Consider the following 57671-nt stretch of genomic DNA (forward strand, 5'->3'; position numbering starts at 1 on the left):
TGAGGTCTTCGTATTTTTCCTCCCGCGTCTTCAGGTGCATGCTGAACTTCGAAAGGGCTGCCTGCGGATCGACCCCGTAACTCTTGAAAATTCTTGCCGGTATCGAATGTGTCTCGTGGAAGATTGCAAGAAAAATATCGGGAGGTTCGATGAGATTTCTCTTGTTCCTCTGTGTGGTTTCCCACGCGATGCGAAACACCTGTTTCGTCGCAGGGGGGATCTTCATGCCCACACCCAGGTATTGCCGCGAGATGCTCAAGTACTCCTTCAGGCTGTATATTACCGACTCAGGCTCGAGGCCGACGCTCTTTACCAGGTCCTGAAAGAGCTGCTTTTCAACCCCCGAAAAGGATATGAAGAGGTGTTCGAGCCCGAGGTAGTAGTGATGCCTCTTCTGGGACTCCTCGATGGCACTTGAAAGCATCTTCTGTGCTTTCTCGGTAAGTCTCTCTCTGTAGAACGCGATCTCCATCATGGCTCTTTACCCTCAAGCTGACGTTCCCGCCATTTTTGACAGCCTCTGTATTCTTTCCTCAAGTGGCGGGTGAGTTGAGAAAAGAGCCCCGAACGCCCTTCGTCCGGAAAAATTGTTGACGATAAACAGATGGGATGTGGCCGGGTTCGCCGCGATCGGGCGCGAGGGCCGGTATCCTCCAAGTTTTCTCAATGCGCTTGCAAGGTTCTCGGGTTTCCCGGATAGCTTCGCTCCTGAGGCATCGGCGAGATATTCCCTGCCCCGTGAGATTCCCAGCTGTATAACCATGGCGGCAATCGGCGCAAAGATCGCCACCGCCAGCAGCCCGAGAATTCCTCCTTCCCCGTCGTCGTCTCTGCCGCCGATGCCGAATATTGCAGCGAATCGTGCCATGGAGGCGAGCATCATGACTGCGCCGGCAAGGGTGGCAGCAACTGTCTGTATCAGCGTATCCCGGTTTCTGATATGGGCAAGCTCATGGGCCAAAACGCCCTCTATTTCGTCCTCCGTGAGCAAACCGAGCAATCCCGTGGTTACTGCCACGGCAGAGTTTTCCGGGTTTCGCCCGGTGGCAAAAGCGTTCGGCGTCGGATTCGGCACCACACACACTTTGGGCATGGGGAGGCCACCGGCCCGCGTCAATTCCCTTACGATGCGGTACAACTGGGGATACTCACCTTCATCGGCCTCCTTGGCCCTGTACATGCCGAGTACGATCCTGTCTGAAAACCAGTAGCTTCCGAAGTTAAAGAGAATGGCAAAGACAAAAGCGATGAGCATCCCCTGTCTTCCGCCAAACAAGCTCCCAATAACCAGCAGAAGGCCCGTCAGGAGGCTGAGAAGTATTGCCGTTCTAAACGTGCTCGTCATCTCTGTTCACCCCATTCTTGCATTTTTCGAAACCTGTTCCCCGATCTACTCTGAGTACCTACTCCTTATATCATTATCTTCCCATTTTGCCATTTCTTTAACAAGTCTTCTGTACGCCTCGTCCTGATTTCTGGGAAGGACAACCCTGACCACGACATACTGGTCACCCCTTCCCCCGCCGCTTTTGTATGCGCCCTTGCCCTTCAACCGTATCTTCTTTCCGCTCTCGGTACCCGGGGGAATCTTCACCTTCACCGTGCCGTCTATGGTCGGCACCTCGATCGTGGCCCCGAGAACAGCCTCAGAGTAATTGAGAGGAACTTCCATGAATATATCGAATCCCTCTCTCTTGAAGAACCGGTGGGCTCCTACCTCGACTTCCAGGTAGAGATCCCCTGAGCCTCCACCAGCTCTGCCCATCTCTCCTTTTCCTGCAACTCTCACCTTCGTTCCCCTGCTTGCGCCCGGTGGGATTTTGACCTTAATCCTTTCCGAGACATCTTTCATCCCCGCGCCAATGCATGACCCGCAGGGGGAACCGGTAAATCCTGCCCCCCTGCAACTTTCACAGGGCTGGGCTATACCCAATATCCCTCCCCCGCGCTTCATCCGCCCGCTGCCCCCGCAGGTTGCACAGGTGGATCGGGCACCCGCCTGAATTCCTACTCCCCCGCAGTCAGGGCATTCCACGCGCCTTCTGTAGCTCAGCTCCCTTTCGGTCCCCTTTGCCGCCTCCAGAAAAGAGAGTTCGGCCCTGATCACGAGATCTCTTCCCCGCGTTGGTCCCCACTCACCATGTCCGGAACGCCCGAAAATATCCCCGAATATGTCTCCCAGGTCGAAGGACATTCCCCTTCCGCCGGGATAGTCAAACCCTGAAAAACCCTCGAATCCGCCGGAGGAAAAGGCTCCCCTCTTCACGGCATCGTACTGCGCTTTCTTGCTCTCGTCGGATAGAACATCATGAGCTTCGTTTATTTCTTTGAACTTTTTCTCCGCTTCCTCATTCCCCGGATTTACGTCGGGATGATATTTCTTCGCAAGTCTTCTGAACGCTCTCTTTATCTCCTCTTTCGTGGCGCTTTCCGGGATGCCAAGTATTTTGTAATAGTCCCTTGAAAAATCCATCCGCCACTTCCTGTCGGTCCAGCTTTAAGTAAGATGAACCGAAAAAAAATAGGGTGCAGATTAAACCCTCAACGCCTGGATTACCCAGCGTTGATGTCTATCTTCTTGGGTCTCACCTCTTCTTTCTTCGGAAGAATGATCTCGAGGACGCCATCTTTGAACGTAGCCGATACCTTCTCCTGATCAATCTTGGAGTTCAGGGAAAAGGATCTCCTAAAGGATCCATACTCGCGCTCCATGAGATGGAAATGCTCCTTGTCCACCTCTTTCTGATACTTCCTCTCGCCCCGTATCGTCAGGATCCCGTCCTTGACCTCGATGCTTACATCATCCCGGCCTATCCCGGGAAGCTCGGCTGTTACCATCACCTGTGAATCCGTTTCACATATATCCACAGAGGGTGACCAGACGCCTTTTCCCGGGACATCCTCCTTTTTCCGGGAGCCTCGAAATTTTTCTTCGAAGAGCCTGTTCATCCTGTCCTGAATTAGCGCAAGCTCCCTTAGAGGATCATACCACCTTACGATAGCCATGACCTGAACCTCCTCTTGTCTTTATCGTCATGAACTCGACTTATCCTGATCTTCAAACTCCGCGTCGATAACATCGGAATCGCCCGCCGCTCCCTCACCGGACGGCTGAGACGCTGTCGCCTCTCCGGCTCCTTCTTCCGGCTCGGCTGTTTTTGCCTGCTTGTACATTATCTCCGCAATCTTGTGGGCCTCCTTCATCAGCTCGTCTGCAGCAGAGCGAAGGGCGTCTTCGTCATCCGACTTCAGCACTTCTTTTGCCCTGCTCAACCCATCTTCTGCTTTTGAGACTTCATCCGGTGGCAGTTCAGAACGGTTCTCGTTCAAAGTCTTCTCTATGTTATAGATGAGGTTGTCGAGATTATTCCTGGCCTCGACGATCCTCCTTTGCTTTTTGTCCTCTTCAGAGTGAACTTCCGCTTCATCGACCATCCTCTTGATCTCCTCATCGGTTAGTCCCGTAGAGGACGTGACGGTTATCCTCTGTTCCTTGTTGGTTGCGAGGTCTTTCGCCGAAACATTGAGAATCCCGTTGGCGTCAATGTCGAAGGTCACCTCCACCTTGGGGATTCCCCTGGGTGCCGGGGGAATACCCTCGAGGTGAAATCGACCGAGGGTCCTGTTGGCCCTTGCCATTTCACGTTCACCCTGGAGAACGTGAATCTCCACCGATGTCTGGTTGTCGGCCGCAGTGGTAAATATCTCGCTCTTTTTGACCGGTATGGTCGTATTTCGCTCGGTAATTTTGGTCATTACGCCCCCGAGTGTCTCTATGCCGAGCGAGAGAGGAGTAACATCGAGGAGGAGAACGTCCTTGACCTCTCCGCCGAGGACGCCCGCCTGAACCGCCGCCCCGAGGGCAACGACTTCATCGGGGTTCACACCCTTGTGGGGCTCTTTTCCGAAGAAATTTTTGACCGCCTCCTGAACCTTGGGGATCCTGGTGGAGCCCCCGACGAGAATGATTTCATCGATGTCATCTCCCTTCAAGTCAGCATCGGAGAGGGCAAGCCTGCAGGGTTCAAGGGTACGCTCAACGATCTGTTCAATCATGGTTTCGAGCTTCGCCCTGGTCAATTTCATGCTGAGGTGTTTCGGTCCGGAAGCGTCTGCGGTGATAAACGGCAGGTTTATCTCCGTCTCGAGAACAGACGAGAGCTCGATCTTTGCTTTCTCGGCCGCTTCCTTCAGCCTCTGGAGAGCCATCTTGTCCTTGGACAGGTCTATTCCCTGGTCCTTCCTGAACTCCTCTATGATCCAGTCGATTACCCGCTGATCGATGTTGTCACCGCCAAGGTGCGTATCCCCGTTGGTCGCTTTCACCTCGACCACATTCTCTCCCACCTCGAGAATGGATATATCGAAGGTACCACCACCAAAATCATACACCGCTATGACCTCGTTCTTCTTCTTGTCCAGCCCGTATGCCAGTGCTGCAGCGGTGGGCTCGTTGATGATCCTCATCACCTCGAGGCCCGCGATGGTCCCGGCATCTTTGGTTGCCTGCCGCTGCGAGTCGTTGAAGTATGCAGGAACGGTGATGACAGCTTTCTTGACCTCCTCGCCGAGATATGCCTCTGCGGCTTTTTTCAGCTTCCCCAGGACCATGGCCGATATCTGCTGTGGGGTGTAATCCTTGCCTGCAACCAGGATACGAGCGTCGTTGTTCGGCCCGCTCTGTACCTGGTACGGCACCATCTCTTTTTCTTCCTTTACCTCATCATGGCGCCGTCCCATGAATCGCTTTATCGAAAAGACGGTATTGTCCGGGTTCGTGATTGCCTGTCTTTTCGCTACCTGCCCGACAAGAACCTGCCCATCCTTTGCGAAAGCAACGACCGACGGGGTCAGCCTGGATCCCTCTTCATTGATGATGACTTTGGGCTCCCCACCCTCCATCACCGCGACAACCGACATCGTGGTACCAAGGTCAATACCGATAATCTTTGACATCGCAAACCTCCGCTCTTTATTTTTTGGGCGTTCTGGTAATCAACCGTGCGATAAACCGTGAAAGTGTCTCCGGATGGAGGGGCCTGGTGACGAAACCGACGGCACCAGACTCCAGAGCCCGCGTCCACCGCTCCAGACTCCCACTTTCAGACATAAAAACCGAGGGGATCGAAGAGGTAATGTCCAGAAGGTTCCCCAGCGGATCATATCCACCGTAGGGTATGTCATCTAGGTCTATGAGCGCCATGGAAAACCCGCCTTTTGCCCATTTCTGCCCAAAATCGAGAAGGTCGAGGCAGACCTCGGCTTCGATACCGAAAACACCGAGTTCCTCGACGAGCTCCCTTATCTCATCTCCCATCTCTTTCCTGCCTACTATGAGCAGAACCCTCGCAAACATTTCGAGATCCTCCAGGTATCCGCGTAGTGATAAGTTTCAAAAGTCATGCCACAATTTGCTTTAGAAAAAAATTAACACAAGATACCGAAAAGAAATGGCTTTTACATTTTATGCCGATGATGGCAATCAGGGAAAGACACCGATGAGGCCTGCCAAAATGGCCTGGCGTGTCATTTTGGCAGACCCTTTGCCGACCTTACGGTAATCCGTATTCCTTGATCTTTCTGTAGAGGGTCCTCACTCCGATACCCAGCATCTTGGCCGCTTTTGTCTTGTTGTTTCCCGTTGCTTTCAAGGCTTCGATTATGGCATTTTTTTCAACCTCATCCAGCGGAATGACCACGGCACCCCCATCGTCTTCAGCGGGGGATTCCACCCTTCCCGCGACGGGTATCGGATCCCTTCCTTCTCTGTACCGCTTTCTTTTGAGTTCGGTCGGGAGAACCTCTTTGGAGATAACCTCCCCCTCCGTGAGCAGAACCATGGATTCGATCACATTTCTCAACTCCCTCACGTTGCCCGGCCATGGGTACTGCTGAAAAACCCGCATCGCATCAGCCGAAATCCTCTTCTCCTCGAGACCGTTTTCCCTGCACAGGTTTTTTGTGAAATGGATCGCCAGGGTGGGTATATCCTCGGTTCTCTCTCTCAAAGGCGGAATATGTATCGTAAAGACGCTCAATCTGAAAAAGAGGTCTTCCCGAAACTTTTTCGACGAAACCAAGCCTCTCAGGTCAGAGTTCGTAGCGGCCACTATCCTCACGTCAACGTTGATGACCTTGCCTCCTCCGACTCTCAGGATCTCTTTCTGCTCGATTGCCCTGAGAAGCTTCGCCTGCGTCGAGAGAGTGAGGTCACCAATCTCATCGAGGAAGAGTGTCCCATCGGACGCAATTTCGAATTTTCCCTTTACCGCACCGACTGCGCCGGTGAATGCGCCTTTTTCATGGCCGAACAGTTCCGACTCAAGAATGCTTTCGGTGAGGGCGGCGCAGTTTATCGGCATAAAAAGTTTATCCTTCCGTGGGCTCATCTCGTGAATCGCACGCGCAACCAGCTCCTTCCCCGTGCCCGACTCACCGAGAATCAGGACGTTTGCCTTCGTGGGGGCGACCATGCGCACCATCTGCATTACCTTCTCCATTTCCCGCGACCGGTAGAGAATTTCACCGACTTCGGTTTTAACCAGTCTTCTCAGTGTCCCCAGCTCTTCCATCATCCCCCGAGCTCGAATCGTCTTGATCAGGACACCTTTCAGCTCTTCCATGTCAATGGGTTTTTGAAGGTAATCCGTCGCCCCTTCTTTGATTGCGTGGACTGCATTTCCGATCGTCCCGAAAGCCGTGAGGACGATTACCGGAGCGTGAGGATGGGCCTCTTTCACTTTCCTGATTACTTCCATGCCGTCTAAACCCGGCATTTTCATGTCTGTTATGATTATGTCGCCCCCGGAATCATCGATGCGGGAGATAAACTCCAGGGGGGAATTGAAAAGCCTCACCTCGAAACCCAGGTTCGTAAGTGCCCTCCCGATGCTCGTGAGATTTTCTTTGTCATCATCGATAACCGTTACGCTTTTTCCGGAAAATTCCGGGAGCGATTTCATTTCACAACCTCCGGAAGGTACCGCCCCCTCTGTTTCTTCGCCAACACCTCCCGGAAACTTTCCTCCGGAAGGAAAGAGAGGGTAAACTCCGTCCCCTTTCTCTTCCTGCTCCTTATGCGTACCTTGCCGTGATGCTCCCTCATTATCCTCTTCACTATCGGCAAACCCAACCCGCTCCCTTCGGTCTTGGTCGTGTAAAACACCGAGAACACTTTTCCCCTGTCCTTCCTTTCGATCCCGCAACCGTTGTCCTTGACCTTTACGAAATAGAAATTCTCCTCTTTTCCCGTTGTCACCCTGATCGTCTTGTCCTCCTTGTCAAGCGATTCCGCAGCGTTTAAAAGCACGTTCAAAAGAGCCTGTTTCACCATTTTTTCATCGACGAGAACAGGAAAAGGAGCCTCGTCGGGCAAGTATCGCACCTTAATGTCCCTGCCACGAAAGTCGACCTCCACGAACCGGACCACTTCCTCGACAACCCTGTTTAGGTCAGTAACGACAAACTCCGGCTTCTTCGGGCGGGTCAGCCGCAAAAATTCCGAAACGATGTCGTTGAGCCTGTTCAAAACTCGAAGATTCGAGTCGATGATCTCCTGCATTTCTCCTTTCTTTTCAAACCACTCAGGCAGAAGAAACGTATATTCCGAGAGAAGCTGATTATTGATGCTCAGCGCATTGAGCGGATTTCGAATCTCATGGGCAATGCCGGACAGAGCCGATTCGAGCTCTTCCTGGGAAACTTTTTTTTTCCGGGCCATCAGGCCTCTCCGTATAGATCTCAGTTACCTTAAGGATATATTTTTCAAGGATTATTTTCAATCAGGTGGGGGATAAAAACATTTTTGATATCGGGAAGATAAATCTTTTCAGCGGGCGTTTCAAGGACCAGTCTCGCTCCTTTTACCGGCAATATAATCCTGTTCGGAGGGATGTTCCTGATTATCTTCACCACCTCCCCGCTGGATGACACGAAGAAAGCATCTATCCTGAATCTCATGAAAAACGTGTGGATCGAACTGCAGGGAAACAGAATCACCGGTTCCCCTACCGTGTGAACTTTCCTGAATGCAAGACCGAAAAACCTCTCAAGGAAAGAGTCAAGAAGACGCGCTTCGACGACCAGGTCCCCCATTGAAGAACGGGCCTCTACCGTGACTCTCCCACCGGCCATACCAGCCCCCGACTGCGGTCGTTCAGAAATAGGTTGCCTCGATGAAGGGAACGAGACCGGTTCCCAGGTTATCCCCGCCGTCCTCGAGAAAAACGGCTCCATCCCTGGCTTCGAGGCTGATCTGAAAACGGTCCCCCCTTCCCTCCAGCGCGTCGATCAGAATATCCGTCACATCGAGAAAGACATAGCTCATCTCATCGGACAGGAAAATCTCGAAGCTTCCCGCGTAGATACCGGACCCCTGGAAGATATCTATCACCAGCGAGTCTTCAGGAGCAAAGACAGAGTGAACACCGATGAACAGGAAAGCATGCGAAATGAAAGCATGGGGGGGGATGGCGTGAAGGGGGAAGGAAAAAAACCCCGTTGAAAAATGACTCTCTACGAGTATCCCGTCGTGAAGGAATATACCCTCGGTATCCACATATCCATCTTCCGAATCGATGCTGACAAGTTCAACGACCACGCCATCATCACCATCGAACAGAAACGACCCCTCAACATTGCAGCCGGCAAGCAGAAGGAGCAACGCAACGGGCCCAAGCATCTTTTTCATCTTCATAGCCCTGACCTCCATGAAAGAGAAGACGGCACGGGCGAAAGCTATATTCACTGAGGGCAACTATATGGTAGCGTATGGCTGGGTGTTATACTATATGCTGATATGTGCCTTTTTGCTTCACGTGCCACTGAACACATAAGCAGACGGAACGGGTGCGGATGCTCACAGGAAAAATAAGAATCGCCGCAATCACCTTGACCTGCCTGGCTGCCGGCATGTTTTGCGGAATCCTCTTTGTCTACTTTTCCGGGCCTTTCCCCGATGTGTCGGTGCTGAAGGAATATCGTCCCTACAACGCCACGAAAGTGTACGACAAAGACGGCAGAAACATAGCCGAATTTGCCATTGAGCAGAGAACAACCATTCCCCTCGAAGAGATACCGGAGCTCATCAAAAAAGCCTTCATCGCAGCCGAGGACTCCAAGTTTTACATGCACGGCGGGATAGACCTTTCAGGCATCATGCGCGCCCTCATCAAGAATATCCAAAAATTCAAATTCTCCCAGGGAGGTTCGACCATCACGCAGCAACTCGTAAAGCTCCTCTACCTGACGCCCGAGAAAAGCATCCGGAGAAAAATCCTCGAGATACTGCTGGCGATAAAGGTTGACAATAACCTATCGAAAGACGAGATCCTCGGCCTTTATCTGAACCAGATCTACCTCGGAGAGGGACAGTACGGCGTGAATGCCGCTGCGAGGACTTACTTCGGGAAGGATCCCGGTGAGCTCACCCTTGGCGAAATAGCCCTCATCGCGGGGCTCCCAAAATCACCCGGTTACTATTCCCCCCGGACTCATCCTGAAAGATCCCTCATGCGACGCAGGTACGTCCTCGAACGGATGGTGGACGAGGATTACATAACACAGGAAGATGCCATACTTGCAGCTCTCGAACCGGTAACGCTCGTTGCGAAAAAGGACAGGTCGACGGGATCTTACTTCGTCGAGTACGTAAGAAGGTACCTCCATGAGAAATATGGTTACGATGTTCTCTACAAGGGGGGGCTGCAGGTCTACACCACCATGGACAGGGAACTCCAGGAGGTGGCGGAAACGAGCCTGCGCGAGTGGATCGAGGAACTCGAACCAACCATAGAAAAAAAGAAACGTGATACCGGGCAGGCAGAGATAGAAAAAATCGAAATAGCAGATGAAAGCGGAGATCAGGAGGCAAAGGAGGTCGAACTCCAGGGCGCGCTTCTGGCGATCGACATCACAAACGGGGAGGTCCTCTCCATAGTTGGGGGCAGGGACTTCTCCCGCTCCCAGTTCAACCGGGCGATCCAGTCCAGGAGGCAACCGGGTTCGGCTTTCAAACCGGTCATATACGCAGCAGCAATTGATTCGGGCTACACCCCCGCAGACAGGATTGGGGACAATCCCGTGGAATATGTGAAAAACGAAAAGGAGAACTGGAAACCGACAAACTATGACGAAAAATTCCTCGGCGACATAACCCTCAGGGAGGCGCTTGCCAGATCCAGAAATCTGGCTACCGTGAGGCTTCTGGAAAAGATTGGCATACAGAAAGCCATTTCGATGGCAAGGACCCTGGGTATCGATTCAAACATACCCGGTGACCTCTCCATAGCACTCGGCAGCCTCTCACTCTCCCTGATTGACTTATGCCAGGCATACGCAGCCATAGGAAATCTCGGGAAGCAGCCAGAACCCCTCTATATCAGGGAGGTCAGGGACATGGGCGGGGAAATACTCGAGAGCAACAAACCCACCCTCACACAAGTATTATCTCCAGAAACGTCGTATATAATGACATACATGCTTCAATCAGTCATCAGGGATGGAACGGGAAGAAAGGCGAAGTTTCTGGGAACGAATCTTTCGGGGAAAACGGGGACCACGAACGACTACATCGATGCCTGGTTCATCGGTTTTTCGCCGAGAGTTCTCGCCGGAGTTTGGGTCGGGTTCGACAACCCCATAACCATGGGAAAGGGGAAAACGGGGGCCGTTGCAGCCCTTCCAATCTGGATACGATACATGAAAAAGGCGATACGGAAGTATCCCGCCTCCCAGTTCGATCTCGCACCGGGAATCGTGTTTGCAAAAGTCGACCCCAAAAGCGGGTTGAGGGTTGGCAAAGATAAGAGGGGAATAATGGTACCATTCAGGCTGGGAACCACGCCACCCTGGCTCCAGCCGGAGGTGAAAATGCGGGAGGAGAAGAAAAAATTTCTGGACGACATTTTATGAGGGCCAACAGCGTGCCATTACTTTCAGATCACACTGGCAGGACGGTCAACTACCTGAGAATCTCTGTCACCGACAGGTGCAACCTCAGATGCACCTACTGTATGCCACCCGCCGTCGTGTCAGCGAGAAAGGATAAGCGACTCCTTCGCTACGAAGAGATGACCAGGCTCATCGAGATGCTCCTCCCCCTCGGGATCAGCAAGATACGGATAACGGGCGGGGAGCCACTCGTCCGCAAAGACCTGCCCCTCTTTATCGAAATGATCAAAAAGTCGGCTCCCCACGCTGAACTCTGCATGACGACAAACGGTATTCTCGTAACCAGGTACCTGGAAGACCTGAGGAAGGCGGGCATAGACCGATTCAACGTGAGCCTGGACACGCTGAAGGCAGACAGGTTCAGGAAGATCACCGGTTACGACCTGCTCGATCAGGTGCTCGAGGGAATAAACGGGATAATAGCGAAAGAACTATTTCCGTTAAAGTTAAACGTCCTTCTCATCCCGGGAGTGAACAGCGATGAGATAGAAAGCTTCATCGAGTTTGCCAGAACCCACCCCGTGGAAGTGCGATTCATAGAAAAGATGCCGATAGGAAGCCTCAGGGACACAGGTTTTGTTCCCGTGTCGAAGGTTGAGGCGGCTCTCTGGAATAAGTATGGTGAAGTGAGGGGAAGAAGGGCCAGAGGTGAAACTTCCCTTCAGTACGACCTAAAGGGGTTCGCAGGGAAAATAGGGCTGATTGCTCCCCTCTCCAGAACCTTTTGTTCCGACTGCAACAGGTTGAGGATTACCGCCGGCGGAGAAATTCTCAACTGTCTCCTCAATAGGACGGCATATGATGTGGGGTCGGCCCTTGAAAACGGCAGCGGAGACTCCGAGATCATGGATGTAATAAAGAGGGCTCTGTCAGAAAAACCCGCACGGTACGACCAGGGGTATCTGTTCAGAAGCGGCCAGATGAAAAGGTGCATGACCAGCATCGGGGGGTGATTGAAAGGTAAACCCTTGGCTGTATTCGGGGAACTGTCAGGTCAGCAGCGCTTCCTATCCCTTCACAACGAGAAGTGGCTTGAGTTTCGCCACCTTTTCCGCAATGCCGAGCCTGTGCACGACCTCAACCACCTCCGACACATCCTTGTATGCTTCGGATACTTCCTCCAAGAGGGTTGCCCTCCCGGCCGCAAAAACCCTTATACCCCTCTTCAGGAGTTCACCCTTGATATCTCTTTTCCGGAACTGTCTCTTGGCGCTGGCCCTGGACATCGTTCTTCCCGCACCGTGGCAGGTGCTTCCGAAAGAAAGAGTCAGAGCATTCTCGGATCCCACGAGCACATATGAGCTTCGCCCCATATCTCCCGGTATGAGTACCGGCTGCCCCACGTCCCTGTATACCGGGGGAAGCTCGGGCCTTCCTGCAGGCAGTGAGCGGGTTGATCCTTTCCTGTGGACGAGGAGTTTCTTCTGTTTCCCTCCCACGTCGTGATTTTCTATCTTCACTATGTTGTGACCGCAGTCATACACGAGGTCCATCCCGAGTCCGGCAGGTCCCGTCTGGAGTACCTGCTGAAACGTCTCCCTCGTGAAGTGGCTGAGGACCTGCCTGTTGGCCCATGCATAATTTGCTGCACATGCGAGTCCCTTTAAATACCTTTTCCCCTCAGGTGATTGTATGTGCGCGCAGGCAAGCTGCCTGTCCGGAAGGTCGAGACCCTTTTCCCTCATGTATCTGACCATCTCGCCCAGGAAATCATCACACACCTGGTAACCGAAGCCTCGGGAGCCTGAGTGAACCTGGACGACAACCTGCCCCCCCCTCAAGCCGAAAGCATCGGCGGCTTCGGGGTTATATATCTCCTCAACCAGATCAATCTCGAGAAAATGGTTGCCCGAGCCGAGAGTTCCCAGCTGGTCTCTCCCTCTTTTCAGGGCTTTTTCGGAAACAACGTCGGGGTCGGCGCCGTGAAAAGTCCCCCCATCTTCCGTCCTTTCCAGGTCTTCCTCGGAACCGAACCCCTGCTTGACCACCCAGCGCGCACCCTGGCTGAGAACGTCTCTCTGCTCCGCCCTGCCGAGCCTTATCTTCCCCGTCGAGCCGACACCGGATGGTATGTTCGTAAAAAGCGCCGCTCCGAGCCTGTCCAGCTGTTGTTCAATGTCCTCGAGTTCGAGGTCGCTTCTCAACAGCCTGCATCCGCAGTTGATGTCATATCCCACGCCCCCGGGGCTTATGACCCCCCTGTCCATGTCCATTGCCGCAACCCCACCGATGGGGAAACCGTATCCGCGATGGATGTCGGGCATGGCAATGCTGTATTTTTCGATACCCGGAAGGTGCGCCACGTTCACAACCTGCCGGAGGCTATCATCCTTCACGATGTCCTGGAGCATTTCCCTGGAGGAAAACACAACACCGGGAACCTTCATTTTGCCGGCCTTTGGAATTTCCCACATGTAATCGTTTACTTTTACCAGCTCAATGCCTTCGAACTTCATGACTCCCCCTACACGTCGAGGATGAAGGTTGCCATGTACCCCTCAGCGCTTTTTTCGACCCTCAGGTCATGATAGGTTACCGCTTTAATCTCAGTTTTGAGGACATGCCTGCCCTCGTGAAAAGGCTCTCCCCAGGCTTCCGGGCGGTATATACATTCGCCTCTCTCCAGCTTACCGTTTATGGATCTGATCAGGAAGCCCTCGCCGTAAAACTGAAAATGCACCCACCGCAGAAAGTTAAAGAAGAGATCCTCGATACCCGCGCCTTCTACGAAGGCCTCTTTTTTACCGGCTTTCCTGACCCGCCTTCTGTCAACGATGATGCTCACCAGTGACTCCCCTGCCCGGGCAAACAGCTCCTCCAGCGACGCGGCCTCGATGAGAATCTTGAGGTCCGCCGTGTGGGGAAGGACCTTGTAGCCAGCCATCAGTATCCAGCCTCGAGCCTCTCTGCCAGGAAGGGGGGCAAACCGGCGGTCATTATCTTTTCCTGGCAGGTTTTTATATCGTAGGGAGCCCTGACCCAGGTCACCACCATTTTATCCCGATCGAACATGACGTATGACGCCCTTACATCGCCGTCCCTTGGCTGTCCCGTCGAGCCGGGATTTACCAGGTAGCTCGAGTCCTCCTCCAGGGTGATGGATCCCTCTCCCCGATAGGAAGAAAATTTTCCGTCGGGGCCTATCTTGTATGCCAGGGGAAAATGGGTGTGGCCAAAAAAACACACCTTCCTCTTGAGATTGCGTACCATGTACAATAACTCACTTTTAGCTGCCTCTTCGGAAAGGATATACCTGTCGGGATCCGAAGGGGCTCCGTGGACGATGAGTACGGTATCGTCAAAAACAACGGCGCTCCTCAACCTCTTGAGAAACTCCATGTTGGAGCGTTTCAGTACTTTCCTCGACCACATCACCGCCTCTTTCGCCACCCTGTTGAAGTGGGAGGGCTCGGTGTTACCGACAACGGCGCTGTCGTGGTTTCCCATGATCGCTATGCTGCACCTGTCTTTTACGATTTCACAGCACTGGTCGGGGTCGGCATTGTAACCGACAACATCGCCCAGACACCAGAGCTGCTCAGCGCCTCTTTTCTTCGCGTCCTCAACCACAGCCGTGAGGGCTTCAAGGTTGGAATGAACGTCCGATATGACGGCAACCTTCATTTCAGGAGACCCTGCCAGCCGGAACCACCCTTTCGCCTCCTCCGAAATCTCCGGCGATGTCCATGAATATCTCGAGGTCATACTCAATATCCCGGTGGGTTTCGTCGAAATAGAAAATCTTTATCGGCATCCCCCCAAGGTCCCCTGAGAGCTTGTAATAGATCGACTCAGATACGATTCCGTTCATACACGAGAAGGGACTTATGTCGATAACGCCCTTTGCCCCTTTTCGGTGATAGTAAACCGCTTTCCCGACGCTGAGAATCATCTCTCCCAGAGCCCCCCCCTGGGAGAGGTAGGGACTTGCGAGCCTGAGTATATCCATCACGTCTCCGGGCTCCTCCCTTCCGATGAAAGTCTCTTTGAAGGGAGAGTAGAGCGCATGCTCTGTCTTTTTCTGGTAGTAATACTTCAGTTTGGCCGCAGCCATGTCCTTTGAAAAACCTTTTCCCAGCCTCTTTAAGCCCCTTTCGTTCTCCCTGTCCGTGTACCATATCCACTCGGCCACGTCGCTCTGCCATGCCTCCCCTCCCAGCGCTTCGACTTTCCTGATGACATCCATGTTGCTGTACCTGTTCAGCCTGCAGAAAATCTCGCCGACTACACCGATGAGAGGTCTTTTTTCCCGCTTCACGGGCATGCGGTCGAAATCGTCCCTTATTTTCACAAAAGCCATCTTGAGATAACTGATGCACTTATCTGGCCGCTTCCCGTGGGCTCTTATGGTCTCGCATATTGCATCGAGAGCTATTTCGAAGAGCCTATCCGCCTCGCCCTCGTTGACCTCGTATGGCCTGTACATCAGCAGCAGTTTCCTCAATATGTCGGCAGCCACGATCCCAAGCCAGGCAGGCTTCATGATCCTGCCGACGTATTTTTCAAAGCTTCCGTATCCGTCCTCGCAACTGGGGGAGATAATTTCCACGTCCCCGAGGCCGCTTTCGGCGAGTATTTTCTGCATGAATGGGGCATACTGCCCGAACCTGCAGGGGCCGTTCGATGTGGGGAACAAAATGGCCGTCTCCTCGGGTTTGTGCCCATCGACGAGAAAGAGTTTCAATATGTCTCCCGCCGTGATCTTCAGGGGATAACACTCCTCGCCGGAAGCATGCATCGCTCCCAGTTCCTGGGTCTTCTCATCGGAGGGCCCGATGACCCTGCCGTCCAGGTTAAGAGACTGCAGAACCGCCGCCATGGCCCTCGCTCCAGTGTAGGTCATGGGATGGATGAAAATTTTTCGATTCTCAAGCCCTCTTTGCTTCACCATCTCTCCACCACCTCATCACACCTCTGCTATCCAGGTGTGCCTCTATTCGGGTCATGTACCCGGCGTCGTTGCCGTGCCCGTCAAACTGAAGTATCAGGAAGGGCCTGCCTGAAGCCTGCTCAATGTAATGGCGGATAAAAGAGTCGGGACCGCAATTGAAGTTGGTTATGAAGATGACGCTCATGTTTTCCCTGTCCTTTGCCCACCTGGCGGCCTTGATCAGCTTGCCCCCGAGGTTCCAGAACATATTCCAGTTCAGATCGTGGATGTCGATATCATCAAGGTGCGGGATAAACTCATAGGGGACGACATCCAGCCCGTAGTGCTCCCTGATTTTTGAGGGAATATTGAGGTTCATCTCCCTGTCGTAGATATTGTAGGGCCTTCCCAGCAGCAATATGGCCTTGCCCCCATTTGCATCGATCTCTCTCAGCGCCCTTTCTCCTGCCCCCCTGATCTTTTCCAGGAACTCGTCATAACTCTCGTACCCTGATTGTATGGCGTCCCGTATGGCCGACTTTTTCCAGCCGAATTTTCTGAAAGAACTGTACAGGTCATTCGTCACGAACTTTTCCCCGTCCCGGAAATATATCGTTGGGGATAGAACCTTTGAATTCATGTATTTAGCAAGCTCGGGGTTCGCTGAAACCACAAAGGGCAGGGTTTGTCCCCACGGGCAGTAATGGGTTTCCGTCGTTTTCTTTCTGTACTCGGCGTTTATTACGTTTGGAAGGAAATAGAAATCCGCGTCTTCCATCTCCTTCATCATGAAAGATACATGACCCAGGGCGGCTTTGACGGGAAAACAGGGCTCTGAGAGAGAGACATCGAAGCCCTTTTCTGCGATCCTTCTCGAGGTGTTTGGCGTCGCCCTGAGAGAAACATCGAGGTGTTTGAAAAAACCATGCCAGAAGGGAAATCTCTCGTAAAAGTAGAGGGACCGCGGAACAGCAGCCAGATATTTCCCTCTCTCACCACCCTCGTCGAGGTAACCGTTCAAGAGGGAAACCTTGTACGCCAGGAGGTCTTCCGATTTCGGCCTGACCGGTACCTTAGGCGGCTTTCTGAAGCGCTCCGAGCACTTATCTCCCCAGTAGGTCTTTTCCCCTTCGATGGTAATCTCCTTTACCTCGCATTCGTTTGAGCACCCCTTACAGAGGAACTCTCTTCGGTCGAGCCTCAATCCATCCAGGTCAAATCCTCTGAACTTGGTAACCTCGCCCACCCTCTCGAACTTCTCCTTTGCCACGAGTGCGGCTCCAATCGCCCCCATGACCCCGTTATGGGGAGGGACTATTACCTGTTTCCCCAGTATTATGGAAAAAGCGGCGGCAACAGAGTCGTTGTAGGCCGTCCCTCCCTGGAAAAATATCCTCTCTCCCAGGGGCCTTCCTCTCACGACTCTGTTCAGGTAATTGATGACGACCGCGTATGCGAGCCCTGCAACGATGTCTTCCTTCACCGCCCCCTTCTTCATGAAGCTGCTCACGTCCTGCTCCATGAATACCGTGCACCGCTCTCCGAGCCGAAGGGGATTTTTAGAGGAGAAGGCGAGCGCGGCAAATTCGTCCTTAATTTTCACCCCTATTTTTGTCGCCTGCTCCTCGAGGAACGAGCCCGTTCCCGCAGCACAGGCATCGTTCATGGCAAAATCGACGACGACACCGTCCCTTATGGATATGAATTTCGAATCCTGGCCGCCGATCTCGAAAATAGTATCCACCCTGCTTCCGAAGGACTGCATGGAAACAAATGATGCGCCCGTCTTGTGGGCGGTGATCTCATCGATGATCACATCGGCCCCCACGAGTTCGCCGATCAACTCCCTTCCCGAACCGGTAGTCGCAATCCCCCGAACGTGAACCTTCCCCTGCAGTTTGCCGCCCAATTCCCTCATGTTTTTCGAAACCACGTAAACGGGTCTTCCATCGGTGCCGACATACACCTCCTCGATAACTTTCCCATCGTTGTCCACCACGGCAAAGTTCGTGCTCACCGATCCCACGTCTATGCCGATGAAGACATCCCTTCCCGGGATGGCAGCCATTTCATGAGCAGCCCTGTTCTCGTTATTTCTCAGAAAGACGACATTGTCCCGGACCAGAGGGGGCTGGGATTGCGTGCTCCTTTGCTGCGCTGCCACTTTTATTCCTTTCTCTCTGAGAACCGGCTCTTCCGCCTCCTTGCATTTTCCCGACACGAGCATCGCAACGCCCGCAGCAGAGTAGTGGCGGTAGTGGGGGGGACGGATAATATCCCCTTCCCTCAACTGGAACGTTTCTACCAGGGCGTCAAATACGCCTCTGTTTCCCGCCACACCGCCGAGAAAGAGCACCGGAGGGACCAGCTTTCTTCCCCGGAACACGTTGCTCTTGAAGTTCCTCGCGACGGCGATCATGAGCCCTTTCAATATCTGCTCGGGAGTGGCTCCCTTTTGCTGGGCGTGAACCATGTCCGTCTTCGCAAATACCGAACATCTTCCCGCTATCCGGGCCGCATGCTTCACGTCTCTTACATTTTCCCCGATAGTTTCCACTTCGACTTTCATCCTCGACGCCTGCTGATCTATGAAAGATCCCGTTCCCGCTGCACATTCTCCATTCGTTCCGTACTCGTCTATGATGAGCTGTCCTTCCTTTTCCCTCTTGAGGCTTATGAACTTAGAGGTCTCGGCACCAATTTCAAAAACGGCATTGGCTTCAGGGAAGCATTCCGAAACTGCGCTCGCTATCGAACCAAATTCGTTTTCATAGTAGCCTCCGAAATGATTCGCAACAGTTTTTCCCAATCTCCCCGTCGAACAGAGGATCACCTGACAGCCGATTTTATCCAGCATATCGAGGCAGGTTCGCAAATGGTCCTCGACGGTCTTCAGAGGCTCGCCGAAAAACCTGACGCATTCCAGGAAGTAAACCCTTCCCCGGGAAACATCAAGATATCCCGTGTGGGGAGGTATTGAACCGGGTGGAAAATGAGTATCTGCAGGGATGAGCAGTGACGATTTGAGATAGGACGTCCCCGCATCTATCCCCAGGTATGCCCGCATCTTACCCTCCTCCTGTGTATACCAGTTAAATATAGTATTTTACCCCACTCAAGGCAGAGTTTGCATCTCAAGAGAAAAAAAAATCATCGGGAAAAAGTTTTTCCCGGTACGGCCGACTCCCGCCATTTTTTTATCCCGGAAGACCGACATATCCCGCCGAGGCCCTCTCTCCATTGAATCCGGGGAAAATATATTCCCAAATACCGGCTGTTTGGATTTATAATTACAGGTGCAACTCAAATTTCGGGGGAGAGATGTTTGGAATCGGATTTCAAGAAATCCTCCTGATTCTTCTTATTGCCCTCATTTTTTTCGGGCCCAAGAAATTGCCTGACCTCGCAAGGAGCCTGGGCAAAGGGTTTGCAGAATTCAAAAAAGCAGCTGACGAAGTCAAGAAAAGCTTCGAGGATGTTGTCGAGGAGGAAGAGCTGAAATCGGAGTTGAAGGAAGAGATGGAAAAATTGAGGGAATTGGGCAACGACATTCACAGAGAAGTCAAAAAGGATGTAGGAGACCTGGAGAAAGCACTGGATCACAAGGAAGAGGATGAAGAGAAGGCCGATGGGTTAGGGAAGGAGTCCAGCTCCCCCGATGAAGGATGAGAAATTACCGATCACCGAACACCTTGAAGAGCTTCGGAAGAGACTGATAAAAGCCCTTGTCGCCGTTTTCGGACTGGCAATCATATCTTACATCTTTGCGGAAAAGATACTCGAAGTTTTGCTGAAACCCCTTCTGTCCTCGATACCCGAAGGTTCGACACTCGTTTTCGTCAATCTCACCGAGGCGTTTATCGCTTACATAAAAATTTCAATTTTGAGCGGCCTTGTCATTGCCAGCCCCTATGTCTTCTACCAGCTGTGGATGTTCGTTGTCCCCGGCCTTTACAGCAGGGAGAAAAAAGCCACAATTCAGTTTGTCTCCATGGCCGTCCTGGCACTTTTTCTGGGAATCCTGTTTTGCTACTTTATCATTCTCCCCGTTCTTTTTCCCTTCCTGCTGTCCTTTGGAAAGGAGCTCATCAAGCCGATGCCGACGATAAAGAGCTCTGTTTCCGTTGTGATAAGGCTGTTTTTGATATTCGGGGTGATCTTCGAGATCCCGGTTACTTCATTTTACCTCGCGAAGATCGGGCTGCTGAGAAGTGAGTTCTTCAAGGGGGCAAGGAAGTTCTATTTCCTCCTCTCCTTTATAATCGCAGCGATCATTACCCCTCCTGACATCATCTCTCAGTTGATCGTCGGGTTTCCCCTCTTCTCAATCTTCGAGGTGAGCATGCTGCTTGCAAAACTGGGCGAGAAAATGTACCTGAAAAACCTGAAAGGATCCTAAAGAAGGAAATTTCTCCCATGGAGGTGAAAAGTCGAATACATCTGTTGGCTTGTACGCGTGCCACAATTTTACTATATTTAGATATAGCCACCTGAAGATCGCTATATATACATGGGCAGGGACAAATTCAAAATACTTTTCCCATCCGGGGAAATAGAGCTCAAAGTCAAGGAATTAGCCAAGCAGATCTCACAGGACTACCGTGGCAAGACGCCGGTTTTGATCGGAATCTTAAAAGGGGCCTTCATCTTTCTTGCAGACCTCGTGCGGAGCATAGAGGGAGTCGACGTAGAGATAGACTTCCTCGGTGTCTCTTCCTACGGAAAAAAAACCGCGCCGGACAGGTCCCCCATCATTACGAAAGACCTCTCCATCGATGTTGCGAACAGGGACGTAATTATCGTCGAGGACATTGTAGACACGGGTGCAACATTCGATTCTATCGTCGGGTACATCGCGGGGAAAAATCCTTCTTCCCTGAAAATCTGCTCCCTCGTCGACAAAAGGGGGCGACGCAAGGGAACCCTGAAAATCGACTACGTTGGATTTGAAATCGAATCCGGCTTCATCATAGGATATGGTATGGACTTTTCTGAAAAATACCGTAACATAAAAGACATCCTTCTCTATCTAGAGGATGCCATACAGACACCTAGAGCAGGAGGCAATTGATGATAATTCAGTGTGACAGTTGCAAGACGAAGTACCGGCTCAACGAAGACAAGATAGCGGGAAAAGGGGCGAGGGTAAAATGCAGAAAGTGCTCGGATTACATAATCGTCATGAAGCCCGAATACGAACATTTAAAGGGTGAGTTCATAAGCGGTATCCAGGCAGAAGAGCTGAAAAAACAGATGGAGGAGGAAGCTTCTGAAGAACAGCGGGATACGGCCCCGGCAGAGCCGCCCGCCCCGCCTTCCGAACAATACGAAACAGAGCAGGAGGTTGCTGAGGACGTTTCGGCGCCCGCTGCGGAAGATACAGGCGAGGCTCTCCTTTCTGCCCCCCAGGCCCCGGGGGAAGATTTGCCGCACGGAGAGGGCATTCCGGCAGAAAACGCAACGGAAGGGTTGCCCTCCGCACACGATACAGCGCCCGAGGAGGACGGCATAGACACCGTGACAGAACCGGTTCCGGGGGATATGCAAAGAGAGGATGCAGGGCAAGACGACATGGACATGGCTTTCGAGAAGTTTCTCGGCTCTCTCAGGGATGAATCCCAAATATTGCCGGAATCAGCGGATTACACGGAATTTGAAGGAACTCAAAGAAAGGAGACGACAGCCTCTGATGATGAGGAGGAAGCAATAACAGAAGGATTCCCCTTCGGCAAAGAGGAGGAAAAAGAGGGAGTAAGAGGAGAAGATGCCGAAGACCCCCAAATCATGACTGCCGGCGAAACACTCGATTTTATCAGCAAGGACGCGGAAGTAACGGAGGCAAAAGAGGATTTCGACCTAAAACTTCAGGATACGAAAATCGATTTTGAAGATTCCCTGGACTTCACCAGCGCCATAAGCAGGGAACCCTCACAAGACGAGGGGGAGGCTGACCACGAATATCATCCATCTGTTTCTGCCGACTCCCTGATGGAATCCCCTGCAGAAACCCTGATGCAGGAAGAAGAAAAAATCAAAGGTGACATATCGTTTCCGGAAGGGGATATATCAGATATGCATATCGACATTTCGGAGCCGATTTCGCATGAGACAGCTTCTCCCTATGAGTACGTCCCGAAGACATATGTCAGGAGGGGGAGAAAATCAAAAATCGCAGGATTCCTCCTCGTGCTCCTTGTTTTTCTCATCGCCATTGCAGGGGGAGGGGCATACCTTGCTTTTACGGAGCCGGGAAATGCATTGATAATCAAATATGCACCCCAGGTGCGCGCTCTATTGGGCATGAAAGGCGGAGTATCCGTGGGCCAGTTCGATATCACAAACCTCATCGGTTACTATGACACAAACCAGAATGAGGGTAAAATCTTCATCATAAAAGGAGACGTTGTCAATCTCTCAAATACCGTAAACAGCGGGATTGTCCTGAAAGGTCAGCTGCTCGATGAGAGGAGCAACGTTCTCAGGGATAAAACCGTTTATGCCGGAAACCTCCTCGGGAACAAAATCCTTAAAAATTCCTCCAAAAGAGCTATCGAAGAAGCCCTCCAGAACAAGCTCGGAAAAAACCTCTCAAACATAGACATTCAGCCCGGCTCATCGGTGCCGTTTATGATCGTCTTTTTCGACCTGCCGGAAAAAATAGAGGCCTACAAAGTGGAGAGCATCGAATAGCCAGCACGCGTGGAAAAGGACCGGGGGAACACGCAAAAATATGTGGGAATCGACTTCTTTGTGCGGGCTAGGAGGCGTTCACTCTTTTTTTTTCTCCTCATCATCCTTGGGAGTAACATCTATTGACTTCGAATCCTTGATTGCTTTCTTGAAATTCCCGATCGCTTGACCCAGACCCGCCCCTATCTGAGGAAGCTTTCCGGCACCGAAAATGAGGACCACGATAACCAGAATGATGAGCAGTTCCGGCAAACCTAATCCGAACATAAATTTCCTCCGCTATCCGTATGTTTATTGTACCAGTTAAAAAAATGATATGGAAAGACTAATTAATCGATCCGAATAAGCTATAGGTCCTTCCCGTTAAAGGGAAGAAAGGCCCGGGTTGCCCACTTATCCGACGGGCAATCACCTCTCCTCCACCGTTTCCTCTATTTTCATCCCGAAGTGCCTCGCCCCATCATCCAGGTAGCACATGACCTCCGTTCCCCTCCTGATGTCGGCTATTGATATCTGCTCGCCCTGGGGGGAAACGAGCCGTATCGTTTCCGCGTTCTGAAGTATCGCCGAAACTTCCCTCCCCTCAACGTCTCCCTTGACCAGGATAAGGGGCCTTTTCTCTATCTTCGACCGGCCGACCCAGGCAACCTCGCCGGTCCCATCGCTTCCAACGGTGAGAACCTGGCTTCCTGCAGAGATTTCCGAGAGATAGCCCGTCCTCCCCGATGGCAGCAGCGTGTACATATGCACGGCACCGGCATTCACCCTGAAGGGCCTCTCACTCACATACTCTGATGCCACATTCTCCGCAGAGACAAGGAAAAAGCCCCGCGAGGAGTTACCTACGAGCATGCCGACAGCACCTCTCATAAGTGTGCAGGTGTCAACGCAAACTCTGTCGCCCAGCCCCAGGACGGTCACCTCGGTGATGACCCCTTTTCTCAGATCAAGGGATATCTTCCATTCATCGAACCGGGAAAGAAGGAAGGAGAGATCACCGGGGGAATGCAGATCAAAAAGGATCCCCCACACGCCCTTTTCGAGGACTCCCGAAAAAACCCGGAGGTCGTCTTCGCTCTTCACCGGCACGATGACCTTTTTCCCCATTGCCACGAGGTTTTCGAGGGGAATGATCTCATTTCTCTTCGCCTCGATGTAAATCAACGTGTCGGGCGGAAGGGACTCTATCTCTTCGAGGTTTCCCCGGTCTTTAATCTCGCAGACCATGAAGTCCACGCCGGGCCTGACGTCTCCGCTATTTGCCACAACCGTTACCCTTCCCAGTTTTTTTACCTCCGTGACAGACTCTTCGGGGACCCAGAACGTCGATACCCCCCGCTCGAGAGCAAAGGTTATTATTTCTTTGTCATACGGTATGCTCCTTACCCAGAACTCCATCTCAAACTCCCTTTTTAAGGAACTTCATTGCCTCCTCGGCGGGCCTGCCGTTGTGCACGATCTCTGAAATTGCTCTCATCATTTCCGTCGGCATGTCGTGCTGGAAGACGTTTCTCCCGATGGAAACACCTGCCCCACCCGCAGCTATTGCCTCCTGAACCATCTTCAGCACCTCAAAATCACTGCTCATTTTCTCGCCCCCCGCAATAACGATCGGGATTGCGCACCCCTTTACAACCTCACTGAATGTCTCGGCCGAGCCGGTGTAGGGAACCTTTACGATATCGGCACCCATCTCGGCAGCGACTCTCGCGGCGTGCTTGACATATTTATGGTCGTACTGATTCGAAATTTTTGGCCCCCTCGTGTACATCATCGCCAGGAGCGGCATTCCCCACAGCTGGCAGGACGATGATACCCTGCCGAAATCGGATAACATTTCAGCTTCGTCGTCGGCACCCAGATTAATGTGGATGGATACTGCGTCGGCACCAAGCCGTATAGCGTCTTCTGTCGTTGCCACGAGGATTTTTCTGTTCGCATCCGGGGCAAGGTTCGTGGAAGCAGAAAGGTGGATGATGAGTCCTAGGTCTTTGCCATACCCCCGGTGGCCGAACATCGCCCCGCCCCGGTGAACGACCGCTGCATTCGCTCCCCCCTCGGCAATCAAATTGGCCGCCCGGGAAACATCGACCAGGCCATCTATCGGACCCACCGTGAGTCCGTGGTCCAGAGGCACGATAACGGTTTTCCCGGTATTTCTGTCGATAATCCTTTCCAGCCGAACCCTTTTACCTATCATTTCCCGCCTCCAGAATTTCCTCAATAAAAAAACCACCGGTTTTTGGCCCCGGTGGCTTGTGTGTCGAGGTCAAAGAGACCAAAAGCCACAGGAGGTTCACAACAGTGTATGGAGCCACAAGGAGTTCCACCGCACTTTTGACCCTGTTGCAAAGCATGTTCGAAACAATCTTCCCCTCACCGGTAAACGCCCCTTAATTTCAACAGATCGTTGAAATAATTCAGGTCATCGGAAAGCTTTATCGCCTCTTCGTACCGAACCTTCCCGGCGGCGACGAGCTCTGCAATTGTCCAGTCGATGCTCACGAGCTCCTCGAGGTTTGTATGCATCATGTTCTTGAGAAAATGGGTCTTTCCCTCCCGTATGGAATTCCTGACCCGGGGGCTGGTAGCCATTTTCTCCCACGCAAGAACCCTCCCCGCACCATCTGCTCTCTTTATCAGGCGCTGCGAAAAAACGAGCTGGAAGCTATCGGCAAACTGGGCCCGCACCTGCTGCTGTTGATTTGGGGGGAATATATCCAATACTCTGTCCACCGCGGAGACGGCATTGTTTGAGTGGAGCGTCCCCATAACGAGGTGGCCCGTCTCTGCCGCTGTCAGCGCGATAGATATGCTCTCGAAGTCCCGGAGCTCCCCGATCACTATCACGTCCGGGTTCTGCCTGAAGATGTGCTTCAGGCCATCGGCGAAAGATCTGGTGTCGGTGCCGACCTCGCGCTGGTTGACATTCGAGTTCTTGTGTTTATGGGTGTACTCGATGGGATCCTCTATGGTGATGATATTTGCCTTCCGCTCCCTGTTGATGATATCGACCATACATGCCAGCGTGGTGGACTTTCCATGACCATTCGGCCCCACGATGAGAATCAGCCCGCTCAGTTTGAGGGCATACTCGTGGACAAAGCCGGGGAGTCCGAGCTCTTCGGCATGCGGAACCTCCTCCACCACGTGTCGGGAAATAAATGCGATCGATCCCCTCTGCTTGTAAAGGTTGCACCTGAATCTGCCCACCCCTTCCAGGGAATAGGCAAAATCGAGCTCAAAGGTCTCTTCGAACCTCTCTTTCTGCGAAGGGGTGAGGATCGTGGATACCATGTTTTCCATCTGTCCCGGAGAGAGAGCAGGAAAGTTAAGTCGTTTCAGCTCATTATCGACTCTAATGCTTGGTATGGCTCCCGCGGATAGGTGAAGATCCTGTCCCCCTGATTCTACGAGGGTTGCCAGCAGGCTATCCACATCCTCTCCGAGAGGCTCGGTAATTCTCACCGCCTCCGCTTTCAACTCGAAGGCAACCGTCCCGTAACCCCTGTCTTCGAAGTACAAAAGTGCTTCGCCAAACTGATGTGAGGATATGATGACCTGTTTCGTCGCCTTTCCCGTTTTGAATTCAATCTGTGAAAGCACTTCCAGGTCTGTCGGGTCCACCATCCCGACGATGAGTTTGGACCCCTCATATCCCAGCGGAAGGATCTTTTTTTCCTTGACTAAAGAGTAGGTTACGATTTTGAGCACATCATCGGGGACTGAAATTTTATGCAGGTTTACATGGGGGATGGACAGCTGTTTTGAAAGGGAACTCAAGATCTGCTCTTCCGAGACGTATCCAAGCCTCACGAGGGCTTCGCCAACTGTTCCGCCCAGCTGCCTCTGGGATTTCAGGCCGTAATTGAGTTCTTGCTCCGTAATCAAGCCGGCTTCAACGAGTATTTCGCCGAGTTTTTTCTTCATAGATATACCGCCACTATCTTCACCGCCTTACATGAAATAAACTTATAATAGTGCGAGTTGTTTTATCAAGCATTAATTGAGAGAGGTATTGCATGGACAGGGAAAAATTTAACGGCATATTAAGGGGATACTGGGAAAGCCAGATACTCTTTACTGCAACATATCTTGGCATATTCAATTTCCTGGGCAACACCCACCGGTCATCGGGGGAGGTAGCCGTTTCGCTCAGACTCGACAAAAGAGGCACGGAGATTCTCCTGAACGCCCTCACAGGGCTCGGTCTCATCGAAAAGCGGCAAAAGGCGTATCGGAACAGCTCTTTTGGGAGGAAACACCTGGTGGATGACGGGGATGAGCCCCTCACGGGCTTCGTCCTCCACAACATGGATATGTGGGAATCGTGGGGCGACCTTCCGTCGGTCATGAAAAAGGGGAAGCCGCAGAAGGGTTTCGCCGTTTTGAAATACAAGACAGGCCGGCATTCTCTCTTTAACTTTGCTCTCGCGATGCACCAGGGAGGGACCACTGTTGGAAGGGAGATCGCCCTTCTCTTTGACTTCTCCTTCGTCAACTCGATCCTCGACGTGGGAGGATGCACGGGAAGGTACGCTCTCTCCGTCATGGAAAGAGCCCCCACGGAAAGGGTGGACGTGCTCGACCTTCCCGAAATGGTTCGGGAGGCAAAACGAATCATCCGGGCAGAAAACAGGGAGGAGCTGAGAAAAATACGCTTCATCGAAGGAAACTTCTTTTCAACCGACCCCGGCAGGAAGTACGACCTGGTCATTCTGTCGAACATCATCCACAGCCTGAGCGAAGAAGAGTGCGTAACGCTCTTTACCCGGTTACGAGGCTGGCTCACACAGGGAGGGCAGCTTTTGCTCCACAACATGACCTCTGACAAAAGCGGCACCCATCCTCCCCACGCTGCCCTGTTCTCGGTAAACATGCTCGTAAATACCCTGAAGGGCAAAGTCCACGCGGAGAGGGACGTCTTGAAGATGCTGGGGGCCTCGGGGATCAAAAAGATAGCCAAAAAGCGAACAGAGGGGGGCAACCTGGCGCTACTGTGCGGGTAACGCTCTGCACACTTCCCATGCCTGGCAGTCGCGGCAGCGGCTCACGGAGAATACCCCCCGACAACCCTCTACGATACCGATCCTGGTCAACGCAAAATCATATTTGACAGGGTCGTGAGGGTCGAAGCGCCGCAGAAATTCGGTTATCTCGAGGGCCATCGATAAGTTCCTGATTTTTTTCCGCGTAAAACCGAAAAGCCCGGACAGCCGGGCAACGTGCGTATCGAGGGGGATGACCAGATCTCCCGGGCTCACGGAATCAAAGATCCCGAAATCCACACCATCATCCCTCCTCACCATCCAGCGAAGGTAGAGGAAGAGCCTCTTGCAGGCACTTCCCCTTTCCGGGTCTGGAAGGAGAAATTTCAGCAAATCCCCCCTTCCGCCAGCCGCCCTTCTCAGGTTTCTTATAAAACGGCTCAAGCTGCCCACCATGTCTCCCGGGGCATAGTCATCAACAAACGCATTTTTGATCGACCCTCGCTGCGCTATGACCTTTCTCAATGAAAGGATAAGGGTTGCAACCTGTTCTCCCCCCACGAAGCGGTGCCGGAAACCGTCGAGCGCTGATTTCTTCCTGAAGGTGAAATTTTTTACGAAACCTGCGGGGTGAGGGCCCAGTATCTCGAGAAGGGCTTCTATAGACCTTTTGATCTGGAGAACGTTCCCGAAAGCGAGAAGGGCTGCGAAAAAACCCACCACCTCGATATCCTCCTCCGAGGAAAACCTGTGAACCAGGCCGACGGGGTCTGTGTCGAGGTATGAGTTTCCATACTTTGCGAAGACAGAATCCAGAAGATGGGCGATCTTTTCCTCGTGGTCTTTCAAGGAATGACCTTGTTCAACGGATATTCAACGATGCCGGTGGCGCCCTTCTCCACGAGTTCGGGAATCAGGTCCCTTACCGTCCTCTCGTTTACGATGACCTCGAGGCTGACCCATCGATCATCTGTCTGAGCCGATACGGTGGGGCTCTGAAGAGATGGGAGCACCTCCAGTATGGTAGGGAGGTTCTTTTTCTGCACGTTCATCTTCAGCCCCACATTCTCCTCTGCATTCAGGGCACCGTTTAAAAGAAGGGCTACCTTGCCGATCTTGGTCCTTTTCCAGGGATCTTTCATGGACTGCCTGTTTGCGATGAGCAGCGTCTTGGACTCGAGGATGGTCTCGATTATTTTCAATTTGTTCGCCTTCAGCGTAGAACCCGTTTCGGTTACCTCCACAATGGCATCTGCAAGCACCGGCGCCTTCACCTCCGTTGCCCCCCAGGAAAACTCCACGAGGGCGCTGACACCCCTCTCCCGGAGATATCTCTTTGTAACGTTGACAAGTTCGGTGGCAATTCTCTTCCCCTGAAGGTCTTCGACCCTCCGAATCTTTGATCCTTCCGGAACTGCAATAACCCAGCGGACGGGCCGCAGACCTCCCTTTGCGTAATTGAGTTCGCACACTTCTTTGACCCTGGATCGCTGTTCCAGGACCCAATCCCTGCCGGTAAGACCCACATCCAGGATCCCGTCCTGAACATAGCGCGCCATTTCCTGTGCCCTGATCAGAAGGCCTGTTATTTCAGGGTCGTCTATCGCGGGTATGTAAGACCTGGGACCGACGGAGATATTGAACCCGGCCTTCTTGAAGATCTTCAGGGTGGATTCCTGCAGGGATCCCTTCGGCAAACCGAGTCTCAGAATTTTTTTATCCATGCTGTCAGACCCCATTGATAGTCAAGGTAAACGATGATATCGCACCTCTTCCTGAAAATAAACTGCTTTTATTCTATCCCAAAACCCTCCAAACCTGATCCCCAAGAGAAGACAGCCGGCCAGGGAAGCTCATTACCACCAACCATATCACATTATCCCTTTCTATTCTGGCAACTTAATCTATAATTTCCATAGTCGATAATCAAAAAATCTTTGCGAGAGAGGGCTTTACATTGCATCATTTCTCTGTTCTGGCCATGGCCAAGGAACCTGTTCCCGGCAGGGTAAAAACCCGCCTTACACCTCCCTTCACCCCTCACGTCGGCGCAAATCTCTACGAGGCGATGCTATCGGACACCATGGATGTTTTAATCTCCCTCAAGGGGGCAAAAAAATACCTCTTTATCGAACCGGAAAACTCCCGGTACTTTGATAGATTCCACGGCTCGGGGATAACAATCTTTCCTCAGTCCGGCCGTGACCTCGGAGAAAAAATGCTGCGGGCGGTAAAACTCGTCATGGCGCAAACCGGACTTCCCACGGTAATCGTGGGGACAGACATCCCTCTCCTGAAGGCTTCGACAATTATCAATTCCGTATCCATGCTCTCGAGGGCGGATGTGGTCCTTGGCCCCTGTGAAGACGGCGGCTACTACCTCATCGGCTTGAATAAATTTACCCCCCTCCCGTTTCTCGGGATTCCCTGGTCAACGGACAGGGTGCTCAGGAAAACAGTTTCAAACCTGAAAGCGGAAAAACTATCCTACGCCCTGACGGAAAAGCTCTTCGACATAGACACCGCCGGCGACATCGGAAAGCACATCAACTTTATCGGTAAAAACCGGGGGGATGACATATCCCGGACAAGATTCTCCCGGGCGGCGATGAAGCTCCACACCCATCTGGGCCGGCTCATCGAGCCCGAAACATAGCTCTCGTCTCGATGCCATTTTTCGGCGAATGGCACTCTCTTAAAAACTTCCGCACTTCAATCCGGCCCTCTAATCATATGACTTGACAAGCTCTGTCACCAGCCTCACACCGGCACCGGTTGCACCGGGCATATACCCCATATTTTCTTTGTCCCTCCAGGCCACCCCCGCTATGTCCAGGTGCACCCAGGGAGCGTCACCGACGAAATGGCTGAGAAAGTAACCGGCGGTTATCGCTCCCGCTTCGGGACCTCCCAGGTTCTTGATGTCGGCAACTTCACTCTTGATTTGCTCGCCATACTCCTCAAAAAGAGGAAGTTCCCATGACCTCTCCCCGCTTTGTTTCGATGCCTCCGCAAATTTGTCGAGCAGGCCCCGGTCATTTCCCATCATACCCATGGAGATACCTCCGAGAGCAACCACACAGGCCCCGGTCAGGGTAGCAATGTCGATGATGGCTTTCGCACCGAACTTTGTCCTGGCAAAGTGAATTGCATCGGCAAGGATCAGTCTTCCCTCTGCGTCGGTGGTTAGAACCTCGACGGTTTTTCCCGACATCATCTTGATAACATCGCCCGGCCTGTAGGCGGTTCCCGACGGCATGTTTTCCGCAACGGGCACCACAACGAGAACATTCTTTTTCACTCCCAGAGAAGAGATAGCCTTGAGTACCCCCAGTGCCGCAGCGGCTCCCGCCATATCGTATTTCATCTTGTCCATACCTTCCCATTTTTTCAGGGAAATCCCCCCGGTATCGAAGGTCACCCCCTTCCCGATGACTGCCAGTGGCTTATCTTTTACCCTGCCCCCCCGGTAGTTCGCCACGATAAGGCGGGGTGGAGACGGCGAGCCCATCCCGACCGCATACAGACCCCTCATCCCCATCTTCTTTATCTCCCTCTCATTGTAAACTCTTACCCTGACCTTCCCCACTGAGAGCTTCGCCGCTTCCTTCGCAAGGTCATCGGGCCGGAGGTAAACGGGGGGGGTATTGACGAGGTCCCGGGCATAATTGACTCCCGCGGCTGTTCCTCTGGCCTCGAAAACGCCCCTGTTTATTTCTTTCGCGGATCCACCCTTCTCATCGACAATGGTCAGCCGATCCAGACGATGTGCCTTCTCTTCCCTGAACCTGTCGTAAGAATAGTTGGAAAGGAGATACCCGAGGGTCAGGAACCTGGATAGATCCCTCACATCAAAGCCGCCCTCACCGTCACCGGGCAGCACCGTGGCAAGGTGTTTTTTCTTGAGACTCTTGGCGATCTTCACCGGGTACAGCGAAAGGTGTCTGGCCCTGTCCAGAGAGAATTTCTCCTTTGAACCGAGTCCGACCACAACGACGCGGTCCGATGCAAGTCTGCCCTCCGACAAAAAGACCATGGTTTCGCCGAATTTGCCTTTCAGTTCACCCCTTTTGACGGCCCGGGCGATAGCGCCCCCGATTATTTCATCGACTATCTTCGTGACACCAAGCAGCCTCTTCGTTCCTTCAAAGAGGCCGACTGCAAGGATATCTGCAGCAACCCCCCGGATATGATCCGAGATAACCGTGATCTTCATATCGCCTATCTCCTTCGCTAAAATTTTTTTTTCGAATCCAGCATTACCGTGTACGGGCCGTCATTTATTATTTCCACCTGCATGTGTTCCCGGAATGCCCCCGAGACGACACTGTGCCCCTTTCTTTCAAGGGCCGCCAGTACCATCGAGAAGAGTTTCCGGGCGATCTCCGGCTCCTCCGCGTCTGAGTAGGAGGGCCTGTTCCCCTTTCTCGCATCCCCTGCAAGGGTAAATTGGGGAACGAGGCAGATCTCGCCGCCCACATCGAAAACGGAGAGTTCGCTCTCCTTTTTTCCATCTTCCGACGGGAAAATTCTAAGGCTGAAAATCTTGCGGGAGATGTATTCGACATCAGCCTCGCCATCGCCCCTCTGCACGGCGAGAAATACCAGGATCCCCCTGGAGATTGCAGCGACTTCCCTGCCGCCAGCGGTTATCTTCGCCCGCAGGACTCTCTGGATGACTGCCCGCAACCAGGCCTCCGTCACAGATCACACAGGCATCTTATTGATCAAAGCCGTTTATACGAAAAAAAGAGCAAACATCGCTTGATATCTGAAAGAACCGGCATGGCTTCCCGCTTTTTTAAACAATCGATTATTTTGCCTGATGGTGTTGTTTTACGATGCCGGCAAGGAAAATATCTATGAGCTCCCCCGTTATACCCACTACCGCGGCCTCATCGAGGGCTTCTTGCTTCCTCAAAGATGCGACGACCGGTTCCGTGAGGAAGATAAAGAGTATGAGGCCGAACAGCGTTGCCGCCGTCAATTCGATGTCAACTTCTCTGAACCGCCCGGTGTCGATGCCCCGCTCGAGGATGTCACGAACGGTGTCGAGGCTCTTTCTGAAGTAGAGGCTGACAAAGTCGCTCAAATGCCCGTCATCTGCAAACATCTCCCTGTGCATTATTTTTACGATATCCCTGTTGAGGTAGTGGGCCCTTGCATATTCAATGCAGAACTCCCTCAACTGCTCAGAAGGGTCTCTTTTTCCCTTGAATGCCCGAAGGAGCATCCTGTAGGTTTCATTCGAGCAGAGATCTATGATGCTCCTGTAGAGCCCCTGCTTGTCGTCGAAGTAATAGTAGATCATGGCACTGTTGACGTCTGCCCTGGCGGCTATTTCCCTGATTGAAGTTGCCGCAAATCCTTTCTCGGCAAAGAGTTCCTCTGCAGCAACGAGTATTTTCTGCCTGACCTCTTCTGGAGATCTGTTTCTTTTCTTTCGTGTCGTCATAATTAATCAAGCGATTGAAAAACTGAGTTCACCTTATATTATGTCCTTTTCCTCTGTCAAGACGAAAAACTCCAAAACAGCGCATACATCCGTCAGTTGCGGAAAGACCGGGAAAGGCGCTTCCAAATAAATTGTCTGGCCAGCTGTCTGAGACCCCCATCCAACTTTTGCTTTTTCGAGACTTCTTTTTACCCTATAATCAAACCATTAAAACCGGACCAAGTGCTTCCAACCAATGTGCAAAACAGCGGTGGGCATAGTTTGCGGCTTTTTTCTCGCAGCTTGCATCTCTGGGTGCCAGACAGGGAAAGTGAGAGAGAAAACAGAGGATACCGTGACTCTTCGGGCTGCGGAAAGCCTCATTGAGGAGGAAGATTACCGGGATGCAATAGAGGTGCTAAAGAATATGATAAACGACCACCCGTCCTCCCCCCTGCTCGAGAAAGCATATTTCGATATCGGGAAGGCGTATCACCTGGACGAACAGAACGTCGAGGCAGAGGTAGCCCTCGATGATTTCATGCGCCTTTACCCCGACAGCGAGCTGATCCCGGAGGCTCTTTTCTTGAAGGGAAAAAACACGGAAAGGGACAAGGAAAAACCGGGAAGAGACCAGAGCTTTACCGAAAGCGCAATCGGCACATACTCCCAGATTGTCACCAAGTATCCCGAAAGCGCATCAGCAAAGGAGGCCCGGGAGAGGATAAGCGCTCTGAAGGACACCCTCGCGAAACATGAATTGCTGGTTGCGCGGTTTTATTTCAAGACGAAAAAGTTTTTGAGCGCCGAAAAGAGACTCAAAATGGCTTTTGAAAAATATGCCGATACCGGCACAGCCCCTGAAATAGTGAGTTTGCTCGCTGAGACATACCTGGCTGAGGAAAAGAGAGATGAAGCGCTGAAGCTCCTTGAATTCATGGAGAGGAACTATCCGGAGAGCGATGAGACAGACAATATCAGAGAGGAAATCAAAGGAGCAGGACGATGAATAAACACGCCCTTGTCACGCTGGGGAAAAAAACCTTCGAGGAAAAAGATTACGAAGCCGCAGAGAGGATTCTCATAAACGCTATCGACAAGGGAGCAAAATACCCCGACGTGTACTACACCCTCGGACTCACCTGCCACTCCCTGGGTGAAATAAACAGGGCGATACACTATTTCAGGGAGGCGCTCAAGCTAAACGCGGAATATGTCGAGGCCCTTCTTGGCCTCTCGATAACGCTAAACGACACGGGAAAATACCGGGAAGCAAAAGAGGCCTTCAACAAAGCGATCGACGCCGTATCGGGAAAAAAGACGGTAATATCCGATACGATCGTAAAACCGCGCATGGCGAACCTTCACCGGGAACTCGGCAGGGTTTCCATGTCCATAAACCGATACGAAGATGCCGTGTTCTATTTCAAAAAAGCCCTCGAGATCGCTCCCGAGTACATCGATGTAAAGCTGGAGTATGCAGGTGCCCTCAGGGAAAAGGGAGACTTTGCCGAAGCCAAAGAGGTGCTCGAAGAAATACTCAAAGAGAAGCCCGCCTTTGTTCCTGCGCTGCTTGGCATCGGCATAATCAATTACGTCGAGGGGGACGTTGCAGAAGCGAGAGCGTTCTGGGAAAAATCACTGACCATCGAGCCTACAAACAGGCTCGCCCACCTCTACCTCAAGTCGATACCGAAGGGAAGGGATTAGTTCCAGCCCCGGCATCAGATCCGTTCCAGGTATTCCCGGGCCTTTTCAACGGCGATCTGTAACAAACGGTTGTCGGAGGAGCCGGTCTGCGCAAGGTCGGCCCTCCCGCCTCCCTTTCCTCCAACGGAGCGGGAAATCTCGTCAACAATTTTTCTCGCGTCGACCCGTGGAGAAACCTCCTTCGCCACTCCCACGAGAACGGTACTTTTCCCTTCCATTTGCGTTCCAAGGACGATCACCCCTCTTTTTACCTTCCCCTTCAGCTCGTCCATGACTTCCCTTAATATTTTTACATCCACTTCCTCAAAAAACCGATACGCGAACTGTACCCCTGCAAGCTCCTCCACCGTTAACTCACCGCCGGCGAGACCTCCTTTGATGGCCTTTTTCCTGATATCCTCTTTCTCCTTCTCGAGCCTTTTCATATCGGAGAGAAGCTTTTCCACCCTTCCGTCGACTTCCCCCGGCGCAACGGCCAGAAGGTGAGCGGTGTTATCGAGGATCCTGCGGATACCGTTGAGATAGGTGACGGCCTCAACACCCGTCAAAGCCTCCATTCTTCGAACACCCGAGGCCAGGGCCCTCTCTTCAATGAGCACGAACACACCCAGTTCTCCCGTGTTCGCCGCATGAGTCCCACCGCAGAGCTCGGCGCTCACCGCGTCCACCTTTACCATCCTGACGATATCGCCGTACTTCTCCCCGAAGATAGCCACCGCGCCCTTCGTCAGCGCTACGTCGTACGGCAACAGCTCCCAGGATACATCTCTGCCCTGAAAAATGACCCTGTTCACGTACTCCTCGACGTGGTTTCTCTGGACCGGCGAGACCTGATCGAAATGGGTGTAGTCAAACCTCAGTTTATCGGGACCGACATAGGACCCCGCCTGTCTCACATGGTCGCCGAGAACGTTTCTCAAAGCCGCCTGGAGAATATGTGTCGCCGTGTGGTTTGCCCGGATCCTGCGCCGGCGGTCTTCATCCACCGTCAGGGTGGCCCTGTCCCCGACAGATACGATACCGGAGGTCACCGTTCCCCTGTGTCCAATGATATTCTCGGCAGCGTAGAACGTTTCCTCGATTTCAACCTCCCCCTCCGCTGCCGATATTCTGCCCCTGTCACCTATCTGCCCGCCGGCCTCGGCGTAGAACGGAGTCCTGTTGGTGACTATTTCGACCTCATCCCCCTCACCCGCCTGCTCCACCGACTCCTGCCCGCGCACGATTCCTGCGATCTCACCGGTATCGGAGGTAAAATTATACCCGGTAAATTCCGTAACAAATCCCTTTTCCAGAATTTCCACATACGCCGAAATATCCGATGCGTACTCCCCACCCTTCCACGCCTGCCTTGCCCTTTCTCTCTGCTTCTCCATCTCAGTGTCGAACTCTTCCGTATCGACCGTGAGACCCCTTTCCCGGCAGATATCCTGGGTCAGGTCAAGGGGGAAGCCGTAGGTATCGTAAAGCTTGAAGGCAACACTGCCCTTGAAGACCTTCTCGCCCCGCATCACGCTTTTTCTCGCCTCTTCCTCGAATATCTTCAGTCCTCCATCGAGGGTCGCAAGAAACCGCGCCTCCTCATTGACAACCACTTTCCCGATGAACTCTCTGTTTGCCGAAAGCTCAGGGTACTGCTCCTTCATCTCCTCGATCACCTGCTCGGCGACACCATGTAAAAAAGGCTTTACAAAACCCAGCTTTTTACCGTGGCGCAGAGCCCTGCGCATAATCCTCCGCAGGACGTATCCCCTCCCCTCGTTTGCAGGCAAGACCCCATCGGCTATCAGAAATGCCGTTGCCCTTCCGTGATCGGCAATGACTCTCATTGCAGCATCTAAAGCTTTGTCTGATCCGTATTCGATCCCCGCCATCCCGGCTATTTTCCCAATGAGGCCGGTGAAGAAATCTGTGTCATAATTGCTCTTCACCCCCTGCATGGCCACTGTTACCCGCTCGAGTCCCATCCCGGTGTCGATGCTCGGCTTCGGCAGCGGCTGCAGGTTGCCCCCCTCGTCCCTGTTAAACTGCATGAAGACAAGGTTCCATATCTCGAGATACCTGTCACAGTCACAACCAACGGTGCAGGAGGGTCTCCCACATCCCACATCTTCTCCCTGATCATAAATAATTTCGGAACAGGGTCCGCAGGGACCCGTCTCTCCCATGGCCCAGAAGTTGTCCTCTTCACCGAACCTGAAAATTCTCTCTTCCGGTAAGCCCATATCCCTGTTCCACATATCGTAGGCCTCATCATCATCCCTGAAAACAGAAACGTAAAGACGATCGGGTTCCAGGCCGAGGTCCCTCACGAGAAAGTCCCAGCCGTAAAAAATGGCCTCTTTCTTGAAATAATCGCCAAAGGAAAAGTTTCCGAGCATTTCGAAAAATGTGTGATGCCTCGCCGTGTAGCCCACATTTTCCAGGTCGTTATGCTTCCCGGAAACCCTCAGGCATTTCTGAGAGGTAACAGCCCTCTTCGTCCCCACATTCTCAAGACCGAGAAACGCACCCTTGAACTGCACCATGCCGGCGTTGGTGAAGAGCAGGGATGGGTCCTTCCCGGGAACGAGAGAAGAACTGGGAAGTATCCTGTGCCCATGTTTCTCAAAATACTTCAAAAACCTTTCTCTAACTTCCTTCCCCGTCATTTTCAGCCCTCGTCTTTCTCTCGTATTCAGAAATTATATCCGCACATTCGCCAGGGTCAAACCCTCTGGCCGCGAGAAATCCAAACACCCTCCTTCTGTTGTCAAGAATATCCCTCTTTCCCCGTTCCTGCTTCCTCGTCAACAGCTCCACGCCTCTTTCTACCGACCTGTCCCTGGTTAGAGCCTTTGACAACTCCCCGTTAATTATATCCTCCGGGATTTTCCTCCTCGCGAGATATTCCCGGATCTTCCTCCTGCCGTATCCCGAAGATTTGAATTTAAAGCCGATGAGGGTTCTGGCAAGCTCCCTGTCATTAAGGTATCCGAATTCCTTGAGCCTGCGAATCGCTTCCTCGACGAGGACCCCGTCAAACCCTTTTTGCAGGAGCTTCCGCCGCACCTCTGAAACGGAATACTGTCTGATGGAGACGATCCTGAGCGATTCTTTCAAGCAGTCTCTTGGGTCCATCGTCAAGAACTGTCGTCATCACCATCAACCCTATCAAACTCGTCCCAGGTGAGGTCGGAACTGCTCGTCACACCTTTTACCCGAAGGGCAAAATCTTCAGGATTGGTAGCCTGGCGCATAGCCTCATCAAGGGTTACCAAATCTTTTCTGTAGAGGTTCATGAGGGACTGGTCGAAGGTCTGCATTCCATACGTGGTAAACCCTTCGGCAATGGCATCCCGTATCTTTTTCGTCTTTTCCTTGTCTTCGATATACTCCCTTATGCGAGCCGTATTGAGGAGGATTTCCACAGCAGGTACCCTCCCTTCACCGTCAGTGCGCATCACCAGGCGCTGGGATATGATTGATTTGAGTATCGAAGAAAGCTGCAGCCTGATCTGCTTCTGCTGGTAGGGCGGGAAGACCGTTATGATACGGTTGATAGTCTCCGCCGCATCCAGCGTGTGCAGCGTGCTGAGGACGAGATGGCCCGTCTCAGCCGCAACCAGCGCAGTCTCGATCGTTTCGTAATCTCTCATTTCACCGACGAGTATCACATCCGGGTCCTGCCTGAGAGCGCTCTTCAGGGCTGCGGCGAAGTTGGGGGTGTCAACCTCTACTTCTCTCTGGGTGATTATGCTCTTTTTGTCCTTCAGGAGAAACTCGATGGGGTCTTCTATCGTAATTATGTGGCAGGTCCGGTGATTGTTTATGTACTCGATAATCGATGCGAGAGTGGTCGATTTTCCGCTCCCCGTGGTTCCCGTGCAGAGAATGAGCCCCCTTGATTCTGAAGCGACCTTTTCGAGGATTTCCGGAAGATTCAACTCCTCGAAGGAAAGGACCCCCCCGGGAACAACTCGCAGCGCAACGCCGAGAGTACCTCTCTGCATGAATATGTTCGCCCGAAAACGGCCGAGTCCAGAAACGCTGTACGCCACGTCGAGTTCTCTCATCTCCCTGAATCTTTCCTTCTGAGCATCGCTCAGCACCATGTTCGTGATACCCATGAGATCTTCCTGCTTCAGCCGGTAATCCATTTTCAGGGGGACGAGCCTACCATTGACACGAAGGACAGGAGGCAGGCCCACCTTCAGGTGGACATCTGAAGCCTTGTTTTTTACGGCAACTTTCAATATTTCATTTAGGTTCAGGGACATGTTCACACTCCCTTTTCTTCATTATTTTGTCTTACCTCGGCAACACTCAGGCCCGTTTTTTCCCGCACCTCTCTCTCTATGCTCTCCTTCAGGTCCGGATGCTGTTTCAAAAACCCCCTCGCGTTTTCCTTTCCCTGCCCTATTTTTTCACTCTGGAAAGAATACCAGGACCCGCTCTTCTCCACTATTTCGAGGTTGGTTGCAAGATCTATCAGATCGCCTTCCCTGGATATTCCCTCTCCGTAGAGGATATCGAACTCTACGTCTCTGAATGGGGGTGCAAGCTTGTTTTTCACGATCTTCGCCCTCGTCCTGTTCCCGATCACCTCGTTTCCAACCTTGATTTGCGCTATTCGCCTGATATCGATCCTCAGAGACGAGTAAAACTTGAGGGCCATCCCGCCCGTGGTGGTCTCGGGATTTCCGAACATCACGCCTATTTTCATCCTCGTCTGATTGATAAATATGACCGCCGTGTGCGACTTGCTGATGGTAGCCGTTAGCTTCCTCAACGCCTGGGACATGAGCCTGGCCTGGAGACCCATGTGTGCGTCACCCATCTCGCCTTCGAGTTCAGCTCTGGGAACGAGCGCGGCAACCGAGTCTATGACGACCAGGTCGACCGCCCCGCTGCGGACGAGTGTCTCCACGATGTCGAGAGCCTGTTCGCCTGAATCCGGCTGGGAAATAATCAGGTCATCGGTATTCACCCCGAGCTTGCCTGCATAGTGAACATCCAGGGCATGTTCCGCATCGATGAATGCCGCAACACCCGACATTTTCTGCGATTCAGCGAGTATGTGGAGGGCAAGCGTGGTCTTACCGGACATCTCGGGACCGAAAATCTCGGTAATCCTCCCACGGGGGATCCCGCCGATTCCCAGGGCTATATCGAGAGAAATGGAACCGGTGGGTATTGCCGGGACCTCCTGAACACTTCCCTGCTCCCCCAGGCGCATGATGGAGCCCTTACCGTACTGTCTCTCTATGGAAGAGAGGGCAATATCGAGTGCTTTTTTTCTATTAGGATCCATGGCTACCTCCGCCATATTATTTTTATCGGTAAATTAAGAGAAGTTAATAACTATCCTCTCATAATTCTATCGTCTCGATTATATCGTATATCGGCCCACTCTTTAAAATGGTACTTTTGTAGAGGCAGAAATTCTTTGCCACGAATTCGCCAAAAGAGCTTTTTTCCGGGGCAAACTGTATATCCCTGGCAAATTTTCTCACCCTCCCGATGGTGCAGTGGGGATGAAACCTCCTGCCTTCTGCAGCAAACCCTAACTTCCGCATTTCCCTCTGGATATCATCATGCAAATTTTTTACCATTTCGCTTCCTTTTTCCACCCCTATCCAGTAAACCCGGGGATATTTCAACGAGGGAAAAGCCCCGACCGAGGAGAGGGAAATGAGAAACGGCTCTTTCCCGGCAGCCGATTCCAAAAGCCCCTCGATTATTGAAGAAACGATATCTCCCTCCACCTCTCCGAAAAATTTCAGGGTTATGTGAAAATTATTTTTTCCCACCCACTTAACCCCTTTCATGTTAACAGGCGCGTCGGCAATAAAGGCAGCTATATCTTCCCGGATATCACCGGGTATCGGTATTCCGGTGAACAACCTCACAGATTGCCTCCGCTTCTTATTGCCTTCATCAGATTGAAAATCGCAAAAGAGGACACCTTGCGTTTTATCTCCTGTCTCGTGCCGGCAAACTGTATGCGCTTCCTCTCCCGGCCAAAAGGAGTCACGATACCGAACCAGACCGTCCCGACCGGTTTTTCCTCCGTCCCGCCCTCGGGCCCGGCAACCCCCGTAATCGAAAGTGCATAATCCGAACCGGTAATTCCCGCTATCCCGCCTGCCATCTCCTCTGCAACGACGGCGCTGACCGCGCCGAAATCCCTGATAGCCCCCTCCGATACGCCCAACTGAGAAACCTTCATTTGGTTACTGTAGGCAACGACGGACCCGATAAAATAGTTTGAACTGCCGGGGACATTCGTAATTCTGTCCGCAACCTGACCTCCCGAGCACGATTCGGCAACCGACACCGTCACACCCCTTCCGACGGCAATTTCCTTGAGGTATTCCTCCATGATGCTTTCCCCCGTACCCGCAAAATGAGAGGCGGCAAACGGGGGTATCATAAATTCAGAATCTTTTTCGGAAATATCCTTGATTTCGAACAGATACTCGAAATAATTTCCTCTTACATCAGCTACATACATATTCCTTGCCCGGTAGTATCCCCTGATTTTCTCTAAAAGATCTGCCGTTGCGATAAAGAATTTCACCTTCAGCGTTCCCAACATCTACCTCCAGAAAGGAATGAGAATCTTCACGATAAGAAAATAGTGGATAATTGCGGCATACATGCCTGCGATCAGGTCATCGAGAATGATAAACTGCACCCCCTCCTCTCTGTTTGCCCAGGAAGCGGGCCATGGTTTAAGAATATCAAATAACCTAAAGAGGATAAACAGGCTCACCCCTGTCAAAAGATCCCTCTCGAAAATGCCTCCTGCAACCATGAAGCCAAGGATCTCATCGACGACAACGTATGAGGGGTCTTTGAACCCCGTTTCTACAACCACCGATTTTATCCCCGGGATGGAGAAAAAAAGAATAATGGCAAAAAGTCCCCAGTAAAGGAGGAAATCGGTCACGAAATACCATATGGCAAAACCGACACAGGAACCGAAAGTACCCGGGATGAGGGGAATATTTCCTGTATAGAACCCCCGGGCGACCAATTCGGAGCATGTGAGAAACAGACCTTTTTCCTTGTCCATAAAAAAGCTCCCCGGGGATACGGAAAGAACCCGAAAGTACCCTATTATAGCGGTAATATCCCCTGCAAAACAGGGCGAAGTCAATTATAAATTATTGACTTTCAAAGAATTATAAAAATAGAATATTTCTGATATGCTCAAACCCGGTTTCAATCGAGGCAATTTTGAAAAACAATCTCGGCGATCCTCGGCTTGAAAAGATAGTTAAAGCAGTCACGGAAATGTCGAAGGGTTTAAAGGCAGTCGCTTTCTACCCGGAAAACCATCCCTCGCTCAATGCAATTTTACAAAAAATCTGTGAATCATTCGATGCAATCCCCCCACCGGAAAAGGGGCTCGAAATTTCCGTGAGCAAGACGGACCTCCTGATAGACGAGCAGAAGCTTTCCGAAAGACACGAGGCCGTGTCGGACTTTCGCAATGCCCTTTTCGTCAACAGAACGAAAAAACTCATCATCCTTCCCGGAACAACACCACTGGAAATGATGAATTTTTTGGAAGCGGTAAACGTAGACCCCGATGAGATCCTGAAAAAGGGAGGGCTGCAGAGGATACTCATCGGTAAAAGAATTGCCAGGATATGGATAAACAAGGTGGAGTACGACAAACTCATGGAGGAACTCAAAAAGGAGCAGGAGCACAAGGCCCAGGAGGAGGAGTTTGTCGTGATCGATAAGTCCCCCGCGGAAAGCGAGGTGGACATCGAAGAGGAGGACATAGAAACGCTTCTCAAATCCCTCCGGCAAACGACGGTGTCCGATCTTTACAGGGACCTCGTTCAGCGAATTTCGAGAAGAATTAATGAATTGATCAAAAACCAGCTGCTCCTTTACGCGGAAAAGGCAATAAAGATATATGCGCATCACATAGAATACCCCCCGGGAGAGGACAGAGTAATGGCCGATCTCGCCGCTGGCGGTATTCTCGAGGTCACAAACGATGACATAATCGATCTCTACGTAAAGAAATTCGGCAGCAAATCGTTGCAGGAAAGGATGGAAGCGCAAACGGTTCTGATGGTACTCGGAGAAGTTGGTGTGGCCAAGTTGCTCATTGCGCTCACGGAAGAAAAAAACATTATCGTGCGAAAGGCGATGGTAGAGCTGATAACAAAGATGGGGGATCCGGCAGTTCCATATATCATCAAGTATCTCAATGATGAGCGATGGTACGTTGTGCGAAACATGGTTACCATACTTGGCGGAATAGAAAACGAAGAGGTGGCCTCTTACATAGCAAGTACCCTTCAGAACAAAGATATACGGGTAAAAAAAGAAGCGATAAAGGCCCTTTCGAAAAACCCGAGCCCAGACGCGACCACTGCCCTGGGGGGATGCTGTTTCGACAGTGACGAAAACATCACGACAATAGCCGTCTCGTCCCTGGGAAGAAAAAAAGACGATAAGGCCGTCCAAATCCTCGAGGAGAGATTCCATAAAAAAAAGTTCATTTATCCGGAGTATCGAGTTTCGTTGGAAATCATCGAGTCTTTGAAAAATATCGGCACAAACAGGGCTGTTTCGGCCCTGGAGAAAATCGCAACCTACAATCCTCTCTTCAAGCCCAAGAGGATGAAGGAGCTAAAAAGCGCCGCCGTGCAGGGCATAGGGAGGGTAAAATCAGAAAAAGCAAGAGAAGTGCTTGAAAAGTTATCCCGAAGTTCCGATATCATATGTAAGCGGGAAGCATCCAAATCATTACAGAGGTTGGATGATGGAAAGGCTGGAACTTGATGAAAAAATAAGGGAAATAACGAAAGTACTCGGGGGCAGCCTCAAAAGCCTGGGGCTGTATCCGAAAGACCATCCCCTCGTTAAGAAGTCGATAACCCAGGCATTCGACCTCATCAGTTCCCTGCTCGAAGAGCTCGGGGAGCTTGTGCTTGCTATCGTCGATGACACTCTCGTTTTCGAGGGAACTCCCATCTACAAGCTCACATCGTCTCTTGAGCTCTTTATCGAATCCCTCAGGGACTGCGGAATAGAGGCAATGATTTTTCACAGGGGGCTCAAAAGGGACGAGGTGGAAGGTGCGATTTCCCTTCTCCACGAAAACCGGGGCATCAAATTGACCGACAGGAAGGTAAAAACTCTTTTCAGGGAGAGGGGGATAACGAAGATCGTCATTGTCACCATCGAAAAAGAAGAGGAAGAAGATGATCTGTCGATGGCAAAGGAGATCTACCAGAATGCCCTCTCCGCGGTAACGGCGGTGCTGAATGATATTCGCCTCGGCAAGATACCTTCGGGAAAGGAATCGAGAAAGGTGGTCCAGGACATATCGAGCATGCTCACGAGGAATAAGGACGCCATGCTGGCCCTCACCATGATAAAGAACTACGATGAATACACATACACCCACTCTGTGAACGTGTCCGTCATCTCTCTTGCAATAGCCGAGTCCCTCTCTTTATCCGATACGGAAAAGGTGGACATAGGAGTTGCCGGCCTTCTCCACGATGTGGGAAAAACCCAGCTCGCTCTCGACCTGATCAGGAAACCTTCGACGCTGACGATAGAGGAATTTGAAGAAATAAAGAAACACCCCGATGAAGGATACAGGATCCTTTCAGAAATGGAGTTCATCAATCCCGTATCGGGAAAAATAGTAAGGGAACACCACATGGGATACGATCTTTCCGGGTATCCCCACACCGAACCCAGATACACGATGGAACCTTACAGCCAGATAGTTAGCATCGCAGACTGCTACGACGCCCTCTCAACGCTGAGGACCTATCAGAAACCGAGACCCCCGAAAGAATCGCTCGAGGTAATGACGAAAATGGCCGGAAAATCCCTGGACCCGGCCATGGTAAAAGTCCTGATAAAAATACTGGGAATCTATCCCATCGGAACAATGGTGCGCCTTGACACAAACGAGGCAGCAGTCGTATCTGCTCAGAACGTAGAGGATTCGACAAGGCCAAAGGTCATCGTACTGACGGACTCAGAGGGGAAGCAGCTCGAATTTCCCGTTCACCTTGACCTTTCAGAGAAAGACCCCACCACCGGGAAATATAAGAGGAACATAGTCACGACAGTCAACCCTCTCCTCGAAAATGCCAACCCATCAAGATCCGTGGCTTAACGGGATCGCGCCGAGGGCGAAGGCTACTGCTTTTCGCACCGATGGGCTTTCCGATTCCGCCTTGCTCATGATTTCACCCAACGCATCGGAAGAACCTATCCGGCCGAGGGCTTCAATCGTTCTCGCCTGTATCTCGGTATCGGGGTGGTTTATGAAATTCATCAGCACGGGGCCGAGCTCCCTTCTTCCCGAGTTTCCAAGGACGCTTATCACATTACCGAGCACGTAACCTTTTTCCAGGGGTAAACGGTCCACCAGGGCCTTCAGTACTGCACCCCTCGGATAGTTTTCGAGGATCCTGATCGCCGCTCCCCGCACATCGTCGGCTGCGTCCCCCACGGCCTTCATGAGAAGCTTCAACCCCTCCTCCCCGCCCATCTCCTCCGCTGCGTAAACCACCCTGAGCCTCTCCTCCGGCTTTCCAGAGCTCAAGACACCCATGAACTCAGGGAAGTTTTTTCTGGCGGCAAGCCTGCCGAGAGCAATCGAAGCCTCTTCTTTCACCGGAGCCACCTTATCATTGACAAGCGCATGTAAAATTCTTTCAATTTCCTCCAATGTTTCCTCCTCTTCCGGTTATTTCCCTGGCGCAGGGCAACCCTCCTCTGGATTTTGCCGAAAAGACGGCAGAAGTGAGCGATTCATACGTAACTTCTTCCGTCATTGCAATGAATTTCATAAGATTTTCAACCCTTTTCTTCTTCCCCGTAGACAGGGAAAAAACGATATCCCCGTCAAAGATCGACCCATACGGGCGTATATGCGATGAGAGGAAGTTATTGAGTTGCGACGCCACGATGTAATGCTCCTTTTTCTCGAGCAAAGCGTCTGTCACCACCACCGTTATGGTTGTGCTATCCATCCCTCCAAAGGGCTTCCTCGTGTAGCCCTCCAGGAACATCTTCCTCGTATTCCCGTACCCGCTTTTCCCGGACAACCGAACCCCGGCAATTATTTCACCGCTTTTGTCGTATACATCACCAAAGGCATTGAGTACCATCATCGAACCGATAGCATAGCCCTCGTCCGCCAGGCGAAGTCCAATGCCTTTTGTGGTCTTGGTCGCACTCTCGATCCCGAGAATCTTGCCTACCGAAGCCCCGGCACCGGCTCCCTCCAGGTTATTTCTTCCTTCATCAGAAAGTGCATCGGCAACAGCTTTTCTCCCCAGGTCATGGTAGTCCATACCCACATTTTCTTTGAATGACAGGTCGTAGATAACCGCGGTCGGAACAACAGGGATACTCGTTGTTCCCGTGAACAACCCGATATTTCGCTCATTGAGCTCGCGCACAACAGCCGATGCCGCAGCGAGGCCGAAAACGGAACCCCCGGAAACGACAAGTCCAAAAATTTTTTCCACCGTGTGTGTCAGGGAGAGAGAATCCATCTGCCGGGTACCCGTTGCAAAACCCCGCGCTTCAGCTGAACCCACCGCACCGTGGGGAAAAAGAAGAACTGAGGTCCCTGTGAGCCCGCTCTCAGAAACGGCGCTTCCGACGCGTACTCCCTCAATCGACTGCCAAGGACAAATTTTTCCGGCCATTGAGGATATTTGATACAATTTACGCATCTTATGTCAAGAATTGAGAATTCATTGCGGGGGAAAGAATGCTCCCTGTTGAGCCCGATGTTTTGCTCGAACGGCGGCAAATATCTCCCTTCGTCGACTTTTCCCCCTGTGCTACCATAGAGTGATTTATTATGGGTAAAAAAACGGCAGGAAGGCGGCTTTGTTTGGACTATGGGAAGAAAAAGATTGGAATTGCAATTTCCGACCCCACAGCTACCATTGCTCAGCCTCACTCCGTTATGGAAAGAGAGACCGAAGAGCTGGATATAGAGAAAATTCATGATCTCGTAGCAACTTATGGCATCAAAAAAGTGATCATGGGCTTGCCCCTGGAACTTTCAGGGGAAGCCGGACAGAGCGCTATGGATGTTTTCCAATTTATCGAAAAGTTGAAAGTTGCCCTCGAGGGGGTGGAAATCGAGACCTGGGATGAACGCCTATCGACCGTTTTCGCAGAAAAAGAGATGATCAGGGACAATGTGAGGCGAAAGAAGAGAAAAAAGGTAATCGACCAGCTCGCGGCAACCATAATTCTCCAGAGTTTCCTTGATGCAGAATCGAGAGATGGATGAAAAAGCGGGGTTGGAAAAACCAACCTTGAGAAGAGTTGCCGAACTGTTCCTCGTCGCGATTTGCGCCTATGTGATCATTACCTCTATCCTGTTCGTCGCCTACCTCTATTCGACTCCTGCCGCTGAAAATTTTTCAGCCAAGAAAATTTATATCGAGAAGGGCACGCCTTTCAGGTCGGTAGTCGATGATCTCTACAGGGAGGGAATAATCAGCTCCAAAACCTTTTTCAACCTCCTTGCCCATGTAACTTTCAGCACAAAAAAGATAAAGGCAGGTGAATATATAATCCCTACCCCCCAGAAACCCCTCTTCGTGCTGAAAAAGCTCGTCCTCGGGCTCGTAGCAAAATACTACATCACGGTCCCTGAAGGGAGCAGCATCTACAACATAAGCTCCCTTCTCGACTCGTATAAAATAGCACAAAAGGAGAGGTTTCTTGCCCTTGCCGGCTCAAAGGAAGTAGCAAGGCAATACGGGATCGACTCCCGGTCTCTCGAGGGATATCTCTTCCCCGATACCTACGTCTTCACGCGCGGTATGGATGAAAAAGCCATAATAGACATGATGATCAACCGTTTTCGCAAGGCCTACCCCGAGGATATGGACGAGAAAAGGAAAAAGCTGGGAATTACAGTCGACGATCTGATCACCATAGCATCGATAGTTGAGAAGGAGACCTCCCTTGACAGGGAAAAACCGATCATCGCCTCCATAATATATCGGCGGCTGAAAAAAAACATGCGCCTTCAGATGGATCCGACGGTCATTTACGGCCTGAAAAAATGGGACGGGAAGTTGACGAAAAAAGACCTCTCGACCGATCACGATTTCAACACGTACGTGAGGAGGGGTTTGCCCCCGGGACCGATTTCAAATCCAGGCCTGGCTTCCATAAAAGCGACCCTGAATCCGTCTGAGACAACATACCTCTACTTCGTCTCAAAAAACGATGGGTCCCACCACTTCTCGCGAACACTGCGGGAGCACATTAATGCGGTGAACCGTTATCAGAAATTTACGAAAGGTTCGAGAAAAAAGTAGTTATCGTCCATGGATCGGTTGATAGCCGCGGGGATCGCCCCACAGCAGGCGGGAGCAGTGGGCCTTCCTATTCTTCCTCTTCGAAATCGACTATGGAAATCTTCCTCAATGTCTCTTCGGGTTCCTCTGTCCAGGTTTTTTCCTCTTTTTCGATCATTTCCTTGCAGTCGACACAATAGAGGGCAAATGGCATAACCTTAAGACGCCCCTTCGGTATCTTGGCGCCGCACTCCTCACAAACTCCGTAACTTCCCTCGTCAATTTTTTCGAGGGCCTCCTCTATCAAACGGAGTTTCTCTTTCTCCCTCTTGGAGAGGAGAAGGTCGAACTCCCTCGCTCTTTCCTGGAAACAGGAGTCAACGTCATCTCCGATATCCTCGTTTATGTTCTTGCTCGTCTCTTTGAGCCTCCACGTGATATCACGGATAAGCTCGTCGCGCATTTTAACGAGGACCTCTTTCATCGATTTCATCGACATCCTCCTGCGTTGACATCACAAGGTTCAAAAAATATACCCTTTTCACCTTAAAAGTCAATCTCTTTTTCATTGATAACTGTCCCGGAGAGGTCATAATGGTCACAACTGTCAATCTTCACCGTAACAAATTCCCCCTCCTTGACGGGCCGCGTGTATTCTGCCGTCACGAAACCATCCACCTCGGGTGCCTGGCCGTAATATCTTCCTGTCAGCGTGGCCTCACGTCTGCTAACGGCATCCACGAGAACCTTTGCTTTTTTCCCCAGGTACCTTTTATTCTTCTCAAAGGATATGCGGGACTGAACCGTGATGAGCTCTTCCAGTCGGGAGATTGCAACATTTTTTTTCACCTTCGGAACCATTCCCCAGGCAGGTGTCCCTTCCTCCCTTGAATAGGTGAACCCACCGAGCCGTTCAAATCCCACGTCCTCGATGAGTCGAAGCAGCAATTCAAAATCATTCAGACCCTCTCCCGGGAAACCCACCATGACCGTCGTTCGAAGGACGAGGTCATCCAGGTTTGTCCGGAGCATGGCAAAGAGTTCGTAGAGGTATTCCCGCGTATAGCCCCTGTTCATCCTTTCCAGAATTCTGGTGCTTCCATGTTGAATGGGAATATCGAGATAGTTGAGTACAAGCGGGCTCTCCCGGATGATCTTCACGAGTTTTTCCGTGATACGGGCCGGATGAAGGTAGAGCAGCCTCAACCAGATGTCGCCCGATGCATGGCAGGAAAGCTCTTCGAGCAAGTTTTCGAGGATAAAACCCCGGGCGCCGTCCTTTCCAAAAGAGCCGATATCCTGACCAACCAGGTTGACCTCGGAAACCCCCTTCTGTATCATTGCGCGAAATTCAGAGACAATTCTCTTCGTCTCCCTGCTTGCAAGGGGTCCCCTTATATCGGGAATGGTGCAATAAGAGCAGTGGTTTGAACAGCCATCTGTTATTTTCAAATATCTCCAGGCCCGTCCTTTCCCTCTGATTCTCTCGATATACAGATCCTCCAGGTCGGTTTTTTCTTCAATACCCATCCCCCCCCGTCCGACCCCCATCACGTCCATTAAAATTTCGTCTATTCTGCCCACGTCTGTTATTTTGAAACATTTATCGATCTCGGGGATTTCCATTTCAAGCTCAACCATGTACCTCTGCGAGAGACAGCCTCCAACGAGAATTTTTCCAACCTTTCCCTTCCTCTTGAGCTCCACGAACCTGAAAATTTCGCCGAGCGATTCCTCCTTGGCTGCATCGATGAATCCACAGGTATTTATGATCACGGCATCGAGGAAGCCCCTTTTCCTCAGTGAAACACCCCGCCTGGCAAGGACGGTCTCCATCACCTCGGTATCGACCATATTTTTTGCGCACCCCAGATGCACCAAGCCGACACGAAACACCCTGTCTTTAACCAATACGCTCATTGGCTCCTGCTACTGTATACGAAAAAGGAGAGAAGAGATTGGCCGGTTTACCTCCACCCGGCTGAAGGAGAGGGTATTTGAGGTACCGGTGAGAGAAAAAATCGTAAGCTCTTCGACAAGCTTGCTCTTTCTGTTCCAGGTCAGGACTATTCTCCTGACATCCCTCTTCAATTTCTCCAGAGGAACCAGTTCAACCTTTGCATAACTTTCCCCATCGGTTTCAACGCGCGAAAATTCAAACAGCTCGGGGAGGTTGCCCTCTCCTCCAAGCAGAACATTATATATTCCGATGAGGTGTGCCGAAATCTTGGTCTCCCTGAAGCTTTCATCCTTTTCCTTCTTGAAGTAGAGAAATTCCCCGTTCACGATAAATACCTGCCTGACGGGCTCGGCATACTCCCACCTGCTCTTTCCGGGCTTCTTTATGTAAAAAACCCCCCTGGCTTCCCGGGTAATACCCATTCCCTCGAGTGGCATGACCTGGTTGAACTCTCCCGATATGGATGTCACGGTGCGATAACGCCTCTCTATCTCGGCGATGACTTCACTCCCTTCGCTGGTAGCAAGCGCAGGGGATGCGAGATAGAGCAACGAGAGAGACAAAAGCAGGCACAGGGGTGCACGCTTTTTAGCGGAGCGAAGGGATGACGTCATTCTCGAATCCTCACCTCTCTCTGTTTTCCTCCCGGACCTACCGGTGTTACGATCCCCTCTTCCTCCATTTTTTCGATGAGCCTGGCTGCCCTGTTGAAGCCTACCCCCAGTTTCCTCTGCAGATAGGATATCGAGGCCTTCCGTGTCTCAACGACTATTCTCACCGCCTCCTCGTATCTTTCGTCCAGAAACTCGACGCCGCCTCCGGCCTCATCCATATCTTCACTGACAACCGACTCGTCGTACGCTGCCTCCCCCTGCTTCTTGAGAAAGTGCACCACTCTTTTGATCTCATCCTCGGATACGTATGGCGCATGAACCCTGATGAGCCCTTCGGGGCCGGGCCGCAGGAACAGCATGTCCCCCTGTCCCAGGAGGAACTCGGCGCTGTACTGCCCGAGAATGGTATAGGAGTCGTAGCGCGAGGAAACTTTAAAGGAAATTCTGCAGGGGAAATTGGCCTTAATTACGCCCGTAACCACATCGACAGATGGTCTCTGGGTGGCGACGATGAGGTGGATTCCCGACGCCCGTGCCATCTGTGAAAGCCGCGTAATAGCTTCCTCGACCTCCCGTGCCGAACTGAGCATCAGGTCCGATAGCTCGTCGATCACGATAACGATGAAGGGAAGCAGCGATGATTCATCGTCGTCCTTCCTTGCCGACCTCCTCTTGCGCACCATGTTGTTGTAGGAATCGATGTTTCTCACACCGTTTTCCATCATCAGCCTGTATCTTCCTTCCATCTCGGCCACTGCCCATCTGAGGACCTTGGCGGCATCCTTGGGCTGGGTAACGACAGGGTGGAGAAGGTTTGGTATACCGTCGTATGGATTGAACTCGAGCATCTTGGGGTCCACGAGGATCAGGCGGAGCTCGTCCGGGGTCGTCCTGAACAGAAGCGACAGTATCATGGCGTTCAACGACACACTTTTTCCGGAACCCGTCGTGCCGGCAATCAAAAGATGAGGCATCTTGGACAGGTCGGTAACGACAGGCCTCCCGAGAATGTCCATGCCCACGGATATGGTCAGGGGGGGCTTGGAGGAAAGGTACTCTTCGCTCTGTAAGATCTCTTTGAGATAGACCCGCTCCCTTTTCTTATTGGGCACCTCGATGCCCATAACCCCCTTCCCCGGAATATTTTTTATGATTCTCAGGCTCTCCGCTTTCAGGGCCAGGGCCAGGTCTTCCGAAAGCTTCACTATCCGGTTCAACTTCTCACCCGGTGCAGGTTTGAACTCGTAGAGCGTAACCATGGGACCAGCCATTACCGAGGTTATCTCTCCGTCAACCCCAAACTGCCTGAGCTCCTTTATCAGCACCCGTACGTTTTCCTTGAGATCATCCTCATCAGGAATCAGCCTCGTCGCCGGTGGGCTGTCGAGGAGATTCCGGGACGGCAGCGAGAACTCCGAATGGACAGGCCCGGCAAACGTCCTGACACCACTCTTTTCTTTCCCGCTCTCTTCGGGGCCCCGCACAATCTTTACTTCTTCTGCCTCATCTATGCTGTCGCTGAACACTATCCCTTTTCGCGCAAGGCTGCGGAGGGATGCATCCTCCTTTATCTTTTCCCTCACCTTTTTCCTCTTCTCCTTCTTCCTGTTGAGAAATGAGCGTAAATCCCCTATCGATATCCCCGTGGACATCATCAGAGAAATGACGAAAAATGAAAAGAGAACTATGCTCCCCCCAACGCTCCCGAAAATTGCCTTCACGGCATTTTTCCCTATGATATAGCCGGTTATACCGGAAAGGTAAAAATCCACGCCGAAAAGCCTCACGTATTCCGAGTAGATGCTCAAGATGGCCACGGATGAGACGAGGGCGAGAAATATGCCGATACTCCTCAGGAGAATTTTCCGCGTCCCGAGCCCCCGGAAAGACAGAATTGCCTGGGAGAAGAATATCAGTGGTATCAGGAAAGCCCCTATTCCGAACCACTGAATGAGAAGATCCGAGGAGTATGAACCGACCTTTCCGCTCCAGTTGGATATTTTCATCATCTCCGATGAAAAGGTCGAGAAGGATGGATCGAAGGGGTTGTAGGATACAAGAGATATGAGCAGTAAGAGGCCGATTGCAGCGTTTATGACCCCCAGGACCTCTTTTTTCACATCCCTCATGCAGGTTACCCCCGAGACATCAATAATCTATCCAAACGGGAAATATCACCGGTTTTCTCGAAAGCTGCCTGTTGAAAAAACGCCTCAGTTCCCGCCGGATCTCCAAAACCGCTTCCTCGCCCCCGACCTGGCCGCATTCCATCACCACATCCCTCAAAATATTCTCTGCCCCTTCGATGATCCCGTTTCCGGCATCGATATCGGTAACCCCCACACAGATCAACTCCGGACCGTATCTGATCTTCTGCTTCCCGGCATCGTAACAGACCACCGCCACCGCCACACCATCCCGGGAGAGATGTTTTCTCTCTCGCAGCACCATTTCACACACATCGCCAACACCCTTTCCATCGACGAAGACTTTTCCCACATTCAAAACCCCTTCCTTACGAAGAACCCCGCCTTCAAGAACGAGCACCTCACCATTTTCCACGACGAAGGGAGTGCAATCAACCGCCTTCTGTGCGACCATCGCGTGCTGCACGAGTTGCCGGTACTCGCCATGAACCGGAACGAAGTATTTCGGTGCCGCAGCCCGGGCCATACGCTCCAGCTCTTTCTGACCCCCGTGGCCGGAAACGTGGACGTCCGATATGGCCTGGTAAACCACATCAGCCCCTCTCCTGTAGAGGTTGTCAATAAGCCGGAAAATCGCCTTTTCATTACCGGGGATAAATCTCGATGATATTATTACCGTGTCCGTCTCCTTCACCTTTACATAGCGGTGTTGATTTCTCGCCATGAGTGAGAGAGCACTCAGGGGCTCTCCCTGGGATCCGGTGGTCACGATGGCAAGAGATCTGTCATCGACCTTTCCTATCCCATCGATATCCACAAACAGGCTCCCATCTCCGTCATGAACATACCCGAGTTTTCTGGCTATTTTCAAATTCTGCTCCATGCTCCTTCCCGTTACGGCCACCTTTCGGCCGTCCTGCGCAGCGCTTTCGATGGTATCGGCCAGGCGGGCGATATTCGAGGAAAACATGGAGACTATGGCTCTTCCTGGAATCTTTCTCATGAGACCGTCGAGAGTTTCCCTGACATACCTCTCTGACATGGTTCTTCCCCTGTTCTCCACATTGGTGGAGTCGGAAAAAAGCAGGGACACTCCCTCTTTTCCAACCTCCTCAATTCTTTTAAGATCCGTGAAGACTCCGTCTGAAGGCGTGTCGTCCATCTTGAAATCCCCCGTGTGCACGATAACGCCGTCGCCGGTTCTCACTATGTAGCCCACCCCTTCCGAGATTGAATGACACACCGGAAAGGCCTCGAACGCAAAATCCTCGAGAAGAACGACCCCATCTCTCTCTATAACCCGTATGTCCGGTGTATATTCCGGACCGTGCTCCTCCAGCCTCAGCCTCAATAGTTCGGCAGTTAGATTTGTGGCATAAACGGGAACATTCGCCAGCTGGAGCAAATAGTGCACGGCACCGATGTGATCATCGTGGCCGTGAGTCAAAAAGATGCAGCGGATTCTGTCCTTCACCGGCTCGAGAGAGGAAAAGTCAGGGATAACATAATCGACTCCGAACATACCGTCATCGGGAAACATGATCCCGGCATCTATTATCACCGCCTCTCTTCCGCTGTCCAGAAGAAGGCAGTTCATGCCTATCTCTCCCAGGCCGCCGAGGGCACAAATCGTTATGGTCATGTTTTCACCACCACCGTATCAAAACGATCAGGAACATTCACTCCCTTTGTCATACCATTTCCCACATTATCGGAAATCTCATGCACTGTCCATTCCCTGAACTTATTTGACCAGACCAGATCGATAATACCCGCACCTCCGGGAAACATGGTCATCGATCTCCCACGCGAGACTCCCACTCTATCAACCACTCTGACCATTTTACTGCACTTTGCGCAGCCAGGACGGAATCCGTGAAAGTCTCACACGTCGGCAATGGTTCTCTATCGAGCAGTGCGTTGTGGGGAAATATATTATCCGGGTCCTGGCGAATATGGTAAGTCTTCTTCCTGTTTTTCTCACGTTCAAGGTAACAGCAGATCCCTTTGATTATGTAAATTATCCACCGAAAGAGAGCTTCGGTCAAGAATGGGGTGATAAAGAAGCTTTTGGCCACCAGGAAGCCGGTTCGTCAATCAGGTTTCCTCTCGTAGTCGCCCGATTTGCCGCCTTTTTTCTTTAAGACCTTGATATCGCCTATTACCGCGTCCCGGTCGACAGACTTTATCATATCGTAGACGGTTACAGCGGAGATAGAAACAGCGACGAGGGCCTCCATCTCGACTCCGGTGCTCCATCTTGCCCGCACGTCGGAGACGATCCTTATCTCCTTTGCCTCTTCATCAAGATCGACATCTATTTCACAGACATCGAGGGGAATCTGGTGACACAATGGTACGAGATGGCTCGTCTTTTTGGCCGCCATGACTCCCGCCACTTTCGCCACTTCGAAGAGGTTGCCCTTTGGAAGCTTGTCTTCCTTGAGGAGAGCAATAACCCTGCCTGACACGGAAACCTTCCCGGCGGCCTGTGCCTCGCGGAGTGTTTTTTCCTTCCCGGTGACATCCACCATACGGGATGACCCATCGCTTTTCATGTGGGAAAAATTTTTCATGCGCTGCTCCGATCAAACAGAATGAAATTTTACGGTTTACCGTGATGTTTCTTATGTGAAACAAATGCTTACATCTTTATCGGGGAGGAAAGCCCGTACAGAAAAATCATCTCCCCTCTCCGCTATTTCCGGCACCATTTTTTACCTTTTTACCATCGGGTGTTATTTCGTTCAACCTCTTTCCTTCTGCATGCAGATCATTCATCACCAAAGATCCCCAGATCGCGAAAAAATGTATGGTCACCACACAAGGTTCGCCGGAAATTCCCCTCGAAGAACGAAAATATCGAGGGTTGTATTTCCGTTTCTGTTTTTCCTCTCCCTGTAGTAGTCTCAATATCATGGCCCGCGAATTCATCAGCAGGAACGTCTTTGACAGAAAGAATCCGTTTGTCTGGTAGAAAGTTGTAACACACGGGGAAAAATGAGATGATTTAATCGAAAAGAGACCGGGAGAAAGGTGCCCCGGGCAGGCAACAAAGGGGGCACGGACCGGTTCAGGGGGCATTTGCCTACCGGGCACAGATCTTTTTCCTGCAGGGACAGGGATTGAGGGCAAACAGGCACCTTTCGTCGACTGCATTGAAGGATATGAAAAAGCTAAACAGGGAACAGAAAGGAAAAGATAAGAGGAGGGAACCATGGCCGAAAAACCGATAGGGGTGGTTGAAAACTACTTTGCCAAAATCGGTGTCGCCGCGATAAAGATCAACGAGGGGTCATTGAGCGTGGGAGACAGGATAAAGATAAAAGGCGCCACGAGCGACTTCTCCCAGGTGGTGGAATCGATGCAGGTGGAGCACAAGACGGTCGAAACCGCAGCCTCCGGAGATCTGGTAGGCATCAAGGTAATAGACAAGGTACGGAACAAGGATACAATCTATCTGATCGAGGAAGAGGTGTGAAAATATTTTGGTCACTGCTCCTTGTCTTTTCTCTTAAGTGATTTGAGGTTCTTAAGCTGAACCGTTGCCGTTTCTATCGCTTTCACTGCTTCCGCGTAATCAGGGTTGAACCTCAGGACCTTTCTCCAGGTCCTTATCGCATTTCCGAGATTTCCCTCCCTGTAATGAGACATGCCAACTTCCATGAGCTTCTCAGAGCTCAGGTTGATATACGCGACAATCTGTTCCGGTTTCTCCTTCACTCTGGATCGTAATTCCTTCGTTTTCGGGTACATTTCTATAACGGAGCGAAAAAGCAGCCCGGAGCTTTCAAAATCCTCGCCTTTCATCCTCCTCTTTCCTTCCGCTATCCTCCCGTTGAGCGCAGAAACGTAGTCATCGCCGAAGCTTACTTCCTTCCTCCCCCCATCGACTCCCTTCCTGATACCATCAAGGGTGTTCGCATAGCTTTTTTTCCTCACGAGGTAGGCCATTTTCTCCTGGTTCTCAAAATCGGATTTTATTCCCACTTTCTGGTCGGGCCCCCGATTATCATCCCGTGTCTTCTGGTGCGCACCGTCTGCAACACTCTTACCCGTATGCGTGCAGGCATGAACCGAACAGATGCTGATGAGAAAAATGGCAAGGCAGACACGAACCGGGATCATCCGCTGACCCCGTTTTTTCTCAACTCCCTGCTCAACTTGAGATCTTCCATGATTTCGACGAACACATCCGTCATTTCTGGGTTGAACTGCGACCCTCTAAACTTGAGAATTTCCCTCACTGCCTCTTCCGTGGACATACCTTTCCTGTACGGGCGTGAGGAGGTCATTGCGTCATAAGCATCGGCTATTGAGATAATCGATGAAAAGAGGGGAATCTGCCCATCTTTCAGTCCATGAGGGTATCCCTCGCCGTTGTGCCATTCATGATGATGCAGCACTGCCTTCACGTGCTTCTGGAGAGAATTGGCCAGTTGCAGAATATCGGCTCCATCTTCCGGGTGTTTCATCATCAACTTGTACTCTTCGTTATTTAACGGAGCCATCTTGTGGAGAATCCTGTCGGGCGTTTTAATCTTTCCCACATCGTGGAAAAGGCACACCATCTCAAGGTCCCGCACTTCGGCCTGGGACAAACCCAGGTTCTGCGCGATGAGAACCGATAGTCTCGCAACCCTCTCTGAATGCCCGAAGGTGTATTCATCCCGGGCATCTATCGCTGCCGCCAGAATCCTCACCGTCGCCACATAAGCATCCTCGAGTTCCTTGGCAGAATGTTCCAGCCTTTCTTTCTGGTCCATGATCATATTCGCCATCTCGTTGAAGTTTCGCGTAAGATCCCCCAGCTCATCCTTCGAGACCACTTTTATCCCACCCCTGTAGAAGCCCGATTTCATCTTCATGACGCCATCCATCAGCCGTTTCACGGGAGTGGTGATGAACCCGGAAAGGAAAAATACCCCGGCAACTCCGAGGGTAAGGATGATGCCGGATACGAGGGCTATCTTTTTCCTGGCTGCCTTCTGG

General features: G+C 51.8%; 56 protein-coding genes (2 of these 56 only partly in view). 15 read left to right on the forward strand and 41 right to left on the reverse strand.

Annotated elements, in window-relative coordinates; all coding sequences use genetic code 11:
* From GTN70_07145 to GTN70_07190, 10 genes are all read right to left on the reverse strand, one after another.
* Positions 1-475, reverse strand: partial view of an AAA domain-containing protein gene (locus GTN70_07145; protein NIO16759.1) — the 5' end (the start) only. It extends 1793 nt beyond the left edge of the window; only the first 475 of its 2268 coding nucleotides appear in the window; the start codon lies at positions 473-475; the stop codon falls past the left edge of the window.
* 12 nt (positions 476-487) lie between these two features.
* On the reverse strand, positions 488-1345 hold the full coding sequence (locus tag GTN70_07150; protein NIO16760.1) for a M48 family metalloprotease: 858 nt from the start codon (positions 1343-1345) through the stop codon (positions 488-490).
* A gap of 45 nt (positions 1346-1390) precedes the next feature.
* Positions 1391-2473: a molecular chaperone DnaJ gene (gene dnaJ / locus GTN70_07155; protein ID NIO16761.1), complete on the reverse strand. Its 1083-nt coding sequence runs from the start codon at positions 2471-2473 to the stop codon at positions 1391-1393.
* Positions 2474-2553: 80 nt separating this feature from the next.
* Complete coding sequence (locus GTN70_07160; GenBank protein ID NIO16762.1) at positions 2554-3006, reverse strand: Hsp20 family protein; 453 nt, start codon at positions 3004-3006, stop codon at positions 2554-2556.
* Between the two features lie 27 nt (positions 3007-3033).
* Positions 3034-4956, reverse strand: coding sequence for a molecular chaperone DnaK (gene dnaK, locus GTN70_07165; GenBank protein ID NIO16763.1), 1923 nt, complete (start codon positions 4954-4956; stop codon positions 3034-3036).
* 16 nt (positions 4957-4972) lie between these two features.
* Entirely contained in the window at positions 4973-5356 is a 384-nt protein-coding gene (locus GTN70_07170; GenBank protein ID NIO16764.1) for a hypothetical protein, read from the reverse strand.
* A gap of 196 nt (positions 5357-5552) precedes the next feature.
* On the reverse strand, positions 5553-6962 hold the full coding sequence (locus GTN70_07175) for a response regulator (protein ID NIO16765.1): 1410 nt from the start codon (positions 6960-6962) through the stop codon (positions 5553-5555).
* Complete coding sequence (locus tag GTN70_07180; protein ID NIO16766.1) at positions 6959-7720, reverse strand: GHKL domain-containing protein; 762 nt, start codon at positions 7718-7720, stop codon at positions 6959-6961. The genes GTN70_07175 and GTN70_07180 overlap by 4 nt, the downstream gene beginning before the upstream one ends.
* A gap of 44 nt (positions 7721-7764) precedes the next feature.
* A complete protein-coding gene (locus GTN70_07185; GenBank protein ID NIO16767.1) occupies positions 7765-8133 on the reverse strand; it encodes a DUF192 domain-containing protein in 369 nt (122 codons plus the stop codon).
* A gap of 22 nt (positions 8134-8155) precedes the next feature.
* The gene (locus GTN70_07190) at positions 8156-8695 is read right to left on the reverse strand and encodes a hypothetical protein (GenBank protein NIO16768.1); all 540 of its coding nucleotides are present in this window, start codon (positions 8693-8695) and stop codon (positions 8156-8158) included.
* Between the two features lie 158 nt (positions 8696-8853).
* Between GTN70_07190 and GTN70_07195 the strand changes: the two genes are divergently transcribed.
* Together GTN70_07195 and moaA are read left to right on the forward strand one after the other, a co-directional pair.
* Entirely contained in the window at positions 8854-10911 is a 2058-nt protein-coding gene (locus GTN70_07195) for a PBP1A family penicillin-binding protein (protein ID NIO16769.1), read from the forward strand.
* Complete coding sequence (gene moaA / locus GTN70_07200) at positions 10908-11903, forward strand: GTP 3',8-cyclase MoaA (GenBank protein ID NIO16770.1); 996 nt, start codon at positions 10908-10910, stop codon at positions 11901-11903. Before GTN70_07195 ends, moaA begins: the two co-directional genes overlap by 4 nt.
* Positions 11904-11957: 54 nt before the next feature.
* Here moaA and GTN70_07205 read toward each other — a convergent pair whose 3' ends face one another.
* Genes GTN70_07205 through GTN70_07225 form a run of 5 tightly spaced genes read right to left on the reverse strand, consistent with a single transcriptional unit; the run spans position 11958 to position 18887 of the window.
* On the reverse strand, positions 11958-13406 hold the full coding sequence (locus GTN70_07205; protein ID NIO16771.1) for an RNA-splicing ligase RtcB: 1449 nt from the start codon (positions 13404-13406) through the stop codon (positions 11958-11960).
* An 8-nt stretch (positions 13407-13414) separates the two neighbouring features.
* On the reverse strand, positions 13415-13834 hold the full coding sequence (locus GTN70_07210; GenBank protein NIO16772.1) for a hypothetical protein: 420 nt from the start codon (positions 13832-13834) through the stop codon (positions 13415-13417).
* On the reverse strand, positions 13834-14574 hold the full coding sequence (locus GTN70_07215) for a metallophosphoesterase (protein ID NIO16773.1): 741 nt from the start codon (positions 14572-14574) through the stop codon (positions 13834-13836). Before GTN70_07215 ends, GTN70_07210 begins: the two co-directional genes overlap by 1 nt.
* Position 14575: 1 nt before the next feature.
* Entirely contained in the window at positions 14576-15841 is a 1266-nt protein-coding gene (locus GTN70_07220) for a hypothetical protein (protein ID NIO16774.1), read from the reverse strand.
* Positions 15819-18887 (reverse strand): hypothetical protein, encoded by a 3069-nt coding sequence (locus tag GTN70_07225; protein NIO16775.1) that lies wholly within the window; start codon positions 18885-18887, stop codon positions 15819-15821. Before GTN70_07225 ends, GTN70_07220 begins: the two co-directional genes overlap by 23 nt.
* A 254-nt stretch (positions 18888-19141) precedes the next feature.
* Here GTN70_07225 and tatB point away from each other — a divergent pair, with 254 nt between their 5' ends.
* The 4 genes from tatB to GTN70_07245 all read left to right on the forward strand — a co-directional run bounded on the left by tatB (position 19142) and on the right by GTN70_07245 (position 22510).
* Positions 19142-19489 (forward strand): twin-arginine translocase subunit TatB, encoded by a 348-nt coding sequence (gene tatB, locus GTN70_07230; GenBank protein ID NIO16776.1) that lies wholly within the window; start codon positions 19142-19144, stop codon positions 19487-19489.
* Positions 19479-20219, forward strand: coding sequence for a twin-arginine translocase subunit TatC (gene tatC / locus GTN70_07235; protein NIO16777.1), 741 nt, complete (start codon positions 19479-19481; stop codon positions 20217-20219). Before tatB ends, tatC begins: the two co-directional genes overlap by 11 nt.
* 111 nt (positions 20220-20330) lie before the next feature.
* Positions 20331-20891: a hypoxanthine phosphoribosyltransferase gene (hpt, locus tag GTN70_07240; GenBank protein NIO16778.1), complete on the forward strand. Its 561-nt coding sequence runs from the start codon at positions 20331-20333 to the stop codon at positions 20889-20891.
* A complete protein-coding gene (locus tag GTN70_07245; GenBank protein NIO16779.1) occupies positions 20891-22510 on the forward strand; it encodes a DUF3426 domain-containing protein in 1620 nt (539 codons plus the stop codon). The genes hpt and GTN70_07245 overlap by 1 nt, the downstream gene beginning before the upstream one ends.
* 78 nt (positions 22511-22588) lie before the next feature.
* Here GTN70_07245 and tatA read toward each other — a convergent pair whose 3' ends face one another.
* From tatA to GTN70_07265, 4 genes are all read right to left on the reverse strand, one after another.
* A complete protein-coding gene (tatA, locus tag GTN70_07250; GenBank protein ID NIO16780.1) occupies positions 22589-22777 on the reverse strand; it encodes a twin-arginine translocase TatA/TatE family subunit in 189 nt (62 codons plus the stop codon).
* A 141-nt stretch (positions 22778-22918) separates the two neighbouring features.
* Entirely contained in the window at positions 22919-23908 is a 990-nt protein-coding gene (locus tag GTN70_07255) for a 3-dehydroquinate synthase II (GenBank protein NIO16781.1), read from the reverse strand.
* A 1-nt stretch (position 23909) separates the two neighbouring features.
* A complete protein-coding gene (locus GTN70_07260) occupies positions 23910-24710 on the reverse strand; it encodes a fructose-bisphosphate aldolase (protein ID NIO16782.1) in 801 nt (266 codons plus the stop codon).
* A 176-nt stretch (positions 24711-24886) separates the two neighbouring features.
* Positions 24887-26440, reverse strand: a complete 1554-nt coding sequence (locus GTN70_07265; GenBank protein ID NIO16783.1) for a PilT/PilU family type 4a pilus ATPase — start codon at positions 26438-26440, stop codon at positions 24887-24889.
* Positions 26441-26532: 92 nt separating this feature from the next.
* Here GTN70_07265 and GTN70_07270 point away from each other — a divergent pair, with 92 nt between their 5' ends.
* A complete protein-coding gene (locus tag GTN70_07270) occupies positions 26533-27519 on the forward strand; it encodes a methyltransferase domain-containing protein (GenBank protein NIO16784.1) in 987 nt (328 codons plus the stop codon).
* On the opposite strand, the gene GTN70_07275 is transcribed toward GTN70_07270, so the two are convergent.
* Both GTN70_07275 and GTN70_07280 read right to left on the reverse strand, forming a co-directional pair.
* Positions 27505-28347 (reverse strand): TIGR02757 family protein, encoded by an 843-nt coding sequence (locus GTN70_07275; protein ID NIO16785.1) that lies wholly within the window; start codon positions 28345-28347, stop codon positions 27505-27507. The genes GTN70_07270 and GTN70_07275 overlap by 15 nt on opposite strands.
* Complete coding sequence (locus GTN70_07280; protein ID NIO16786.1) at positions 28344-29222, reverse strand: ATP phosphoribosyltransferase; 879 nt, start codon at positions 29220-29222, stop codon at positions 28344-28346. Before GTN70_07280 ends, GTN70_07275 begins: the two co-directional genes overlap by 4 nt.
* Positions 29223-29455: 233 nt before the next feature.
* Between GTN70_07280 and GTN70_07285 the strand changes: the two genes are divergently transcribed.
* Positions 29456-30154: a DUF2064 domain-containing protein gene (locus GTN70_07285; protein ID NIO16787.1), complete on the forward strand. Its 699-nt coding sequence runs from the start codon at positions 29456-29458 to the stop codon at positions 30152-30154.
* A gap of 69 nt (positions 30155-30223) precedes the next feature.
* Here the strand turns inward: GTN70_07285 and GTN70_07290 are convergent, their stop codons facing one another.
* The 3 genes from GTN70_07290 to GTN70_07300 all read right to left on the reverse strand — a co-directional run bounded on the left by GTN70_07290 (position 30224) and on the right by GTN70_07300 (position 32953).
* Entirely contained in the window at positions 30224-31714 is a 1491-nt protein-coding gene (locus GTN70_07290; protein NIO16788.1) for a leucyl aminopeptidase, read from the reverse strand.
* A gap of 17 nt (positions 31715-31731) precedes the next feature.
* Positions 31732-32187 (reverse strand): D-tyrosyl-tRNA(Tyr) deacylase, encoded by a 456-nt coding sequence (locus GTN70_07295; protein ID NIO16789.1) that lies wholly within the window; start codon positions 32185-32187, stop codon positions 31732-31734.
* A gap of 124 nt (positions 32188-32311) precedes the next feature.
* A complete protein-coding gene (locus tag GTN70_07300; protein ID NIO16790.1) occupies positions 32312-32953 on the reverse strand; it encodes a CerR family C-terminal domain-containing protein in 642 nt (213 codons plus the stop codon).
* 235 nt (positions 32954-33188) lie between these two features.
* Between GTN70_07300 and GTN70_07305 the strand changes: the two genes are divergently transcribed.
* Positions 33189-33941: a tetratricopeptide repeat protein gene (locus tag GTN70_07305; GenBank protein ID NIO16791.1), complete on the forward strand. Its 753-nt coding sequence runs from the start codon at positions 33189-33191 to the stop codon at positions 33939-33941.
* Positions 33938-34642 carry a tetratricopeptide repeat protein gene (locus tag GTN70_07310; protein NIO16792.1) on the forward strand — a complete coding sequence of 235 codons (705 nt, stop codon included), beginning with the start codon at positions 33938-33940 and terminating at the stop codon, positions 34640-34642. The genes GTN70_07305 and GTN70_07310 overlap by 4 nt, the downstream gene beginning before the upstream one ends.
* A 14-nt stretch (positions 34643-34656) precedes the next feature.
* Here GTN70_07310 and alaS read toward each other — a convergent pair whose 3' ends face one another.
* From alaS to GTN70_07345, 7 genes are read right to left on the reverse strand one after another with little or no spacing between them, the layout of a single operon-like run.
* Positions 34657-37293, reverse strand: coding sequence for an alanine--tRNA ligase (alaS, locus tag GTN70_07315; GenBank protein NIO16793.1), 2637 nt, complete (start codon positions 37291-37293; stop codon positions 34657-34659).
* Positions 37274-37744, reverse strand: a complete 471-nt coding sequence (locus GTN70_07320) for a hypothetical protein (GenBank protein ID NIO16794.1) — start codon at positions 37742-37744, stop codon at positions 37274-37276. Before GTN70_07320 ends, alaS begins: the two co-directional genes overlap by 20 nt.
* Positions 37745-37764: 20 nt before the next feature.
* Positions 37765-38895 (reverse strand): PilT/PilU family type 4a pilus ATPase, encoded by a 1131-nt coding sequence (locus GTN70_07325; protein NIO16795.1) that lies wholly within the window; start codon positions 38893-38895, stop codon positions 37765-37767.
* Between the two features lie 8 nt (positions 38896-38903).
* The gene (gene recA, locus GTN70_07330; GenBank protein NIO16796.1) at positions 38904-39935 is read right to left on the reverse strand and encodes a recombinase RecA; all 1032 of its coding nucleotides are present in this window, start codon (positions 39933-39935) and stop codon (positions 38904-38906) included.
* A gap of 58 nt (positions 39936-39993) precedes the next feature.
* Positions 39994-40533 (reverse strand): RNA 2',3'-cyclic phosphodiesterase, encoded by a 540-nt coding sequence (gene thpR / locus GTN70_07335; GenBank protein ID NIO16797.1) that lies wholly within the window; start codon positions 40531-40533, stop codon positions 39994-39996.
* A complete protein-coding gene (locus GTN70_07340; protein NIO16798.1) occupies positions 40530-41222 on the reverse strand; it encodes a nicotinamide-nucleotide amidohydrolase family protein in 693 nt (230 codons plus the stop codon). The genes thpR and GTN70_07340 overlap by 4 nt, the downstream gene beginning before the upstream one ends.
* Entirely contained in the window at positions 41223-41702 is a 480-nt protein-coding gene (locus tag GTN70_07345; GenBank protein NIO16799.1) for a phosphatidylglycerophosphatase A, read from the reverse strand.
* Positions 41703-41923: 221 nt separating this feature from the next.
* On the opposite strand from GTN70_07345, the gene GTN70_07350 reads away from it, so the two are divergent.
* Positions 41924-43435, forward strand: a complete 1512-nt coding sequence (locus GTN70_07350; GenBank protein ID NIO16800.1) for a hypothetical protein — start codon at positions 41924-41926, stop codon at positions 43433-43435.
* A complete protein-coding gene (locus GTN70_07355) occupies positions 43416-44792 on the forward strand; it encodes an HD domain-containing protein (protein ID NIO16801.1) in 1377 nt (458 codons plus the stop codon). Before GTN70_07350 ends, GTN70_07355 begins: the two co-directional genes overlap by 20 nt.
* On the opposite strand, the gene GTN70_07360 is transcribed toward GTN70_07355, so the two are convergent.
* Positions 44775-45350 carry a hypothetical protein gene (locus GTN70_07360; protein ID NIO16802.1) on the reverse strand — a complete coding sequence of 192 codons (576 nt, stop codon included), beginning with the start codon at positions 45348-45350 and terminating at the stop codon, positions 44775-44777. The genes GTN70_07355 and GTN70_07360 overlap by 18 nt on opposite strands.
* Positions 45337-46338 (reverse strand): hypothetical protein, encoded by a 1002-nt coding sequence (locus GTN70_07365; protein NIO16803.1) that lies wholly within the window; start codon positions 46336-46338, stop codon positions 45337-45339. The genes GTN70_07360 and GTN70_07365 overlap by 14 nt, the downstream gene beginning before the upstream one ends.
* Positions 46339-46496: 158 nt before the next feature.
* On the opposite strand from GTN70_07365, the gene ruvX reads away from it, so the two are divergent.
* Together ruvX and mltG are read left to right on the forward strand one after the other, a co-directional pair.
* Positions 46497-46937 (forward strand): Holliday junction resolvase RuvX, encoded by a 441-nt coding sequence (ruvX, locus tag GTN70_07370; protein ID NIO16804.1) that lies wholly within the window; start codon positions 46497-46499, stop codon positions 46935-46937.
* Positions 46915-47979, forward strand: a complete 1065-nt coding sequence (gene mltG / locus GTN70_07375) for an endolytic transglycosylase MltG (GenBank protein NIO16805.1) — start codon at positions 46915-46917, stop codon at positions 47977-47979. The genes ruvX and mltG overlap by 23 nt, the downstream gene beginning before the upstream one ends.
* Before the next feature lie 67 nt (positions 47980-48046).
* On the opposite strand, the gene GTN70_07380 is transcribed toward mltG, so the two are convergent.
* The 6 genes from GTN70_07380 to moaC form a co-directional block, all read right to left on the reverse strand.
* A complete protein-coding gene (locus GTN70_07380) occupies positions 48047-48457 on the reverse strand; it encodes a TraR/DksA family transcriptional regulator (GenBank protein ID NIO16806.1) in 411 nt (136 codons plus the stop codon).
* 47 nt (positions 48458-48504) lie between these two features.
* Entirely contained in the window at positions 48505-49878 is a 1374-nt protein-coding gene (rimO, locus tag GTN70_07385) for a 30S ribosomal protein S12 methylthiotransferase RimO (GenBank protein ID NIO16807.1), read from the reverse strand.
* A gap of 9 nt (positions 49879-49887) precedes the next feature.
* Positions 49888-50532 (reverse strand): hypothetical protein, encoded by a 645-nt coding sequence (locus GTN70_07390; GenBank protein NIO16808.1) that lies wholly within the window; start codon positions 50530-50532, stop codon positions 49888-49890.
* The gene (locus GTN70_07395; protein NIO16809.1) at positions 50529-52661 is read right to left on the reverse strand and encodes a DNA translocase FtsK; all 2133 of its coding nucleotides are present in this window, start codon (positions 52659-52661) and stop codon (positions 50529-50531) included. The genes GTN70_07390 and GTN70_07395 overlap by 4 nt, the downstream gene beginning before the upstream one ends.
* Before the next feature lie 19 nt (positions 52662-52680).
* Positions 52681-54321 (reverse strand): RNase J family beta-CASP ribonuclease, encoded by a 1641-nt coding sequence (locus GTN70_07400; protein ID NIO16810.1) that lies wholly within the window; start codon positions 54319-54321, stop codon positions 52681-52683.
* 451 nt (positions 54322-54772) lie between these two features.
* Entirely contained in the window at positions 54773-55255 is a 483-nt protein-coding gene (gene moaC / locus GTN70_07405) for a cyclic pyranopterin monophosphate synthase MoaC (protein NIO16811.1), read from the reverse strand.
* A 641-nt stretch (positions 55256-55896) separates the two neighbouring features.
* Between moaC and GTN70_07410 the strand changes: the two genes are divergently transcribed.
* A complete protein-coding gene (locus GTN70_07410) occupies positions 55897-56160 on the forward strand; it encodes a translation elongation factor-like protein (GenBank protein ID NIO16812.1) in 264 nt (87 codons plus the stop codon).
* 11 nt (positions 56161-56171) lie between these two features.
* On the opposite strand, the gene GTN70_07415 is transcribed toward GTN70_07410, so the two are convergent.
* Complete coding sequence (locus GTN70_07415) at positions 56172-56807, reverse strand: hypothetical protein (protein ID NIO16813.1); 636 nt, start codon at positions 56805-56807, stop codon at positions 56172-56174.
* Positions 56804-57671, reverse strand: partial view of an HD domain-containing protein gene (locus GTN70_07420; protein NIO16814.1) — the 3' portion only. It continues 392 nt past the right edge of the window; 868 of the gene's 1260 nt are visible here — the last part of the coding sequence; its start codon lies off the right edge, out of view; it ends in the stop codon at positions 56804-56806. The genes GTN70_07415 and GTN70_07420 overlap by 4 nt, the downstream gene beginning before the upstream one ends.

Source organism: Deltaproteobacteria bacterium (genome assembly GCA_011773515.1).
Classification (GTDB): domain Bacteria; phylum Desulfobacterota; class Deferrimicrobia; order J040; family J040; genus WVXK01.

Bases quoted from the DNA above. Each gene is read 5' to 3' on its own strand.
- GTN70_07150 (NIO16760.1), bottom strand. From the start codon at position 1,345: ATGACGAGCACGTTTAGAACGGCAATACTTCTCAGCCTCCTGACGGGC.
- dnaJ (NIO16761.1), bottom strand. From the start codon at position 2,473: ATGGATTTTTCAAGGGACTATTACAAAATACTTGGCATCCCGGAAAGC.
- GTN70_07160 (NIO16762.1), bottom strand. From the start codon at position 3,006: ATGGCTATCGTAAGGTGGTATGATCCTCTAAGGGAGCTTGCGCTAATT.
- dnaK (NIO16763.1), bottom strand. From the start codon at position 4,956: ATGTCAAAGATTATCGGTATTGACCTTGGTACCACGATGTCGGTTGTC.
- GTN70_07170 (NIO16764.1), bottom strand. From the start codon at position 5,356: ATGTTTGCGAGGGTTCTGCTCATAGTAGGCAGGAAAGAGATGGGAGAT.
- GTN70_07175 (NIO16765.1), bottom strand. From the start codon at position 6,962: ATGAAATCGCTCCCGGAATTTTCCGGAAAAAGCGTAACGGTTATCGAT.
- GTN70_07180 (NIO16766.1), bottom strand. From the start codon at position 7,720: ATGGCCCGGAAAAAAAAAGTTTCCCAGGAAGAGCTCGAATCGGCTCTG.
- GTN70_07185 (NIO16767.1), bottom strand. From the start codon at position 8,133: ATGGCCGGTGGGAGAGTCACGGTAGAGGCCCGTTCTTCAATGGGGGAC.
- GTN70_07190 (NIO16768.1), bottom strand. From the start codon at position 8,695: ATGAAGATGAAAAAGATGCTTGGGCCCGTTGCGTTGCTCCTTCTGCTT.
- GTN70_07195 (NIO16769.1), top strand. From the start codon at position 8,854: ATGCTCACAGGAAAAATAAGAATCGCCGCAATCACCTTGACCTGCCTG.
- moaA (NIO16770.1), top strand. From the start codon at position 10,908: ATGAGGGCCAACAGCGTGCCATTACTTTCAGATCACACTGGCAGGACG.
- GTN70_07205 (NIO16771.1), bottom strand. From the start codon at position 13,406: ATGAAGTTCGAAGGCATTGAGCTGGTAAAAGTAAACGATTACATGTGG.
- GTN70_07210 (NIO16772.1), bottom strand. From the start codon at position 13,834: ATGGCTGGCTACAAGGTCCTTCCCCACACGGCGGACCTCAAGATTCTC.
- GTN70_07215 (NIO16773.1), bottom strand. From the start codon at position 14,574: ATGAAGGTTGCCGTCATATCGGACGTTCATTCCAACCTTGAAGCCCTC.
- GTN70_07220 (NIO16774.1), bottom strand. From the start codon at position 15,841: ATGGTGAAGCAAAGAGGGCTTGAGAATCGAAAAATTTTCATCCATCCC.
- GTN70_07225 (NIO16775.1), bottom strand. From the start codon at position 18,887: ATGCGGGCATACCTGGGGATAGATGCGGGGACGTCCTATCTCAAATCG.
- tatB (NIO16776.1), top strand. From the start codon at position 19,142: ATGTTTGGAATCGGATTTCAAGAAATCCTCCTGATTCTTCTTATTGCC.
- tatC (NIO16777.1), top strand. From the start codon at position 19,479: ATGAAGGATGAGAAATTACCGATCACCGAACACCTTGAAGAGCTTCGG.
- hpt (NIO16778.1), top strand. From the start codon at position 20,331: ATGGGCAGGGACAAATTCAAAATACTTTTCCCATCCGGGGAAATAGAG.
- GTN70_07245 (NIO16779.1), top strand. From the start codon at position 20,891: ATGATAATTCAGTGTGACAGTTGCAAGACGAAGTACCGGCTCAACGAA.
- tatA (NIO16780.1), bottom strand. From the start codon at position 22,777: ATGTTCGGATTAGGTTTGCCGGAACTGCTCATCATTCTGGTTATCGTG.
- GTN70_07255 (NIO16781.1), bottom strand. From the start codon at position 23,908: ATGGAGTTCTGGGTAAGGAGCATACCGTATGACAAAGAAATAATAACC.
- GTN70_07260 (NIO16782.1), bottom strand. From the start codon at position 24,710: ATGATAGGTAAAAGGGTTCGGCTGGAAAGGATTATCGACAGAAATACC.
- GTN70_07265 (NIO16783.1), bottom strand. From the start codon at position 26,440: ATGAAGAAAAAACTCGGCGAAATACTCGTTGAAGCCGGCTTGATTACG.
- GTN70_07270 (NIO16784.1), top strand. From the start codon at position 26,533: ATGGACAGGGAAAAATTTAACGGCATATTAAGGGGATACTGGGAAAGC.
- GTN70_07280 (NIO16786.1), bottom strand. From the start codon at position 29,222: ATGGATAAAAAAATTCTGAGACTCGGTTTGCCGAAGGGATCCCTGCAG.
- GTN70_07290 (NIO16788.1), bottom strand. From the start codon at position 31,714: ATGAAGATCACGGTTATCTCGGATCATATCCGGGGGGTTGCTGCAGAT.
- GTN70_07300 (NIO16790.1), bottom strand. From the start codon at position 32,953: ATGACGACACGAAAGAAAAGAAACAGATCTCCAGAAGAGGTCAGGCAG.
- GTN70_07305 (NIO16791.1), top strand. From the start codon at position 33,189: ATGTGCAAAACAGCGGTGGGCATAGTTTGCGGCTTTTTTCTCGCAGCT.
- GTN70_07310 (NIO16792.1), top strand. From the start codon at position 33,938: ATGAATAAACACGCCCTTGTCACGCTGGGGAAAAAAACCTTCGAGGAA.
- alaS (NIO16793.1), bottom strand. From the start codon at position 37,293: ATGACGGGGAAGGAAGTTAGAGAAAGGTTTTTGAAGTATTTTGAGAAA.
- recA (NIO16796.1), bottom strand. From the start codon at position 39,935: ATGGATCCTAATAGAAAAAAAGCACTCGATATTGCCCTCTCTTCCATA.
- GTN70_07340 (NIO16798.1), bottom strand. From the start codon at position 41,222: ATGTTGGGAACGCTGAAGGTGAAATTCTTTATCGCAACGGCAGATCTT.
- GTN70_07345 (NIO16799.1), bottom strand. From the start codon at position 41,702: ATGGACAAGGAAAAAGGTCTGTTTCTCACATGCTCCGAATTGGTCGCC.
- GTN70_07350 (NIO16800.1), top strand. From the start codon at position 41,924: ATGTCGAAGGGTTTAAAGGCAGTCGCTTTCTACCCGGAAAACCATCCC.
- GTN70_07355 (NIO16801.1), top strand. From the start codon at position 43,416: ATGGAAAGGCTGGAACTTGATGAAAAAATAAGGGAAATAACGAAAGTA.
- GTN70_07365 (NIO16803.1), bottom strand. From the start codon at position 46,338: ATGGCCGGAAAAATTTGTCCTTGGCAGTCGATTGAGGGAGTACGCGTC.
- ruvX (NIO16804.1), top strand. From the start codon at position 46,497: ATGGGTAAAAAAACGGCAGGAAGGCGGCTTTGTTTGGACTATGGGAAG.
- mltG (NIO16805.1), top strand. From the start codon at position 46,915: ATGCAGAATCGAGAGATGGATGAAAAAGCGGGGTTGGAAAAACCAACC.
- GTN70_07380 (NIO16806.1), bottom strand. From the start codon at position 48,457: ATGTCGATGAAATCGATGAAAGAGGTCCTCGTTAAAATGCGCGACGAG.
- rimO (NIO16807.1), bottom strand. From the start codon at position 49,878: ATGAGCGTATTGGTTAAAGACAGGGTGTTTCGTGTCGGCTTGGTGCAT.
- GTN70_07390 (NIO16808.1), bottom strand. From the start codon at position 50,532: ATGACGTCATCCCTTCGCTCCGCTAAAAAGCGTGCACCCCTGTGCCTG.
- GTN70_07395 (NIO16809.1), bottom strand. From the start codon at position 52,661: ATGAGGGATGTGAAAAAAGAGGTCCTGGGGGTCATAAACGCTGCAATC.
- GTN70_07400 (NIO16810.1), bottom strand. From the start codon at position 54,321: ATGACCATAACGATTTGTGCCCTCGGCGGCCTGGGAGAGATAGGCATG.
- moaC (NIO16811.1), bottom strand. From the start codon at position 55,255: ATGAAAAATTTTTCCCACATGAAAAGCGATGGGTCATCCCGTATGGTG.
- GTN70_07410 (NIO16812.1), top strand. From the start codon at position 55,897: ATGGCCGAAAAACCGATAGGGGTGGTTGAAAACTACTTTGCCAAAATC.
- GTN70_07415 (NIO16813.1), bottom strand. From the start codon at position 56,807: ATGATCCCGGTTCGTGTCTGCCTTGCCATTTTTCTCATCAGCATCTGT.